General features: G+C 71.6%; 51 protein-coding genes (2 of these 51 only partly in view). 26 read left to right on the top strand and 25 right to left on the bottom strand.

Features of this window, described 5'->3' with window-relative positions; genetic code table 11:
* A protein-coding gene (locus tag AACH10_RS14595) for a YdcF family protein (protein WP_341411160.1) crosses the window boundary here: on the top strand, window positions 1–257 show its 3' portion. The gene continues 556 nt to the left of window position 1, outside the view; 257 of the gene's 813 nt are visible here — the last part of the coding sequence; the start codon falls outside the window, past its left edge; it ends in the stop codon at window positions 255–257.
* Window positions 258–272: 15 nt separating this feature from the next.
* On the opposite strand, the gene AACH10_RS14590 is transcribed toward AACH10_RS14595, so the two are convergent.
* The 3 genes from AACH10_RS14590 to AACH10_RS14580 all read right to left on the bottom strand — a co-directional run bounded on the left by AACH10_RS14590 (window position 273) and on the right by AACH10_RS14580 (window position 3,822).
* Window positions 273–1,451 carry an ABC transporter substrate-binding protein gene (locus tag AACH10_RS14590; RefSeq protein ID WP_341411159.1) on the bottom strand — a complete coding sequence of 393 codons (1,179 nt, stop codon included), beginning with the start codon at window positions 1,449–1,451 and terminating at the stop codon, window positions 273–275.
* Window positions 1,452–1,549: 98 nt separating this feature from the next.
* The gene (locus tag AACH10_RS14585) at window positions 1,550–2,713 is read right to left on the bottom strand and encodes an ATP-binding protein (protein WP_341411158.1); all 1,164 of its coding nucleotides are present in this window, start codon (window positions 2,711–2,713) and stop codon (window positions 1,550–1,552) included.
* A gap of 59 nt (window positions 2,714–2,772) precedes the next feature.
* Window positions 2,773–3,822 (bottom strand): asparaginase, encoded by a 1,050-nt coding sequence (locus AACH10_RS14580; protein ID WP_341411157.1) that lies wholly within the window; start codon window positions 3,820–3,822, stop codon window positions 2,773–2,775.
* An 18-nt stretch (window positions 3,823–3,840) separates the two neighbouring features.
* On the opposite strand from AACH10_RS14580, the gene AACH10_RS14575 reads away from it, so the two are divergent.
* From AACH10_RS14575 to AACH10_RS14565, 3 genes are all read left to right on the top strand, one after another.
* A complete protein-coding gene (locus AACH10_RS14575; RefSeq protein WP_341411156.1) occupies window positions 3,841–4,089 on the top strand; it encodes a hypothetical protein in 249 nt (82 codons plus the stop codon).
* A 29-nt stretch (window positions 4,090–4,118) separates the two neighbouring features.
* Complete coding sequence (locus tag AACH10_RS14570) at window positions 4,119–4,949, top strand: DUF429 domain-containing protein (protein WP_341411155.1); 831 nt, start codon at window positions 4,119–4,121, stop codon at window positions 4,947–4,949.
* A gap of 102 nt (window positions 4,950–5,051) precedes the next feature.
* Window positions 5,052–7,220: a putative bifunctional diguanylate cyclase/phosphodiesterase gene (locus AACH10_RS14565; RefSeq protein ID WP_341411154.1), complete on the top strand. Its 2,169-nt coding sequence runs from the start codon at window positions 5,052–5,054 to the stop codon at window positions 7,218–7,220.
* Between the two features lie 48 nt (window positions 7,221–7,268).
* Here AACH10_RS14565 and AACH10_RS14560 read toward each other — a convergent pair whose 3' ends face one another.
* On the bottom strand, window positions 7,269–9,065 hold the full coding sequence (locus AACH10_RS14560; protein WP_341411153.1) for an acyclic terpene utilization AtuA family protein: 1,797 nt from the start codon (window positions 9,063–9,065) through the stop codon (window positions 7,269–7,271).
* Between the two features lie 249 nt (window positions 9,066–9,314).
* Here AACH10_RS14560 and AACH10_RS14555 point away from each other — a divergent pair, with 249 nt between their 5' ends.
* From AACH10_RS14555 to AACH10_RS14520, 8 genes are all read left to right on the top strand, one after another.
* Window positions 9,315–10,154 carry a hypothetical protein gene (locus AACH10_RS14555; RefSeq protein ID WP_341411152.1) on the top strand — a complete coding sequence of 280 codons (840 nt, stop codon included), beginning with the start codon at window positions 9,315–9,317 and terminating at the stop codon, window positions 10,152–10,154.
* Between the two features lie 39 nt (window positions 10,155–10,193).
* Window positions 10,194–11,363 (top strand): acyl-CoA dehydrogenase family protein, encoded by a 1,170-nt coding sequence (locus AACH10_RS14550; protein WP_341411151.1) that lies wholly within the window; start codon window positions 10,194–10,196, stop codon window positions 11,361–11,363.
* Window positions 11,364–11,379: 16 nt separating this feature from the next.
* Window positions 11,380–12,195, top strand: a complete 816-nt coding sequence (locus tag AACH10_RS14545) for a TIGR03084 family metal-binding protein (RefSeq protein ID WP_341411150.1) — start codon at window positions 11,380–11,382, stop codon at window positions 12,193–12,195.
* A gap of 18 nt (window positions 12,196–12,213) precedes the next feature.
* Window positions 12,214–13,119: a phosphatidylglycerol lysyltransferase domain-containing protein gene (locus AACH10_RS14540; RefSeq protein WP_341411149.1), complete on the top strand. Its 906-nt coding sequence runs from the start codon at window positions 12,214–12,216 to the stop codon at window positions 13,117–13,119.
* 622 nt (window positions 13,120–13,741) lie between these two features.
* Window positions 13,742–15,370: an acyl-CoA carboxylase subunit beta gene (locus AACH10_RS14535; RefSeq protein ID WP_341411148.1), complete on the top strand. Its 1,629-nt coding sequence runs from the start codon at window positions 13,742–13,744 to the stop codon at window positions 15,368–15,370.
* Window positions 15,371–15,389: 19 nt separating this feature from the next.
* On the top strand, window positions 15,390–16,538 hold the full coding sequence (locus AACH10_RS14530) for an acyl-CoA dehydrogenase family protein (RefSeq protein WP_341411147.1): 1,149 nt from the start codon (window positions 15,390–15,392) through the stop codon (window positions 16,536–16,538).
* A gap of 30 nt (window positions 16,539–16,568) precedes the next feature.
* Window positions 16,569–18,560, top strand: a complete 1,992-nt coding sequence (locus tag AACH10_RS14525; RefSeq protein WP_341411146.1) for an acetyl-CoA carboxylase biotin carboxylase subunit — start codon at window positions 16,569–16,571, stop codon at window positions 18,558–18,560.
* A 19-nt stretch (window positions 18,561–18,579) separates the two neighbouring features.
* The gene (locus tag AACH10_RS14520) at window positions 18,580–19,371 is read left to right on the top strand and encodes an enoyl-CoA hydratase/isomerase family protein (protein WP_341411145.1); all 792 of its coding nucleotides are present in this window, start codon (window positions 18,580–18,582) and stop codon (window positions 19,369–19,371) included.
* A 7-nt stretch (window positions 19,372–19,378) separates the two neighbouring features.
* Here AACH10_RS14520 and AACH10_RS14515 read toward each other — a convergent pair whose 3' ends face one another.
* From AACH10_RS14515 to AACH10_RS14485, 7 genes are all read right to left on the bottom strand, one after another.
* Window positions 19,379–19,819, bottom strand: coding sequence for a hypothetical protein (locus AACH10_RS14515; protein WP_341411144.1), 441 nt, complete (start codon window positions 19,817–19,819; stop codon window positions 19,379–19,381).
* A 71-nt stretch (window positions 19,820–19,890) separates the two neighbouring features.
* The gene (vapC, locus tag AACH10_RS14510; protein WP_341411143.1) at window positions 19,891–20,295 is read right to left on the bottom strand and encodes a type II toxin-antitoxin system VapC family toxin; all 405 of its coding nucleotides are present in this window, start codon (window positions 20,293–20,295) and stop codon (window positions 19,891–19,893) included.
* Complete coding sequence (locus AACH10_RS14505) at window positions 20,292–20,492, bottom strand: type II toxin-antitoxin system VapB family antitoxin (protein WP_341411142.1); 201 nt, start codon at window positions 20,490–20,492, stop codon at window positions 20,292–20,294. The genes vapC and AACH10_RS14505 overlap by 4 nt, the downstream gene beginning before the upstream one ends.
* 68 nt (window positions 20,493–20,560) lie before the next feature.
* Window positions 20,561–21,442: a tryptophan 2,3-dioxygenase gene (kynA, locus tag AACH10_RS14500; RefSeq protein WP_341411141.1), complete on the bottom strand. Its 882-nt coding sequence runs from the start codon at window positions 21,440–21,442 to the stop codon at window positions 20,561–20,563.
* 17 nt (window positions 21,443–21,459) lie between these two features.
* Window positions 21,460–22,785, bottom strand: coding sequence for a kynureninase (gene kynU / locus AACH10_RS14495; RefSeq protein ID WP_341411140.1), 1,326 nt, complete (start codon window positions 22,783–22,785; stop codon window positions 21,460–21,462).
* Between the two features lie 10 nt (window positions 22,786–22,795).
* Window positions 22,796–23,458, bottom strand: a complete 663-nt coding sequence (kynB, locus tag AACH10_RS14490; protein WP_341411139.1) for an arylformamidase — start codon at window positions 23,456–23,458, stop codon at window positions 22,796–22,798.
* A gap of 91 nt (window positions 23,459–23,549) precedes the next feature.
* Window positions 23,550–24,455 carry a LysR family transcriptional regulator gene (locus AACH10_RS14485; RefSeq protein WP_341411138.1) on the bottom strand — a complete coding sequence of 302 codons (906 nt, stop codon included), beginning with the start codon at window positions 24,453–24,455 and terminating at the stop codon, window positions 23,550–23,552.
* 163 nt (window positions 24,456–24,618) lie between these two features.
* On the opposite strand from AACH10_RS14485, the gene AACH10_RS14480 reads away from it, so the two are divergent.
* The 7 genes from AACH10_RS14480 (at window position 24,619) to garD (ending at window position 33,915) form a co-directional block, all read left to right on the top strand.
* Entirely contained in the window at window positions 24,619–27,924 is a 3,306-nt protein-coding gene (locus tag AACH10_RS14480) for a bifunctional cytochrome P450/NADPH--P450 reductase (RefSeq protein ID WP_341411137.1), read from the top strand.
* Window positions 27,925–27,971: 47 nt separating this feature from the next.
* On the top strand, window positions 27,972–28,385 hold the full coding sequence (locus tag AACH10_RS14475) for a HEAT repeat domain-containing protein (protein ID WP_341411179.1): 414 nt from the start codon (window positions 27,972–27,974) through the stop codon (window positions 28,383–28,385).
* The gene (locus AACH10_RS14470) at window positions 28,295–28,870 is read left to right on the top strand and encodes a serine hydrolase domain-containing protein (RefSeq protein ID WP_341411178.1); all 576 of its coding nucleotides are present in this window, start codon (window positions 28,295–28,297) and stop codon (window positions 28,868–28,870) included. Before AACH10_RS14475 ends, AACH10_RS14470 begins: the two co-directional genes overlap by 91 nt.
* Before the next feature lie 46 nt (window positions 28,871–28,916).
* Complete coding sequence (locus AACH10_RS14465; protein ID WP_341411136.1) at window positions 28,917–29,975, top strand: LacI family DNA-binding transcriptional regulator; 1,059 nt, start codon at window positions 28,917–28,919, stop codon at window positions 29,973–29,975.
* 146 nt (window positions 29,976–30,121) lie between these two features.
* Window positions 30,122–31,255: an L-talarate/galactarate dehydratase gene (locus AACH10_RS14460; RefSeq protein WP_341411135.1), complete on the top strand. Its 1,134-nt coding sequence runs from the start codon at window positions 30,122–30,124 to the stop codon at window positions 31,253–31,255.
* A 96-nt stretch (window positions 31,256–31,351) separates the two neighbouring features.
* Window positions 31,352–32,332, top strand: coding sequence for a Bug family tripartite tricarboxylate transporter substrate binding protein (locus AACH10_RS14455; RefSeq protein WP_341411134.1), 981 nt, complete (start codon window positions 31,352–31,354; stop codon window positions 32,330–32,332).
* Window positions 32,333–32,343: 11 nt separating this feature from the next.
* On the top strand, window positions 32,344–33,915 hold the full coding sequence (garD, locus tag AACH10_RS14450) for a galactarate dehydratase (RefSeq protein ID WP_341411133.1): 1,572 nt from the start codon (window positions 32,344–32,346) through the stop codon (window positions 33,913–33,915).
* Here the strand turns inward: garD and AACH10_RS14445 are convergent.
* The 5 genes from AACH10_RS14445 to AACH10_RS14425 all read right to left on the bottom strand — a co-directional run bounded on the left by AACH10_RS14445 (window position 33,893) and on the right by AACH10_RS14425 (window position 39,222).
* Window positions 33,893–34,846, bottom strand: coding sequence for a LysR family transcriptional regulator (locus AACH10_RS14445; protein WP_341411132.1), 954 nt, complete (start codon window positions 34,844–34,846; stop codon window positions 33,893–33,895). The genes garD and AACH10_RS14445 overlap by 23 nt on opposite strands.
* Window positions 34,847–34,880: 34 nt before the next feature.
* Window positions 34,881–36,056, bottom strand: coding sequence for an Acg family FMN-binding oxidoreductase (locus tag AACH10_RS14440; RefSeq protein ID WP_341411131.1), 1,176 nt, complete (start codon window positions 36,054–36,056; stop codon window positions 34,881–34,883).
* A gap of 108 nt (window positions 36,057–36,164) precedes the next feature.
* Window positions 36,165–37,565 (bottom strand): RNA polymerase sigma factor, encoded by a 1,401-nt coding sequence (locus AACH10_RS14435; RefSeq protein WP_341411130.1) that lies wholly within the window; start codon window positions 37,563–37,565, stop codon window positions 36,165–36,167.
* Between the two features lie 3 nt (window positions 37,566–37,568).
* Window positions 37,569–37,928: a YciI family protein gene (locus AACH10_RS14430; protein ID WP_341411129.1), complete on the bottom strand. Its 360-nt coding sequence runs from the start codon at window positions 37,926–37,928 to the stop codon at window positions 37,569–37,571.
* 148 nt (window positions 37,929–38,076) lie between these two features.
* Complete coding sequence (locus AACH10_RS14425) at window positions 38,077–39,222, bottom strand: DUF2855 family protein (RefSeq protein WP_341411128.1); 1,146 nt, start codon at window positions 39,220–39,222, stop codon at window positions 38,077–38,079.
* Window positions 39,223–39,434: 212 nt separating this feature from the next.
* On the opposite strand from AACH10_RS14425, the gene AACH10_RS14420 reads away from it, so the two are divergent.
* Window positions 39,435–40,892, top strand: coding sequence for an NAD(P)-binding protein (locus AACH10_RS14420; protein ID WP_341411127.1), 1,458 nt, complete (start codon window positions 39,435–39,437; stop codon window positions 40,890–40,892).
* Between the two features lie 25 nt (window positions 40,893–40,917).
* Here AACH10_RS14420 and AACH10_RS14415 read toward each other — a convergent pair whose 3' ends face one another.
* Window positions 40,918–42,354: an amidohydrolase family protein gene (locus AACH10_RS14415; protein WP_341411125.1), complete on the bottom strand. Its 1,437-nt coding sequence runs from the start codon at window positions 42,352–42,354 to the stop codon at window positions 40,918–40,920.
* 323 nt (window positions 42,355–42,677) lie between these two features.
* Between AACH10_RS14415 and AACH10_RS14410 the strand changes: the two genes are divergently transcribed.
* The 5 genes from AACH10_RS14410 to AACH10_RS14390 all read left to right on the top strand — a co-directional run bounded on the left by AACH10_RS14410 (window position 42,678) and on the right by AACH10_RS14390 (window position 47,005).
* Window positions 42,678–43,460, top strand: a complete 783-nt coding sequence (locus tag AACH10_RS14410) for an SDR family oxidoreductase (protein WP_341411124.1) — start codon at window positions 42,678–42,680, stop codon at window positions 43,458–43,460.
* A 281-nt stretch (window positions 43,461–43,741) separates the two neighbouring features.
* Window positions 43,742–44,716, top strand: coding sequence for a tripartite tricarboxylate transporter substrate binding protein (locus AACH10_RS14405; protein WP_341411123.1), 975 nt, complete (start codon window positions 43,742–43,744; stop codon window positions 44,714–44,716).
* On the top strand, window positions 44,713–45,423 hold the full coding sequence (locus tag AACH10_RS14400) for an SDR family NAD(P)-dependent oxidoreductase (protein WP_341411122.1): 711 nt from the start codon (window positions 44,713–44,715) through the stop codon (window positions 45,421–45,423). The genes AACH10_RS14405 and AACH10_RS14400 overlap by 4 nt, the downstream gene beginning before the upstream one ends.
* A gap of 28 nt (window positions 45,424–45,451) precedes the next feature.
* Window positions 45,452–45,982 (top strand): 2,4'-dihydroxyacetophenone dioxygenase family protein, encoded by a 531-nt coding sequence (locus AACH10_RS14395; RefSeq protein WP_341411121.1) that lies wholly within the window; start codon window positions 45,452–45,454, stop codon window positions 45,980–45,982.
* Window positions 45,983–46,003: 21 nt separating this feature from the next.
* The gene (locus AACH10_RS14390) at window positions 46,004–47,005 is read left to right on the top strand and encodes a cyanophycinase (RefSeq protein WP_341411120.1); all 1,002 of its coding nucleotides are present in this window, start codon (window positions 46,004–46,006) and stop codon (window positions 47,003–47,005) included.
* A 2-nt stretch (window positions 47,006–47,007) separates the two neighbouring features.
* Here the strand turns inward: AACH10_RS14390 and AACH10_RS14385 are convergent, their stop codons facing one another.
* From AACH10_RS14385 to AACH10_RS14350, 8 genes are all read right to left on the bottom strand, one after another.
* Window positions 47,008–48,369 (bottom strand): sigma-54-dependent transcriptional regulator, encoded by a 1,362-nt coding sequence (locus AACH10_RS14385; protein WP_341411119.1) that lies wholly within the window; start codon window positions 48,367–48,369, stop codon window positions 47,008–47,010.
* Complete coding sequence (locus AACH10_RS14380) at window positions 48,366–50,348, bottom strand: ATP-binding protein (RefSeq protein ID WP_341411118.1); 1,983 nt, start codon at window positions 50,346–50,348, stop codon at window positions 48,366–48,368. Before AACH10_RS14380 ends, AACH10_RS14385 begins: the two co-directional genes overlap by 4 nt.
* A gap of 4 nt (window positions 50,349–50,352) precedes the next feature.
* A complete protein-coding gene (locus AACH10_RS14375) occupies window positions 50,353–51,087 on the bottom strand; it encodes an amino acid ABC transporter ATP-binding protein (protein WP_341411117.1) in 735 nt (244 codons plus the stop codon).
* A gap of 9 nt (window positions 51,088–51,096) precedes the next feature.
* A complete protein-coding gene (locus tag AACH10_RS14370; protein ID WP_341411116.1) occupies window positions 51,097–51,762 on the bottom strand; it encodes an amino acid ABC transporter permease in 666 nt (221 codons plus the stop codon).
* Entirely contained in the window at window positions 51,762–52,505 is a 744-nt protein-coding gene (locus AACH10_RS14365) for an amino acid ABC transporter permease (RefSeq protein ID WP_341411115.1), read from the bottom strand. Before AACH10_RS14365 ends, AACH10_RS14370 begins: the two co-directional genes overlap by 1 nt.
* 68 nt (window positions 52,506–52,573) lie before the next feature.
* Window positions 52,574–53,482 (bottom strand): amino acid ABC transporter substrate-binding protein, encoded by a 909-nt coding sequence (locus tag AACH10_RS14360; protein ID WP_341411114.1) that lies wholly within the window; start codon window positions 53,480–53,482, stop codon window positions 52,574–52,576.
* A 59-nt stretch (window positions 53,483–53,541) separates the two neighbouring features.
* On the bottom strand, window positions 53,542–54,636 hold the full coding sequence (locus AACH10_RS14355) for a type II asparaginase (protein WP_423228606.1): 1,095 nt from the start codon (window positions 54,634–54,636) through the stop codon (window positions 53,542–53,544).
* 61 nt (window positions 54,637–54,697) lie between these two features.
* On the bottom strand, window positions 54,698–55,708 hold the full coding sequence (locus AACH10_RS14350; RefSeq protein ID WP_341411113.1) for a glutamate/aspartate ABC transporter substrate-binding protein: 1,011 nt from the start codon (window positions 55,706–55,708) through the stop codon (window positions 54,698–54,700).
* A gap of 273 nt (window positions 55,709–55,981) precedes the next feature.
* Between AACH10_RS14350 and AACH10_RS14345 the strand changes: the two genes are divergently transcribed.
* Window positions 55,982–56,427, top strand: partial view of a class II aldolase/adducin family protein gene (locus AACH10_RS14345; RefSeq protein WP_341411112.1) — the 5' portion only. The gene runs 427 nt beyond the window's last position; the window shows 446 of its 873 coding nt (coding positions 1–446); its start codon is at window positions 55,982–55,984; the stop codon falls past the right edge of the window.

Below are 56,427 nucleotides of genomic sequence, written 5' to 3'. Positions count from 1 at the left end.
ACAGCGTGGCCATGCTGGCGGCCGATGGCATCACGCAGATCGTGCTGGTCACGCATGACATGCACCAGCGCCGCGCGCTGGCGGCCTTTGCGCGCGCCATGCAGCGCCAGGGCGTGCAGATGCGCCTGGTGCCCGCGCCCATGGCGGTGCCGCCGGGCGGGCCGCTGGCGGCGGGTGATTTCTGGCCTTCGGTGGCGGGCCTGCAGCGCAGCCTGTTTGCGCTGCATGAATGGCTGGGGCGGCTGGCCGGCGCCTGAGCGCCGCGCGCCTGATCAGTAGGTGATCGGCGGCGTGATGGCCACGAACTTGCCGCCCTTGACCTGCAGCATGTAGGCCGAGCGCGAGGCCAGCCGGTCGTTGGCGCCGTAGGTCACCGGCACCATCGGCAGCGTGGTGGTCCAGTCCTTCACCTTCTCCAGGCCGGCCACCATGCTGTCCACGGTGAGGGCCTTGCCGGCCAGGCGTGCGCCCTCGGCGAACAGCATCATCGACACGTAGCCGAAGATCATGCCGTCCTCGGGCTCCTTGGCGTACTTCTTCCGGAAGCGCTCGAGCAGCGCCGTGATGGCCGGCGTGGGCTCCATCGCGCTGAGCAGCAGCGCCGGGCTGGTGGCGTAGAAGCCCTCCATGGCGTCGCCGCCCAGCTTCACCACCGACGAGTTGGCCGAGGCCTGGTTGCCCAGCATGTCCACGTTCCAGCCCTGGCGGCGGGCCTCCTGCATGGCGCCCGCGGTCTCGCGGATCACCGTGCCCAGCACCACGATGTCGCAGCCGGCGGCCTTGAGCTTGCCGATCTGGCTGGCGAAGTTGATGTCGCCGCGCTTGTAGCTGGTGCGCTCCACCAGCGCCAGGTTGTGCACCTTCAGCTGCTCTTCGGTGGCGCGCAGCACCTGCAGGCCGGTTTCGTCGTCCTGGTACAGGATGCCGAACTTGCGCTTGCCCAGCTTGTCGAAGGCGTACTTCACGCCGGCGCGCACCTGCTCGCCATAGGGCACGGCCAGGCCGAACTTGATGCGGTGGTAGGGCGTGTAGGTGAAGTCGGCCGGCGTGCCGGCGAACAGCAGCGGCACGTTGGCATCGAGCGCGATGTTCATCGAGGCCATGGTGGTGGCCGAGCCCAGCGTGGCCACCAGTGCGAACACCTTGTCGCGCTGCACCAGCTTCTGCGTGGCCAGCACGGCCTTCTTGGGGTCGAAGCCGTTGTCCTCCACCTGCAGCCGGATCTTGCGGCCATGCACGCCGCCGGCGGCGTTGATGTCGTCCACCGCCAGCTGCATGCCGTCGCGCAGGTGCGAGCCCAGGGCCTGGATCGGCCCGGTCAGGTCCTGGTGCGTGCCCAGCAGGATCTCGCTGTCGGTGACGCCCTGCGTGGGGCCACCCTGGGCCAGCGCCAGCGGGCTCACGCCCAGGGCCGCGGCGGCGGCCAGCCATTCACGTCGTTGCATCGCCATCGTCTGTCTCCACGTGCCTCGCTGCGGGCATCGATGGCGGCAAGTAGACGATTGGCAGGCGGCGGGCGTCTTGTGTGCAGTGGCTGATGGTGGCGCACTCAGGGGCCGATGCCGGGCAGTCCGACCACCTCCACGCCTTCACGCGTGAAGTGATCGGCGCCGCCGTAGACCACCATGCGGCGGGCCACCTGAGCACCCAGCAAGGCCGACAGCTTGTGCATGGGCTGCGCAAGGCCGCCGTGGTAGGTCTGACCCGACTTGATCTCCACCAGGCCGATCTCGCCAGGTGCCAGGCCGTCCTCCACCAGCAGGTCGACCTCCAGGCCCTGGCTGTCGCGGTAGAAGTGCAAGCGCGGCGTGCGTCCCTGGTTCAGCGCATGCTTGATGAACTCCATCACCACCAGGTTCTCGAACAGCGCACCGCGCAGCGGGTGGGTGGCCAGCTGTGCAGCATCGGTGAGGCCGATCAGCCAGGCGGCCAGGCCCCCATCGCAGAAGTAAAGTTTGGGCGCCTTGATCAGCCGCTTGCCCAGGTTGGCATGCCAGGGTGGCAGCAGCCGCACGATGTAGCTGGCCTCCAGCAGGCTCATCCAGGCCTTGGCCGTGGGTGCCGACACACCCACATCGGCAGCGAGGCTGTGCAGGTTGAGCAGTTGGCCCACGCGCCCTGCGGCCAGGCGCACGAAGCGGCGGAATACATCCAGGTTGCGCAGCTCGGCCAGTTGGCGCAGGTCGCGCTCGACATAGGTGGCGAAGTAGTCGGCCAGCGCCACCGTGGGATCCAGCCCTTGCGCATGGATGCGCGGGTAGCCGCCTCGCAGCATCAGTTCGGCGCTGCCCAGGCACAGACCGGCGGCTTGCAGTTCATTCACCGACATCGGCAGCAGGTGCAGCAGCGCGGTGCGGCCGGCCAGGGACTGGGTGATGGCCTGCATCAGCTCGAAGTTGTGGCAGCCGGTCAGCACGAACTGACCAGCGCGGGCGTGCTCGTCCACCCTCACCTGCAGCCATGACAGCAGGGCCGGCACGCGCTGCACCTCGTCGATGATGGCGCCGTCGGGGTATTGCGCCAGGAAACCCTGCGGATCAGCCTGGGCGAACTCGCGCGTGTCGGGGCGCTCGAGGTTGGCGTAGGGCTTGTGCGCGAAGGCCGCGCGGCACACCGTGGTCTTGCCGGCCTGGCGTGGGCCGGTGACCGTGACCACCGGGTACTGTGCCGCCCGTTCCTGCAGCACCGGTTTGATGGCGCGCGGATAGGACATTGGTTTGTGCAAATCGAAAGTTGAACTTTATTTTTGCACAGGGCAGGCTGACCGGTCGATCAGGCCAGCAGGGATCGCAGCGTGTCCGATGCGCGTAGCCGGCCCACCTCGGTGCCGGCCCAGTTGCGCTGCGGTGCATCGGCCAGTGCGGCGATGAAGGCGCGTTCGTCGTCGTCCAGTTGCACCAGGCGCTCGATCACGGCGGCCATCACCACCTCGGCGGCGCGGGCGGTGTTGCCGTCGTCGAGCTTGATGGCCACGCCCAGGCCCTGCCCGGGCAGGGCCGCGCAGTACACGCCCTCGGCGCCCACCTTGCAGAACACGCGCTCGCCCAGGCGCTGCATCACGCGGGTGTCGAAGCGGCCCGTGCCGGCCACGTGGAAGGGCGAGGCAGCCACCGCCTGGCGCAGGCGCTGCGCCGCACGCGCATGCTCGGCCGAGAGGCCCTGGCCGCTGGCCACGCGGGCGAAGGCCAGCGCCAGCGCGCGCAGCGGCACGCCGAAGGTGGGGATGCCGCAGCCGTCGGTGCCCATCGGGGCCTGGCCCAGGTCCACCCCGGTGGTGGCGGCCAGCGCGGCCGTCACCTCGCGCATCACCGGGTGGTCGGGGCGCAGGTAGCCGCGGGTGAACTCGGCGGGCTCGCGGCCGGCGGCCCGCGCCATCAGGCAGCCCACGCACACAAAGCCGGCATGCTTGCCCGAGCAGTTGTTGTGCAGCGCGCTGGCGGCGTTGCCGCTGCGCGCCAGAGCCCTCAGCACGGCCTCGTCGCGCGGCCAGTGGGTGCCGCATTCCAGTGCCTGCATGTCCACGCCGGCCTTGGCCAGCACGCCGGCGGCGGTGGCCACATGGGCCGGCTCGCCGCTGTGCGAGGCGCAGGCCAGCGCCAGCTCGGCGTCGGTGAGGCCGAAGGCCTCGGCCGCGCCGCTGGCCACCAGCGGCAGCGCCTGCAGCACCTTGCAGGCCGAGCGCGGAAACACCGGGCGGTCGATGTCGCCGGCGCTGCGCCACACCGCGCCGCCAGCATCGACGATGGCCAGCGCACCGCGGTGGAAGGATTCGAGCGCAGGGCCGCGCAGCAGGTGCACGAGGTCGGGGTGGGTGGTCGTCACGGCGGGTAGGGGAGGGCGGTGGAGGGCCACTGTAGCGCCAGCGTGGTGGATTACCTGGGCAACCTGCTGCGCCCGCCGGTGCTGGGGCTGCGCGCGTTGGTCGATCGGGCCAGCTTCGTCGCCGAGGGCCGGCGCAACTGCCGCGCGGTGCTGCTGATGGGCGCGGTGACGCCGCTGGCTGATGTGCCGGTGCTGCACGCCGCCCAACTGGCGCCGCTGTCGCATGTGGCGCCGGCGCGCGAGGTGTCGATGCTGCTGTTGCTGTGAGGCAGTCAGCCGCCGGGGACAATCGGTCGATGACGACCGCCCCCGCGACGCTGATCGGCGTCGACTTCTCCAGCGCACCCAGCCGCGCCAAGCCCATCGTGCTGGCCAGCGGCAGCCTGCATGGGCGCGTGCTGCGGCTCGACGGCGTGCAGCGCTTTGCCACGCTGGCGGCCTTTGCCGACTGGCTGCGCCAGCCCGGCCCCTGGTTGGGCGGCTTCGACCTGCCCTTCGGCCTGCCGCGCGAGCTGGTGCAGCACCTGGGCTGGCCCACCGACTGGGCGGCGTGCATGGACCACTACGCCGCCCAGCCCCGGCCGGCGCTGCGCGACACCTTCGCCGCCTTCTGCGATGCACGCCCGGCGGGCCAGAAGTTCGCCCACCGCGCCTGCGACGGCCCGGCCGGCAGCAGCCCCAGCATGAAGTGGGTGAACCCGCCGGTGGCCTGGATGCTGCACGCCGGCCTGCCGCTGCTGCGCGCGGCGGGCGTGGGCCTGCCGGCGCACCAGCCGCCGGCCGAGCTGCAGGGCACGGACCGCCTGGCGCTGGAGGCCTACCCCGGCCTGCTGGCGCGCGAGCTGATCGGTGCGCGCAGCTACAAGAGCGACACCGCCGCCAAGCAGACGCCCGATCGCCTGATCGCCCGCAAGGACCTGCTGGAGGCGCTGGAGCAGGGCCGCAGCCGCCTGGGCCTGCGCCTGAAGCTCAGCGCCGCGCAGCGCGACGCGCTGGCCGACGACGCCCGCGGCGACACGCTGGACGCCGCGCTGTGCCTGGTGCAGGCGGCCTGGGCCGCCACCCGGCCCGGCTGGGGCCTGCCGCCCGGCATCGACCCGCTGGAAGGCTGGATCGTCAGCGCCTGAACCGGGCTGTCCTCCGCACAAACCCGCACCGGGCCTCAAGTGCCCACGTGAAGCGGCCGACATACGACGGATGCACCGGAATCCCCGGCGTCTGCCGTCGAGATGAGCCTTCCAGAAGTCAACGCCACCGCCGACCCCGTTCCCACGGCCACGGCCACGGCCGCTGCCGTCGTTCACCGCCTGCTGCTGGTGGACGATGACCGCCTGCTGCGCGGCATGGCCTCGCGCACGCTGCGCCATGCCGGCTTCGAGGTGTGCGAGGTGGATTCGGGCGAGCAGGCGCTGGCCCTGGTGTGCGGCACCGATGCCGAGCCGGTGGACCTGGTGCTGCTGGACGTGATGATGGACGGCATCGACGGCTTCGAGACCTGCCGCCGGCTGCGCGCCCAGGCCGCCACGGCCGCCGTGCCGGTGCTGATGCTCACCGGGCTGAACGACACCGAGTCGATCGAGCAGTCGTACCAGGCCGGCGCCACCGACTTCATCACCAAGCCCATCCACTGGGGCCTGCTGGCCCACCGCGTGCGCTACGCGCTGCGCGCCAGCGCCGCCCGCGCCGCGCTGGAGCACAGCCGCGAGAGCCTGGTGCGCGCGCAGCGCCTGGCCCACATGGGCAGCTGGCAGCTCAATGCCCAGGGCCAGCTGGCCTGCACGCCGGAGCTGGGCCTGCTGTATGCCGCACCGGCCGATGCCGCCCACTGCGCCACCGCCGAGGCCATGCTGGCGCGCGTGCTGGAGGCCGACCGCGAGCGCGTGGCCGGCGCCCGCGCCGCCGCGCTGGACGACGGCACGCCCTACCACCTGAGCTTCATGATCGAGCGCTTCGACGGCCAGCGCCGCACGGTGGTGGAGCACGCCGCGCCGCTGCTGGATGCGCATGGCCGCATCCACGGCGTCGAGGGCATCACGCAGGACATCACCGAGCGCGCCGAGGCCGAGCGCGAGGTGCGCCGCCTGGCGCTGTACGACCCGCTCACCGGCCTGCCCAACCGGCAGTTCTTCCTGGAACTGGCCGGCTCGGCGCTGGAGCGAGCGCGGCGCGCTGGCGCAGTGTGCGCCGTGCTGCACCTGGACATCGACCAGTTCAAGACCGTCAACGACGCGCTGGGCCGCGCCGGCGGCGACCGCGTGCTGCGCACCGTGGCCGAGCGCCTGCAGACCCGCACCCGCGCCGGCGACCTCACCTCGGTGGGGGCCCAGGCCAGCGAGATGGTGGCGCGCATCGGGCCCAACGGCTTCACGCTGATGCTGGTGGACATCGGCCACGACGGCAACGCCGGCAGCGCCGCCGAGCGCTTGATTCACGAGGTGGAGCGCCCCATCCTGCTGGGCGAGCGCGACGTGGTGCTGACCACCGGCGTGGGCATCGCGGTGTTCCCGCGCGACGGCACCACCGCGTCCGAACTGGCCGCCCATGCCGAGCAGGCCCTGTATGCCGCCAAGCGCGCCGGCCGCTCGCAGCACCGTTTCTTCGACGAGGGACTGAACGCGGTGGCGCGCGAGCGCCTGGCCCGCGAGACGGCGCTGCGCCACGCCATCGAGGGCGGCCAGCTGTGCCTGCACTTCCAGCCCAAGGTGGATGCGCGCGACGGCCGCATCGTGGGCGCCGAGGCGCTGGTGCGCTGGCAGCACCCCGAGCGCGGGCTGGTGATGCCCGGCGAGTTCATCCCGCTGGCCGAGGAAACCGGCCTGATCGCGCCGCTGACCGACTGGGTGCTGGACGCCGCCTGCCGCGCCGTGGCCAGCTGGCCGGTCGCCGTGCCGGTGAGCGTGAACGTGGCCAGCACCGCCTTCATGGCCGACGGCCTGCTGGAGAAGCTGGATGCGGTGGTGCAGCGCCACGGCATCGCGCCGCAGCGCCTGATGGTGGAGGTGACCGAGTCGATGCTGATGGCCGGCGCCGATGCCGCCATCGCGCGGCTGGAGGCGCTGCGCGCGGCCGGCTTCAAGCTCTCGCTCGACGACTTCGGCACCGGCTTCTCGTCGCTCAGCTACGTCAAGCGTTTCCCGATCGACGAGCTGAAGATCGACCGCGCCTTCGTGCAGGACGTCGACCGCGGCGGCAAGGACATGGCGCTGGTGGCCTCGATCATCACGCTGGCCCGCCTGCTGGACCTGCAGGTGGTGGCCGAGGGCGTGGAGACCGCCGCGCAGGCCGAGCACCTGGGTCGCCTGGGCTGCCACATCCACCAGGGCTGGCGCTATGCGCGGCCGCTGCCGCGCGACCGCGTGCTGCCGCTGCTGCAGGCCGGGGTCATCCAGCCGGGCTGACCGCATGCAGGCGGGCCGGGGCGCCGCGCTGGCTGGCCGTGCGGGAACTTACAGCGTGGCCACCAGCGACTGCGGCACCGCCACCGGCAGGTCCAGCAGCATCTGGCCCATGCCCTTGCCCAGCGGGTCCATGCGCGTGCTGGCCGGGCCGCCGCCATCCAGCGCCTCGTGCATCAGGATGTTCATCGCGTGCAGGCCCGGCAGGTGGAAGCGTTCCACCGGCCCCCGCACCAGGTGCGCGAAGTAGCGGGCCACCACCTCGGGCGTGACACGCGCCCACAGCAGCGGCAGCCACTCGGGCCGGCGCGCGATCAGGCCGATGTTGGCGATGTTGCCCTTGTCGCCGCTGCGCGCCCAGGCCAGCTTCACCAGCGGCACCAGCACCTGCGGCTCGTCGGGCTCGGCCCAGGCCGCGGGGTCGGGCAGGGCCGGGGCCGGGCTGGCCTGGCCGCCGGCCGGGATCTCGACCGCCAGCACCTGATCGCCGATGCGCACCTGCACCGGCACGCGGGCCTTGTCGAGCAGGAAGGCAAAGGGCTTGATGTGCGGCGACGGCGAGGGCCGGCCGGCGCCTGGCCCGGTGGTGCCGGGCGACCAGCTGGTGCCCGAGGGCGCGATCTCGCGCGCGAAGATCTCCAGCGCCGCCTTCATCGGGTGGTCGGCCACCACGCGCATCCAGGCCTCGCGCACGCCCTGGGTGCGGGCGTGCGGGCCGTACAGGGTTTCGTCGCCCAGCACGGTGACGGCGGTGCGGGTGTAGTCGGGCAGGCCCAGGCCCTTCAGGATGCCGCGCGTGCGCTCGAGGATGGCCTCGCCGGTGCGCCGCGCCTTGGCCGCGGCGTCGATGCCCACGATCACCATCGTGCCGGCGCAGCGCCAGCCGGTCATCTGCGTGGCCGACACCTTGTACTGCCCGCCCGGCGCGCGGCCGCGGGCGCCGCTGACGCGCACATGCTCGGCATCCAGCTGCTCGATCCTCACCTCGCGGAAGTCGCAGCACACGTCGGGCAGGCGGTAGGCGCCGGGGTCGCCGATCTCGTAGAGCAGCTGTTCGGCGATGGCCGCGCGCAGGATGGCGCCGCCGGTGCCGGCCGGCTTGGTGACGTCGAAGCTGCCGTCGGCGCGGCAGTGGATGATGGGGTAGCCGATGTGGGCCCAGTCGGGCACGGCCTGCCAGTCGGTGTGCAGGCCGCCGGTGGCCTGGCAGCCGCACTCGATGATGTGGCCGGCCAGGCTGCCGCCGGCCAGCGCGTCGTAGTCCTCGGCAGACCAGCCGAACTCATGGATCAGCGGGCCCAGTGTGACGGCACTGTCCACGCCCCGGCCGGTGATCACGATGTCGGCGCCGGCGGCCAGCGCGCGGGCCACCGGCAGTGCGCCCAGGTAGGCGTTGGCCGACAGCACCTTCTCGGGCAGCGGCTCGGCGCTGAACATGTCGGTGGTGCCGGCCTCGCGCAGTGCGGGCATCTGGGCCGACACGTCGTCGCCTTCCACCACCGCGATTTTCGGCGCCAGGCCCAGGCTGTCGGCCAGGGCCTGCAGCGCCGCGGCGCAGCCCTGCGGGTGGATGCCACCGGCATTGGCCACCACCTTGATGCCGCGCTTCATCACCTCGGGCAGCACGGCCTTCATCGCGATGTCGACGAAGTCGGTGGCGTAGCCCATCTCGGGCTTGCGTGCGCGCACCGCGGCCAGGATGGCCATGGTGGTCTCGGCCAGGTAGTCGAACACCAGGTAATCGATGCCGCCGCTGTTCACCAGCTGCGGCGCGCCCACCATGCTGTCGCCCCAGAAGCCCGAGGCACCGCCGATGCGGACGATCTTGGTGTCGGACGGGGAGGGCATGGCGTGGGGCTCCTGCGGTGAATGCTCGAGCTGCGAAAGGTAGCCGTTGCCTTTCTGCATGGCTTGCGCCGAGTGGCTGATGGGGCGCCCCTGCTGGGTTCTGGTTGGTATTTGCGCGGGGTGCGCTCAGCCACTGGCCGCAAGACGGCGCACCGGCCCGGTCGCGACCATGGGCTCACCATGGTGGCCCGTGCATCCTCCGGCATCCCCAGCGGCCCCGGACGGCGGGCGGCTGCGGCGCACCGTGGCATGGCCTCGGCACCGCTGGCCTGCCTGGTGAGCGGCCTGACGGCCGACGACGACGAGGACGCCGCCGCGCTGGCCGTGCTGGCGGCGCTGCGCGCCCACCTGGCGCCGCTGGGCGGCACGGTGGCGGCCATGACCCCACTGACCCGCGACGGCCAGCCCCGCCCCGGCGGCGGCTGGCACAGCCCGCGCGTGGCGCGGCTCACGGCGGCGGCCTCGTTCGCGGTGCCGCAGCATGCGGCCTGCCCCTTCGTGCTGCCGGCCGGCGCACCGCGCGAGGGCCTGGGCGCGGCCGCGGTGGCGGCCACGGCCGACGGCCCCGGCCTGCGCGCCCAGCCGGTGCGCGAGGCCTTCCAGGTGCTGGCCACCTGGGCCGATGCGGTGGTGATGGCGGGCATCGGCGGCTGGCTGACACCGCCGGTGGCACCGGGAGCGCCGGCCACCGGCCCGCTGCTGGCCAGCATGTGCCAGCGCCTGCACCTGCCGCTGCTGCTGTGCTCGCGCCTGGACGCCGAGGCCCCCGAGCGCGCCCGCCGCGCGATGAAGCTGGCCGGCCTGCGCCCGGTGGCCTGGCTGGCCATGCGCAGCGCCCAGCAGACCGTGGCGGACGACGATGCCCGCGTGGCGCAGCTGCAGGCGGCCTTTCACGCCCCGTGCGTCGGGCGCCTGGGCCCGCGCGATCCGGCCGCCGCCCTGCCGCTGGCCGACGGCGCACCGCAGCAGGCCATCGACATCCCCGCGCTGCTGGCCTGCCTGCCGGGCCGCACGGTGGCGGCGCCGGCCGCGGCCACTGCAGGGCCCAGCCAGATCACGCAAGACGGTCCGCCGCGCGCCGGCCGATGATGAGCCGACCCCGCACCCGCGCCCTGCGCGCCCAGCCCCATGCTTGACTTCACCCCGCTGCCGCACTGCTTCACCCCCGAGCACGAGAGCTTCCGCGCCGCGCTGCGCGACTTCGTGGCGCGCGAGATCACGCCCTACTGCAACGACTGGGACGAGGCCGAGACCTTCCCGCGCGCGCTGTACAAGAAGGCCTCGGCGCTGGGCCTGCTGGGCATGGGCTACCCCGAGCAGTACGGCGGCACGCCCACCGACATCTTCTACCACCTGGTAGCCAGCGAGGAGCTGGCGCGCTCGGGCTGCGGCGGCGTGAGTGCCTCGCTGATGTCGCACAGCATCGGCCTGCCGCCGGTGGCCGCCTGGGGATCCGACGAGGTCAAGGCCCGCGTGATCCCGCCAGTGCTGGCGGGTGATGAGATCGCCGCACTGGCCGTCACCGAGCCCGGTGGCGGCTCGGATGTGGCGGCGCTCAAGACCACGGCCATCCGCGATGGCGACCATTACGTCGTCAACGGCGAGAAGGTGTTCATCACCTCGGGCATGCGCGCCGACTGGTTCACCGTGGCCGTGCGCACCGATCCGTCCAACCCCGGCGCGGGGGGTGTCTCGGCACTGCTGATCAAGGGCGACACGCCGGGCCTGACCCGCACCGCGCTGAAGAAGATGGGCTGGTGGGCGTCGGACACCGCGCACCTGCGCTTCGACAACGTGCGCGTGCCGGTGGGCCATCTGCTGGGGCGCGAGAACAAGGGCTTCATGGTCTTCATGAACAACTTCAACAGCGAGCGCCTGGGCATGGCCGCGCAGGCCTGCGCCTATGCCCAGGTGTGCCTGGAGGAAGCCGTGGCCTGGGCGCGCGAGCGCCACACCTTCGGCCAGCCGCTGGTGCAGCGCCAGGTCATCCGCCACAAGCTGGTGGACATGGCGATGAAGATCGACGCCGCGCGCAGCCAGATCTACGAGCTGAGCTGGCGGCTGGAGCACAAGGTGGGCGACCCCGCGCAGATGGTGGCGCGCATCTGCATGGCCAAGATCCTGTCGACCCAGGCCATGCAGTTCTGCGCCGACCAGGCCGTGCAGATCCTGGGCGGCATGGGCTTCATGCGCGGCACCAAGAGCGAGCGCATCTACCGCGAGGTGAAGGTGATGATGATCGGCGGCGGCAGCGAGGAGATCATGAAGGATCTGGCCGCCAAGCAGCTTGGGTTCTGACGAGGGCATTTTGACCATGCAGCAAACCTGCGACGACCTGATCGGCGAATACCGCGCACTGGCCGACTTCTGCGCCACGCTGAGCCCCGCGCAATGGCGCGTGGTGACCGATTTCTACGGCTGGACGCCGTGGGACGAGATCGCCCACCTGGCCTACTTCGACGACACCGCGCTGCAGAGCTGCACCGATGCCGAAGCCTTCATGGCCGGCGTGAAGGCGCTGATGGCCGAGCAGGGCCAGGGCAAGGAAATCAGCGCCATTGCCCGCGAGACCTTCGGCCACCTGGACGGTGCGGCGTTGCTGGCCCAGTGGCGCCAGCGCTTCGAGACCCTGGTGGCCCAGTTGCGCCCGCTGGACCCCAAGGCCCGCCTGCCCTGGTACGGCCCGCCGATGAGCGCGCGCAGTTTTGCCACCGCGCGGCTGATGGAGACCTGGGCGCATGGACAGGACATCTGGGACGCACTGGGCCAGACCCGGGGCGCCAGCCCTGGGCTCAGGCACATCTGCCACCTGGGCGTCACCACCTACGGCTGGACCTTCGTGAACCGCAAGCTGGATGTGCCGCAGCCAGCGCCGTATGTGGAACTCACCGCGCCCGACGGCAGCCTGTGGACCTGGGGCGAGCCGTCGGCCACCGATTTCGTCAAAGGCCCGGCGATGGACTTCGCGCTGCTGGTCACGCAGCGCCGCCACCGCGACGACACGGCGCTGCAGTTCGCCGGTGCCGGCGCCGAGGCCTGGAGCCGCATCGCCCAGTGCTTTGCCGGCCCGCCGGCCGATGGCCCGGCCGCCGGCGTGCGCACGCGGGCCCGCCCCCAGCCTGCGGCCTGAGCCTTTGCCGGGCTGGGTGTGAGCGAAGGGGAGCAGGGCGCCGCCATCGGCCAGCCGCTCACGCTGGACCTGGCGCCACGCCTGGGACCACGGCTGGCCGCGCGGCTGCAGGGCCTGGGCGAGCAGGCCATTGCCGACCTGTCGTATGCCAACCTGTGGCTGTTCCGGCGGGTGCACGACTACCGCTTCATCGACGGCGGCTGGCCGGCGATCAGCGGCCTCACCTACGACGGCCAGCGGCACTTGTTGCCGCTGTTTGCACCCCACACGGCGCCCACCGGCGTGTTGCAAACGCTGATGGCCGACCATGCAGCGATGTTTCCGCTGACCGAGGTGGAGGCCCGCGCGCTCGACCCCGCGCATTGGGCCATCGAAGCCCACCGTGACGACGCCGACTACCTCTACCCGGCCGACCACTTCCGCCACTACCGCGGCACGGCGCTGCAGAAGAAGCGCAACCTGATGAAGCAGTGCCGCGCTGCGCATGTGCTGGAGGTGGTGCCGTATGACTCGGCCGATGCCCGCCATCAGCAGGCAGCGCTGGCTGTGCTGGAGGGCTGGTCGGCCGACAAGGGCAAGGCGCCTGGCGATGCGGACGATCTGCCGTGCCGGGAGGCCTTGTCGCTCGCGCCCTTTTTGGGGCTGGCCGGCCACATCGCCTGGGCCGACGGCGAGCCGGCGGGCTTTGTGCTGGGTGAGTTGTTGCAGCCGGGCGTGGCGGTGATCCGCTTTGCCAAGGGGCTGACGCGCTTCAAGGGCATCTCGCAACTGCTGTTCCACCACTTTGCTTCTGATCCACCGTTTCCGGTGCACTGGATGAACTTCGAGCAGGACCTGGGTCTGGAGAACTTCCGGCGGACGAAGCAGAGCTATCAGCCTTCTGCGCTGTTGCCGAAGTTTCGGGCTTCGCTTCGGTCCTCTTGACTTGCTGGGTTTGACTTGCTGGATTTGGCTTGCTGGGTTGGGTGCAAGCCAGGCCGTGCGCGGGCATCCGGTGGCGTTCAACTGCTTGGCCCGGCGCCCAGGCGCCGGGCTGCCCTGCGGTGCTCGCGTGGCTGGCGCGTGGCGCAACTCGCTTCGTTCGCTCACGCTCTCTGCGCTCAAACAAGCGCCACGAGTTTGATGGGAATGCGCGCTGCGCGCGCCGCCAGCCGCGCTGCGCTCCTCGGCTGCGCAGATTCACGCCACCGGATGCCCACGCACGGCCTGGCCGAACCACCGAGCACGTTCTCGGTCCCAAATCCCCCGCAGGCGGCGATGCCGATAGCTGCCAACACCTTGGCATGCCATCGGCATGCGGAAACGGTGGAGTAGGCCGAGGACGTCGGGTACCGGGCTGACGTAAGTAAAGGAGGAGCCGTTGGCCGGGAGGCCGACGGCGGGGGACATGGAGTCAGCCCGGTACCCGGCGGCATCGGCCGTTCGCGCAAGTCAAAGCAGGGACAGCGACACAAGCAAACGCACAACCCATCAGCCACTCTCCGCAAGACGCCCCAAGCGCAGAGAAATAACCTGCCACCGGCAATTCACACCGGCATCGGCACCCATGGCCCACATCGAGTCCACCCTGTCCACCACCAGCGAGAGCTTCCAGTCCAATCGCGAATCCATGCTGGCCTTGCTGGGCCGCGTGAGGGCGGCAGAACACCGCACCCGCGCCAAGTCAGCCGCCTCGCGTGAGCGCTTCGAAAAGCGGGGCCAGCTGCTGCCGCGTGAGCGCGTCTCGCTGCTGCTCGATCCTGGCACCCCGTTCCTGGAACTGGCCACGCTGGCCGGCTACGGCATGGACCATCCCGATCCCGAGAAGACCGCGCCCGGTGGCGGCATGATCGCCGGCATCGGCTTCGTCAGCGGCATCCGCTGCATGGTGGTGGCGTCTGACTCTGGCATCGATGCCGGCGCATTGCAGCCCATGGGCCTGGACAAGACCCTGCGTGTGCAGGAACTGGCACTCGAGAACAAGCTGCCCCTGGTGCAACTGGTGGAGAGTGCCGGCGCCAACCTGCTGGCCTACCGCGTGGAGGATTTCATCCGCGGTGGCGCCAGCTTCCGCAACCTGGCGCGCCTGTCGGCCGCCGGCCTGCCGGTGGTGACGGTGACGCATGGCTCGTCCACCGCCGGTGGTGCCTACCAGACGGGCCTGTCGGACTACATCATCCTGATCCGCGGCCGCTCGCGCGCGTTCCTGGCCGGCCCGCCGCTGCTGAAGGCCGCCACCGGCGAGATCGCCACCGAAGAGGAACTGGGCGGTGCCGAGATGCACACCCACATCTCGGGCCTGGGCGACTACCTGGCCGAGGACGACCGCGACGGCATCCGCATCGCCCGCGAGATCCTGGCGCAGATCGACTGGAACCGCGACATGCCGGCCGAGATCGTCTCGCCCAGCCGACGCTACAAGCCGCCGCGCTACGACGCTGAAGAACTGCTCGGCATCATGCCCGCCGACCACAAGCGCCCGGTGGACATGAAGCAGGTGATCGCCCGCATCGCCGATGACTCCGACTTCCTGGAGTTCGGCGAGAACTACGGCGGCGCCACGGTGTGTGGCCACATCAAGATCGAAGGCTGGCCGGTGGGCATCATCACCAACAACGGCCCCATCGACCCCGCCGGCGCCACCAAGGCCACGCACTTCATCCAGGCCTGCTGCCAGAGCAAGACGCCCATCCTGTATCTCAACAACACCACCGGCTTCATGGTGGGCAAGAGCTACGAGGAGAACGGCATCATCAAGCATGGCAGCAAGATGATCCAGGCCGTCACCAATGCCACGGTGCCGCAGATCACCATCTACTGCGGCGCCTCCTTCGGCGCCGGCAACTACGGCATGTGCGGCCGCGGCTTCGCCCCGCGCTTCTGCTTCAGCTGGCCCAATGCCAAGACGGCCGTGATGGGCGGCGAGCAGGCCGCCGGCACCATGGTGATGGTGACCGAGGCCGCCATGCGCCGCAAGGGCGAGGTCGACACCGCCAAGCTCGAAGCCTTGAGCAAGCAGATCATCGACCGCTTCGACAGCCAGATGAGCGTGTTCACCACCAGCGCGCGCCTGCTGGACGACGGCGTGATCGACCCGCGCGACACCCGCGCGGTGCTGAGCAAGGTGCTGGCCACCTGCCGCGAGGCCGAGGCCCGCCAGCCGCAAGCCATGCAGTTTGCTGTTGCCCGCCCCTGACGAAGCCCCTGGAACCACCATGCAACTCACGCACGAACACGAACAGCTGCGCGCCACCATCAAGCGCTTCATCGCCGAGCAGGTGAACCCCCATGTGGACGAATGGGAGGCGGCCGAGATCTTCCCGGCCCACCAGGTGTTCAAGCAGATGGGCGACCTGGGCCTGCTGGGCCTGGACAAGCCGGTGGAGTTTGGCGGAGCGGGGCTGGACTACAGCTATGCGGCCGTGTTTGCCGAGACGCTGGCCGACATCAACTGCGGCGGCATCCCGATGGCCATCGGCGTGCAGACCGACATGTGCACGCCGGCGCTGGCGCGCCGCGGCAGCGACGAACTGCGCCGCGAGTTCCTGGCCCCGGCGATCGCCGGTGACATGGTGGGCTGCCTGGGGGTCTCCGAGGTGGGCAGCGGCTCGGACGTGGCCTCGATCAAGACCACCGCGCGCAAGGACGGTGACGACTACATCATCAACGGCGGCAAGATGTGGACCACCAACGGCACGCAGGCCGACTGGTGCTGCGTGCTGGCCAACACGGGCGATGGCGCACCGCACCGCAACAAGAGCCTGATCATGGTGCCGATGAAGACGAAGGGCGTCTCCATCGCGCGCAAGCTGCAGAAGATCGGCATGGATTCGTCCGACACCGCGCAGCTGTTCTTCGACGATGTGCGCGTGCCGCAACGCTACCGCATCGGCGAGGAAGGCCTGGGCTTCACCTACCAGATGGAGCAATTCCAGATCGAGCGGCTGTGGGGTGCGCTGAACAGCATGGGCGGCGCCCAGCGCTGCATCGACATGACCATCGAGTACACCCGCGAACGCAAGGCCTTCGGTCGCGCGCTGCTGGACAACCAGTGGATCCACTACAAGCTGGCCGAGATGCAGGCCGATGTGGACTGCGTGCGCGCGCTGGCCTGGAACTGCGTGGAAGACGTGGTGGCCGGCCGCGATGCCACGCGCCTGGCCACCGTGGCCAAGCTCAAGGCCGGCCGCGTGGTGCGCGACGTGGCCTCGGGCTGTCTGCAGTTCTGGGGCGGCATGGGCTACATGAACGACAGCCTGATCTCGCGCTTCTACCGCGACACGCGCCTGACGTCGATTGGCGGCGGCGCGGACGAAGTCATGCTGCAAATTCTCTGCAAATACATGGGCACCTTCCCCAAGTAAACCGCCCGCGCCAAGACGACGAGACCGCCCATGACCACCCCGACGCCCTTCCACAAGATCCTGATCGCCAACCGCGGCGAGATCGCGCTGCGCGTGATCCGCAGCGCGCGGGCGCTGGGCTACCGCACGGTGGCGGTGTACTCCACCGCCGACGCCCACAGCCGCCATGTGCGCGAGGCCGACCAGGCCGTGTGCATCGGCGAGCCGCTGCCGAGCCAGAGCTACCTGCGCATCGACGCGATCATCGACGCGGCGAAGCGCACCGGCGCCGATGCCGTGCACCCCGGCTACGGCTTTCTGGCCGAGAACGAAGACTTCGCCCAGGCCTGCCGCGATGCCGGCCTGGTGTTCATCGGCCCCTCGCCCGAGGCCATCCGCGCCATGGGCCACAAGGCCGGCGCCAAGCAGCTGATGATGGACGCCGGCGTGCCCTGCATCCCCGGCTACCAGCGCGACGGCACCGAGGGCGACCAGAGCCCCGAACGCCTGGCCGCCGAGGCCGCGCGCATCGGCTACCCGGTGATGATCAAGGCCACGGCCGGCGGCGGTGGCCGCGGCATGCGCCTGGTGAGCAGCGCGGCCGACTTTGCCGCCGCGCTGGCCAGCGCACAAAGCGAGGCGCAGAACGCCTTCGGCGACCCCGAGGTGATCCTGGAGCGCGCCATCCTCGAGCCGCGCCACATCGAGATCCAGATCTTTGCCGACCGCCACGGCCACGCCATCCACCTGGGCGAGCGCGACTGCTCGGTGCAGCGCCGCCACCAGAAGGTGGTGGAGGAGGCGCCCAGCCCGGCCGTCAACGCCGAGCTGCGCGCGCGCATGGGCGAGGTGGCGGTGAAGGCCGTGAAGGCCATCGCCTACGAAGGCGCGGGCACGCTGGAGTTCCTGCTCGACCGCGACGGCAACTTCTTCTTCATGGAGATGAACACCCGGCTGCAGGTGGAGCACCCGGTCACCGAGGCCATCACCGGGCTGGACCTGGTGGAACTGCAGCTGCGCGTGGCGGCCGGCGAGCCGCTGCCGATCACACAGGACGACGTGCGCTTCAGCGGCCATGCCATCGAGGTGCGCCTGTGTGCCGAGGATGCCGACGGCGGCTTCATGCCGCAAAGCGGCCGCATGGCGCTGTGGCATGCGCCCGAAGCGCTGCGCGTGGAGCATGGCCTGGTGTCGGGCGTGGAGGTGCCGCCTTACTACGACTCGATGATCGCCAAGCTGGTGGCCCATGGCCGCACGCGCGATGAAGCGCGGCGCCGCCTGATCAGCGGCCTGCAGGACCTGGTGGCGCTGGGCGTCACCACCAACCAGGTGTTCCTGGCGCGCTGCCTGGCGCACCCGGTGTTTGCCGCCGGCGGCGCCACCACGGCCTTCATCGGCACTCACCAGGCCGAACTGCTGGGCACCGACGCCGCCACGCTGCGCGACGCCGCCGCGGTGGCTGCCCTGGTGCTGGCCGAGACGGCGCACGACGGCACGCGCCGCCACAGCGAGCGCCGCCTCACGCACACGCTGCCGCTGGGCCTGCGCTACGGCCTGGGCGGCGCCACCCACGCGGCCGCACTCACCCAGCTGGGCCCCAACGAGTTCACCGCCCAGATCGACGGTGCCGAACGCGCGCTGCAGCTGGTGGAAAGCGCGCCGCACCGGCTGCGCGTGTCGCTCGACGGCGTGGTGGAGGCGGTGGCCTTCCACCGCGATGGTGCGCGGCTGCTGATGCACTTCCGCGGCCGGCCCTACGACGTGGCCGACCACACCCGCGCCGTGGCCCAGCGCCAGGGCGGGGCGGGCGGCGACGGCAAGGTGCGCGCATCCATGAACGGCCGCGTGGTGGCCGTGCTGGTGGCCGAGGGCGACACGGTGCAGGCCGGCCAGCCGCTGCTGACGCTGGAGGCCATGAAGATGGAGCATGTGCACGTGGCCCCGGTGGCGGGCCGCATCACGCTGCTGGCCGTGGGCGTGGGCGAGCAGGTGGCCGCGCACCGCGTGGTGATCGAGGTGACGGCCGAAGCCGTGGCCGCCTGAACCAGGAGAAGCACGCAAAATGAGCGACACCCAGGATGTGCTGATCGAGCTGCGCGGCCAGGCGCTGTGGCTCACCATCAACCGGCCCGACAAGCGCAACGCGCTGCGCGCCAGCGTCATCGAGGGCCTGCGCACCGGCATCCGCCAGGCGCATGCTCAGGCTGCCCAGGACGGCGCCGTGCGCGCCATTGTCATCACCGGCGCGGGCGACAAGGCCTTCTGCGCCGGTGGCGACCTGCAGCCCGGCCAGGGCTTCGTCTTCGACTTCGCCCGCCCCGACAGCGACTACGCCAACCTGCTGCGCGAGGCCCACGCCGCCACGCTGCCCATCGTGGCGCGCATCAACGGCACCTGCATGGCTGGCGGCATGGGCCTGCTGTGCATGGCCGACATGGCCATCGCCGCCGACCACGCGCTGTTCGGCCTGCCCGAGGTGAAGGTGGGCCTGTACCCGATGCAGGTGCTGGCACTGATGAAGCGCCTGGTGGCTCCGCGGATCCTTCGCGAGTGGTGCCTGACCGGCGAGCCCTTCAGCGCCGCCGAGGCGCGTGCCAACGGCCTGCTGAACCATGTGGTGCCTGCGGCCGAACTGGATGCCAAGGTGGATTGGCTGCTGGACCGCCTGGTCGACAAGAGCCCCACCGCCATCCGCCGCGGCAAGTACGCCGAAGCCGCCATCGAAGCCATGGGCTTCGAGCAGGCCATCGCCTACATGGAAAGCCAGATCACGCTGGTGGCGCAGACCGAGGACGCGAAGGAGGGGCTGGCGTCGTTCAACGAGAAGCGTCGGGCGGTGTGGACGGGGCGGTGAGCGGGACCTAAAGACCGACGCCTTCGTTCCGGCAGGTGATGGCCTGGGTGGGCGTTGGCGAAAACGCTCTGGCCTTCGGATCGGCGATCCAGGCTTTGGCGACTGACCGGGACCACTCAACGCCCTTGCGGTGTTGGACGATCGCGATCACGTCGTCCCGTAGTTGGCCGTTGATCTTGCACTGACCAAGGTTCAGGTCATGGCCCTTTGGCAGGGGCGGCGCCGCGAGTCGGGCCACCTCTGTGGAAGCGGCATCGAGCAGACGCCAGTGGCCGGAGCCTGTCCTGGAGTCGTTGGTGATTTCGACGGACCAGCCGTCACCGGCTTCACGGCGGATGAGCCAGTTCGCCCAGGGCTTGGTTTCGGCGATCGAGGCGGCGCTCATCAAGCACATGGCGAGCAGAACGCCATGGCTGGCAGGCCCTTTGCGCGCAAAGGAATTCATCATGCGAAAGAACGCTGGACGTTGATCGGTGCGGTAACTCTGCGTGACATGTGCGGCGCCCCCCAAGCGCCCCCTCAAGGCCGCCACAGCCTGAACGGCACATGCCTGGCCGCATGAACAAAGTCCTGGTCGGTCGACAGCAGGGTCAGATCGTGCCGGCCGCACAACTGGATCAGCAGCGCGTCGATGGTGCCGATCTGCACGCCGGCCCGGCGGCAGACGTTGTGCACCTCGGCCGCCGCGATGTGGTCTTGCCGGTCGGGCGCGATGATGGGCAGGGCGGCAAAGGTCTCGATGATGGCCGCCGCTGCGCGCGGCCCATTGAAGCCTTGCAGCAGTTCCTGCAGCACCAGACCCGTGGTGACGAGGGTGTCGGCTCCTGCGATGGCATCTTGCAGCTGGCGCACCTCAGGTGCCGCCGTCGATCCGTCACGGCGCAGCGCCAGCGACCACACGCTGGTGTCGACCAGCAAGGTCATGATCGGCTTCGTTCCTGCTTGTGGTCGTAGCTGGGGTCCCAGTCGAGCTTGCCGAACAGGTCCGCCAGCTTCTTCTGCTCGCGCCGGGCGATGAACTCTTTCAGCGCCAGCGTCACCGCGGCCTTCTTGGTCGCTTCGCCGCTGAGTTCCAGCACCTGGTCGAGCAGTTGGGGGTCGAGTGCCAGATTGGTTGCCATGTGCGCCTCCGTGTGTGGAAGTCTACACACTGGCGCGCCGCACTGCCAACGTCCGCCCGTCCACGCGCTTACAAGTCAGTGCGCAAGCGCCAGATCTCCGGAAACAGCACCACATCCAGCATCTTGCGCAGGTAGCTCACGCCGCCAGTGCCGCCGGTGCCGCGCTTGAAGCCGATCACGCGTTCCACGGTGGTCAGGTGGCGGAAGCGCCAGAGGCGGAAGGCGTCTTCCAGGTCGGTGAGTTCCTCGCCCAGCTGGTACAGGTCCCAGTGCGCCTCGGGCTGGCGGTACACCTGCAGCCAGGCCTGCTCCACCTCGGGGCTCTCGGTGTAGGGCTGGGTCCAGTCGCGCTGGGTGTGGCTGGCGGCCAGGGCCAAGCCGCGGCGGGCCAGCAGGCGCAGGGCTTCGTCGTACAGGCTGGGTGCCTCGTAGGCGGCCTGCACCGGGGCCAGCAGGTCGGCGCGGTGGGCGTGCGGGGCCAGCATGGCGCGGTTCTTGTTGCCCATCGCAAACTCGATGCAGCGGTACTGGTAGCTCTGGAAGCCGCTGCTCGGGCCCAGGTAGGGGCGGATGGCGCTGTACTCGGGCGGCGTCATCGTGGCCAGCACGTCCCAGGCGTGCACCAGCTGCTCCATGATCTTGCTCACCCGCGCCAGCATCTTGAAGGCCGGCGGCAGCCGGTCTTGCGCGATGTGGCCGATGGCGGCCTGCAGCTCATGCAGCATCAGCTTCATCCACAGCTCGCTGGTCTGGTGCTGCACGATGAACAGCATCTCGTCGTGCGCGGGCGACAGCGGCTTTTGCGCACTGAGGATGGCGTCGAGCTGCAGGTAGTCGCCATAGCTCATGGACTGGCTGAAGTCGAGCTGGGCGCGCTCGTCGTGGACGATGGCTTCGGGCAGTGCGGCGGGTGTGGCGGCCGCGGCCGAGGGGGTGGCGTGGGGGCACATGGCGGTCTCCTCGCGGCTCAGGTCACGGCATGGCTGCGGTTGAACTCGGGGCGCTGCCATTCGCCGCTGGCCAGCACCTGGCGCAGGTGCTCCACCGCGTGCCACACGTCCTCGAAGCCTACATACAGCGGCGTGAAGCCGAAGCGCAGGATGTCGGGCATCGGGGCCGCGCTCGCGCTGTCTGGCGCATCGCCCTTGCGGAAGTCACCGATCACGCCGCGGGCGATCAGCGCCTGCACGATGGCGTAGGCACCTGTTCCGAGTTCGCGAGGATCACCCGCCTGGGCTTCGCGCATCAGGCACACCTGCGAGCCGCGCTGTGCATGTGCGCGCGGCGTCACCAGGCCCAGGCCATGGCCGGCGCAGCGCTGCTCCACCAGGGCGATGAACAGGTCGGTCAGCGCGAGTGACTTGGTGCGCAGCGCGGCCATGCCGCCCAGGGCCTCGGCGGCACTGAACACGTCCAGCCCGCACTGCAGGGCCGACAGGCTGATGATGGGCTGCGTGCCGCAGAGGTAGCGGGTGATGCCCGGCGCCGGCTGGTAGTCGGGCGTGAACGCGAAGGGCGCGGCATGGCCCCACCAGCCCGACAACGGCTGCCAGCCTGCGCTGGCATGGCGCGGGTGCGCCCACACGAAGGCCGGCGCGCCGGGGCCGCCGTTCAGGTACTTGTAGCCGCAGCCGATGGCGAAATCGGCATCCGCGCCACGCAGGTCCACCGGCACGGCGCCGGCGCTGTGCGCCAGGTCCCACACGCACAGCACGCCATGGGCATGGGCGGCGGCGGTCAGCGCCGCCATGTCGTGCATGGCGCCGGTGCGGTAGTTCACATGGGTGAGCATCAGCACGGCCACATCGGGGCCCAGCGCGGCGGTGATGCCTTCGGGCTCAACCAGGTCCAGCGTCAGGCCGCGCTCCCTGGCCAGGCCTTCGGCGATGTACAGGTCGGTGGGGAAGTTGCTGCGCTCGCTGACGATGCGGCGTCGCGCCGGGCCCTGGCTGCGCGCGATGTTCAGCGCCGCGCTCAGCACCTTGAACAGGTTGATCGAGGTGCTGTCGGTGCACACCAGCTCGCCGGGGCCGGCGCCCACCAGCGGCGCCAGCTGGTCGCCCAGGCGCTGCGGCAGGTCGAACCAGCCGGCGCTGTTCCAGCTCTTGATCAGGTCGGTGCCCCATTCGCGCGTCACCACATCGGCCACGCGGGCGGCGGTGGCCTTGGGAAGCACGCCCAGCGAGTTGCCGTCGAGGTAGATCACGCCGGGCGGCAGCTGGAAATGGCCGCGCAGCGGCGCCAGCGGGTCTTGCGCGTCGAGGGCGCGGCAGTGGTCAAGGGTCAGGGTCATGTCGTTCGCTTCAGAGGGCGCGAAGCACCGCCCGCACGGGCGAGGCGTCGGCGGTGGTCAGCTTCAAGGGCAGGGCGATCAGTTCGTAGTCGCCCTCGGGCACGTCGTCCAGCACCAGGTTCTCCAGCACGCGCAGGCCGCGCTGGCGGATCACCTGGTGGCTGGGCAGGGGCTTGCTGTCGGCGGGGTCGATGCTGGCGGTGTCGATGCCCACCAGCAGCACGCCCCGGTCGGCCAGGCGGGCGATGGTGTCGGGCGCGTAGGCGGCCAGGTCGCCGTCCCAGCGGTCTTGCGGCATGCGCGCATAGGTGCGCACCAGCACGCGCGGCGGCAGCGTGGCGTCCACCGCGTGGGCGATGTGGTCCCAGGTGATCAGCGGGCCGCAGCCGATGGCGTGGATGACGCGGCAGAGGCCGAGAAAGGGCTCCAGCGCCAGCGCGCCGATGGCCGCGCCATCGGGCGCGTAGTGCAGCGGCGCGTCGGCATGCGCGCCCACATGGGGCGAGAGCGTGATGGCGCTGACATTCACCGGGCAGCCAGGGCCGAGGGTGGCGCACCACTGCTGGCTGTAGGCGGTGTCACCCGGAAACACCGGGCTGCCGGCATGCACCGGCGGCGAAATGTCCCACAGCCGGTGGCTGGATGGGGACGGGGGAAGGGGCGTGGCAGACATGGGCGAAAAGTCTGCAGCGCCGCCGCGGGGCGTGGTGTCGGTTATTTCCAACAGGCAGGGCATTTGCCCGGCCCCGCGGCGCGACGGGGCCTCAGCGCGCCGCCGCCACGATGCATTCGCGCAGCCAGGCGTTCAGCGGGTCGGCGTCGCGCTGCTGGTGCCAGTACAGGTGCATCTCCACCTCGGGCAGCGCGATGGGCAGCGGGTGCAGGTGCGCGCCCAGTTCGGCCGCCAGCGGCACGGCCAGGCGGTGCGGCAGCGTCAGCATCAGGCCGGCCTGCACCGCCAGGCGGGCGGCGCTGTCGTAGCGCTGGCAGCGCGCGCCCACCTGACGCTGCACGCCGGCCTGGGCCAGGGCCAGGTCTTCCACCGCGCGGCCGGTGCGCAGCGTGCTCACCAGCACATGGCGTGCGGCGCGGTACTGGGCCTCGCTGGGCGGCTGCGGCAGGTGGCTCAGCAGCACATAGGCCTCGCGCGTCAGCGGGCGGTGCAGCACGTCGTGCGCGGTGGCCTGGGCGATGTCGATCGCGCAGTCGATGCGGCCGGTGGCCAGGTCGCTGCGCAGGGTCTTGCGGCCCAGGCGCACGCTGTGCACCACGGCCTGCGGCGCGCTGCGTGCCACCTGGGCCAGCAGTTGCGGCAGCACCAGCGGCTCGCCCTCGTCGTTCAGTGCCAGGGTCAGCCGGGTCACGTCGCGTGCCGGCTCGAAGTGCTGCGAGCGCCGCAGCGCCTGGCGCAGCAGCTGCAGCGCCTGCTGCACCTCGGGCCACAGCTGCGTGGCCAGCGCGGTGGGGCGCACGCCGTTGCCGTCGCGCACGAACAGCGGGTCGTCCAGCTGGCGGCGCAGGCGGGTCAGCGCATGGCTCACCGCCGGCTGGCTGACGCACAGCAACTCGGCGGCGCGGGTGAGGTTGCGCTCGGTCCACACCGCCTCGAAGACGCGGAACAGGTTCAGGTCCAGCCGTTGCAATGCGCCGGGTTCATGAGCAGTGTTCATGGGGTGGGGCAGGGGGTTCACGGCCTGCAGCGTAACCCGGCGCTGAGGGATTGCCCTGATGTCATGCGCATTGTTCATGTCTGGGCATGACCAAGCATCAGTGGGCAGCCGGGCGGTGTCGGCCCACAATCGCGCGTCGCCCGCTGGGCAGTCCTGGCCTGTCATGCCGTCTCGCAACCCGCTGCACCCCATCCCGCATCCGCCCCAGCTGCCGCTGCTGGGCAACCTGCTGTCGCTGGACGCGAGCCGGCCGATGCAGAGCATGCAGGCGCTGGCGCAGCAGCTGGGGCCGGTGTACTGGTTGAAGATGCCCGGCACCAAGCTGGTGGTGGTGACCAGCGCCGCGCTGGCCGAGGAGGTGTGCGACACCACGCGCTTCGACAAAAGCACCATCGGCACGCTGCGCCGGTTGCGGCCGCTGTCGCACGGGCTGTTCACGTCGGACACCAAGGAGCGCACCTGGTCCAAGCCGCACGGCATCCTGATGCCCAACTTCACGCAGAAGGCGATGCGCGGCTACCACCCGATGATGCTGGACATCGCCCAGCAGCTGGTGGCCAAGTGGGCGCGGCTGAACGCCGACGACACCGTGGACGTGGTGCGCGACATGACCGCGCTGACGCTGGACACCATCGGCCTGTGCGGCTTCGGCTACCGCTTCAACAGCTTCTACCGCGAGGGCTTCCACCCCTTCGTCGATGCGCTGACCCGCTCGCTCGAGACCGTGCAGCGCCGCCGCGGCATCCCGCTGGAGCATTGGCGGCTGCGCCGCGAGATGGCGCAGATGGAACGCGATGTGGCCTACATGCACGGCATGGTGGAGGCCATCGTGCGCGAGCGCCGCGCCAGCGGCTTGGGGCTGGCCGAGATGCCCGACCTGCTGAGCTACATGCTGGCCGGCGAGGACAAGGCCAGCGGCGAGCGCCTGGACGACCGCGAGATCCGCGACGAGTGCATCGAGTTCCTGATCGCCGGCCACGAGACCACCAGCAACCTGCTGAGCTTTGCGCTGGTGGAGCTGATGCGCCACCCCGAGGTGCTGGCCCGCGCCCGCGCCGAGGTGGACGCGGTGTTCGGCACCGACACCGCCGTGTGGCCCGACCATGCCCAGGTCAACCAGCTGCCCTATGTGCAGCAGGTGCTGAAGGAGACGCTGCGCCTGTACCCGCCGGCGCCGGGCATCGGCCTGCAGGCGCGGGCCGACACCACCATCGGCGGCGCCATGGCCTACCCGGTGCCGCGGCGCAGCCTGGTGATCCTGAACACGCTGGCGCTGCACCGCGACCCGGCCGTGTGGGGCCCCGACCCCGAGGCCTTCGACCCCGACCGCTTCACCCGCGCGGCCGAGGCGGCACGCCCGGCCCATGCCTGGAAGCCCTTCGGCAACGGCCAGCGCGCCTGCATCGGCCGGCAGTTCGCGATGCAGGAGGCCACGCTGGTGCTGGGCCTGATCCTGCAGCGCTTCGAGCTGGTGGACCCCAGCGGCTACCAGCTGCGCATCCGCGAGGCGCTGACCATCAAGCCCGAGGGCCTGCACATCCACGTGCGGGCGCGGCGCCTGGCGCAGCCTGTGACAGTGCCGGCATCTGCCGGCTCGGCCGCCCGTGGCCCCGCGCCGGCGGCCGCGGCCCCTGCGGCAGCGGCGCCAGCGATCCCCCTGCTGCCAGTGGCCGCGGCCGGCACGCCGCTGCTGGTGCTGCACGGCTCCAACGGCGGCACGGCCGAAGACATCGCGCAGCAGCTGGCCGAGGCCGGCCGCGCCCGCGGCCTGGCGGTGACGGTGGCGCCGCTGGACGCCCACGCCGACACGCTGCCCGAGGCCCTGCCCGAGGTGTTGCGCGGCGGCGGCCTGCTGCTGCTGGTGAGCGCCTCGTACAACGGCACGCCGCCCGACAACGCGCGCGCTTTCTGCGCTGGTCTGGCCCGGCCGGCCGCGGCCGATGCGCTGGCCGGCCTGCGCTATGCCGTGTTCGGCTGCGGCCACCGCGACTGGTCCAGCACCTACCAGGCGGTGCCACGCCAGATCGACGCGGCGCTGGCCGCGCGCGGCGCGCAGCGCCTGCTGCCGCGCGGCGAGGGCGATGCGCGCGAGGATCTGGACGCCGACTTCCAGGCCTGGGCCGCCACGCTGTGGCCGGCCGTGGCGGCGGCGCTGGGCGGCGCGCCGGCCGGGCTGGCGGCGCCCACCCAGGTCGACAGCGCGGCCGCGCTGCCCGAGCCGCTGGCCCTGCACTGGCTGCCGGCGGCCACGGTGCCGGCGGCCAGCCGCCTGCCCGGTGCGCTGCCGCTCACCGTGCGCGTCAACCGCGAGCTGCAATGTGGGGCCAACGGCCAGCCGCCCGAACGCAGCACCCGCCACATCGAGTTCTCGCTGCCGCCGGGCGCCGAGGCGACCTGGCAGGTGGGTGATCACCTGGCGCTGCTGCCGCGCAACCCCGACGCGCTGGTGCAGCGCGCGCTGCGGCGCCTGGGCCTGGACGGTGAGGCCCGGCTGCAGCTGGCGCCGCCGGCCCCCGGCGCGCGGCGCTGGCTGCACCTGCCCTATGCCGACGAGGGCGCCGCCCAGCCGCTGCACCAGCTGTTCGCCGAGGCGCTGGAGCTGCAGGCCCCGGCCACGCGCCGCCAGCTGCAGCTGCTGGCCGCCCACACCCGCTGTCCGCACACCGGCGGCCAGATGGCTGCACTGGCCGCCGAATGGGATGCCGCGCCCGATGCGCCGCGGCCCAGCCTGCTGCAGCTGCTGGAACGCTGGCCCGCGTGTGAGGCACCGCTGGCCGCGCTGCTGCCGCTGTGGCCGGCGCTGGCGCCGCGGCACTACTCGGTGGCCTCGTCGCCGGTGGTGGATGCGCAGCGCGTGGCGCTCACCGTCTCGGTGGTGGACGCACCGTCGCGCCTCGATCCGGCCCAGCGCCACCGCGGTGTGTGCTCGGGCCAGCTGCAGCAGGCGCAGCCGGGTGATGTGTGGTGGGGCCGGCTGCAGCGCGGCGCGCCGGGCTTCACGCTGCCGGATGACCCCACGGTGCCCCTGCTGATGGTGGCCGCCGGCAGCGGCATCGCACCGTTCCGCGGCTTTGCGCAGCAGCGTGCCGCGCTGCAGGCCGCGGGCGCGCGGCTGGGGCCGGCGCTGCTGGTCTTCGGTTGCCGCCACCCGCAGCTGGATGCGCTATATGCCGACGAACTGCAGGCCTGGGCCAAAGCGGGCGTGCTGCAGCTGCTGTACGCCCACTCGCGCCAGGGCGCCGAGCCGGTCTATGTGCAGCACCGCCTGGCCCAGCAGGCCGATGCCGTGTGGGCGCTGATCGGCCAGCCGCAGGCACGCATCCATGTGTGCGGCGACGGCGCGCGCATGGAGCCGGCGGTGCGCGCCGCGCTGCAGGCCATTGCCCGCGACCACGGCGCCGGCGACGACTGGCTGGCCACGTTGCAGCGCGAACAGCGCTACCTGCTGGACGTGTGGGCGGGCGGCTGAGCGGCCACCGCGCGGGGCCAGAATGCGCGGGCCCTGCCGGAGTACCGATGCGCCGCCCCAGGCCCCCGCTGTCCCTGCTGCCGCCCCTGCTGCTGTGCCTGGCCTACGGCCTGCCGTTCAGCACGGCGGCCGCCGATGTGGCGCCGTGGGTGGCCCGGCTGGGCGACGACGACTCCTATCGCCGTGGCGACGCGGCCGTGGCACTCGGCCAGGTGGGCGAGGCGGCCGTGCCGGCGCTGGTCCAGGCCCTGCGCAGCGCCGACGCGCGTGTGCGCACCTCGGTCGCCATCGCCCCGGCGGCGAGGAGGTCGAAGGCCCGCTGCCACTGCTGTTTCGCCCCGGTGCGCGCTTCGGTTACTCGGGCGAGGGCATCTTCCACCTGCAACGGCGCGTGGAATGGCTCACCGGCCAGCCGCTACAGGCCCTGGCCCAGGCCCGGCTGTTCGGCCCGCTGGGCCTGAGCGGCACCGACTTCGGCTGGACGCCGCCGATCGGCGCCCGGCAGGCCACCGGGCATGACCGCGACGGCATGCCACGCCCGCGCTCGCGCTATGCGCACCCGAACGCGGCCTACTCGCTCTACACCACGGCCCATGACTACGCGCGCCTGCTGCTGGAGATGCTGAAAGCCGGGCGCGGCGAGTCGACGCTGCTGTCGCGCGCCGCGGCGCAGGAGATGCTGCGCCCGCAGGTGGCGGTGGATGCGCGCGAGCCGATCGAGCGCCCCGGCGCGGCCCAGGGCCAGGCGGTGTTCTGGGGCCTGGGCTGGTCGATCAACCGCACGGCGCAGGGCGACATCGCCCACCACAGCGGTGCCAACAGCACCGGCTTTCGCAGCTTCGCGCAGTTCTCGCCCACACGGGGCAGCGGCCTGGTGATCCTGACCAACGGCCTGCAGGGCGACGAGTTGTGGCAGCGCCTGGTGGCGGCCGTGGGCGATTGGTGAGGCGAGCCACCGTATGGTAGCGCTGCCAAACCTAGAATGCGGCGCGATGACCTCCGAGCCGCCCGTTCCCGCCAAGCGCTCGCGCCGCAGCAGTGGCGCGGTGACGCTGCACGACGTGGCGCGCCTGGCCGGCGTGGCGCCGATCACCGCCTCGCGCGCGCTGAACACGCCCGCCCAGGTATCGCCCGAGGTGCTGAAGAAGGTGCAGGAGGCCGTGGCCCGCACCGGCTATGTGCCCAACCGGCTGGCCGGCGGCCTGGCGTCCACGCGCAGCCGGCTGGTGGCCCTGGTGGTGCCCACGGTGTCGGGGCCGGTGTTCCTGGACACCATCCAGGCGCTGACCGAGACGCTGGACGCCGCCGGCTACCAGCTGATGGTGGGCCAGGCCGGCTACGAGGGCCGGCGCGAGGACGCGCTGCTGGAAGCCATCATCGGCCGGCGGCCCGACGGCATCGTGCTCACCGGCATCCTGCACTCGGATGCCAGCCGCCGCCGGCTGCTGGCCTCGGGCATTCCGGTGGTGGAAACCTGGGACCTGACGCCCACGCCGCTGGACATGCTGGTGGGCTTCTCGCACCAGGCCGTGGGCGAGGCCGTGGCGCGCTACCTGCACGGCCGCGGCCGGCGCCGGCTGGCCACGCTGTCGGGCGACGATCCGCGGGCGCAGCAGCGCGCCGCCGCCTTTGCCCGCGCGGCGCAGGCGCTGGGCCTGCCGCCGGTGCGTGCGCATGTGGTGCCGGCCCCCACCACGCTGCAGGCCGGGCGTGGCGCGCTGGCGGCGCTGATGCCCGGCCTGGCAGGCCAGGGTGCAGGCGCCGCCGATGCCGTGGACGCGGTGTTCTGCAGCTCGGACCTGCTGGCCCTGGGCCTGCTGACCGAGGCCCGCGTGCAGGGCCTGGACGTGCCCGCCGACCTGGCCGTGGTGGGCTTCGGCAACCTGGAGATGGCGGCCCAGGCGGCGCCGGCCATCAGCTCGGTGAACATCAACGGCGCCGGCATCGGCGAGCAGGCGGCGCGCTTTCTGATCGCGCGGGCCGAAGGGCAGGCGGTGGCCGAGCGCGTGGTGGACATCGGCTTCGAGCTGATCGAGCGGCAAAGCAGCTGAGGCGCCGAAGCGGCGCCTGCTGAACTCGGGTAATCCCGAGGTTGTCTGACCTTCTCAAGTGAATTCGGTAGCGCTACCATCCGTGTCAATTTGGTAGCGCTACCGTTTGCTGCCGTCATCCGTTTCCGACCTCTCCAGGATTGCCCATGAGTTCCGCCGACCGCATTGCGCACATCGCGCTGTCGTCCTGCTACCTGCCGCTGGCCAACCCGATCAGCGATGCCAAGGTGCTCACCGGCCGCCAGAAGCCGATGACCGAGATCGCGATGCTGTTTGCCGAGATCGAGACCGAGGGCGGCCACCAGGGCCTGGGCTTCACCTACAGCAAGCGCGCGGGCGGGCCGGGGCAGTTCGCCCATGCCAAGGAGGTGGCGCCGGCACTGATCGGTGAAGACGCCAACGACATCGCCCGGCTGTGGACCAAGCTGTGCTGGGCCGGTGCCTCGGTGGGCCGCAGCGGCCTGTCGGCGCAGGCCATCGGCGCCTTCGACGTGGCGCTGTACGACCTGAAGGCCAAGCGCGCCGGCCTGTCGCTGGCCAAGCTGCTGGGCGCGCACCGCGACTCGGTGGCCTGCTACAACACCTCGGGTGGCTTCCTGCACACGCCGCTCGATCAGCTGCTGGTGAATGCCGAGAAGTCGGTTGCGCGCGGCATCGGCGGCATCAAGCTCAAGGTGGGCCAGCCCGACCGGGCCAAGGACATCGAGCGCGTCTCGGCCGTGCGCAAGCACCTGGGCGAGGGCGTGGCGCTGATGGTGGATGCCAACCAGCAGTGGGACCGGCCCACGGCGCAGCGCATGTGCCGCCGCTTCGAAGACTTCAACCTGGTGTGGATCGAGGAGCCGCTGGACGCGTATGACCACGAGGGGCACGCCGCGCTGGCCCAGGCCTTCGACACGCCGATCGCCACTGGCGAAATGCTGACCAGCGCGATGGAGCATGGCGACCTGATCCGCCACCGCGCGGCCGACTACCTGATGCCCGACGCGCCGCGCGTGGGCGGCATCACCCCGTTCCTGAAGATCGCCGCGCAGGCCGAGGCCGCGGGCCTGATGCTGGCGCCGCACTTCGCGATGGAACTGCATGTGCACCTGGGCGCCGCCTATCCCACCGAGACCTGGGTGGAGCACTTCGACTGGCTGGAGCCACTGTTCAACGAGCGGTTGGAAATCCAGAACGGCCGCATGCTGGTGCCGCAGCGGCCGGGCCTGGGCGTGAGCTTGAGCGAACAGGCCCGTGCCTGGACGCGTGAGCGCGCCGAGGTGGGCCAGCGCGCCTGATCCGGCACCCAACCCCATCCGCGTTCTCTCGCTCTATTTCTCTTCTCCGTACACACCAGAGTCGCCACCGACCGCCCCACCTCAGGAGACTGACCCATGACCGTTCTGACCCGCCTGCCCCGCTTCGTGGCCGTTGCCGCCCTGGCCCTGGCGGCCCATCTGCCGGCCCAGGCCGACACCTGGCCGCCCAAGACCGTGACGCTGCTGGTGCCGTTTCCGCCCGGCGGCTCCACCGACCTGATCGCGCGCACCGTGGGCGCCAAGCTGCAGGAGAAGTTCGGCGCCAGCTTCGTCGTCGACAACAAGGCGGGTGCCGGTGGCACGCTGGGTGCGGCCCAGGCCAAGCGCGCCGCGCCCGATGGCGCCACGATCTTCGTGTCGTCGCTGGGCCCGTTCGTGATCGGCCCGCACCTGATCAAGAACACGGGCTACGACGCGTTGAAGGACTTCGACTACATCACCGTGGCCGTGCAGGCGCCCAATGTGCTGGCCGTGCCGGCCGCGTCGCCACACAAGAGCTTTGCCGACCTGCTGAAGTTCATCAAGGCCAACCCCGACAAGATGAGCTTCGCCTCGGCCGGCAATGGCACGTCGGACCACCTGACGGCCGAGCTGTTCTGGCAGGAAACGGCCACCAAGGCCACGCACGTGCCCTACAAGGGCGGTGCCCCGGCCATGAGCGACCTGATCGGCGGCGTGGTGGATGCGTCGTTCATGAACATCAACACCGGCCTGGCCAACATCAAGGCCGGCAAGCTGCGCGCGCTGGCCGTCACCAGCGCCAAGCGCTCGCCGCTGCTGCCCGATGTGCCCACGATGGAAGAGCTGGGCTTCAAGGGCGTCACCGTCACCTCGTGGCAGGCTTTTGCCGCGCCCAAGGGCCTGCCCAATGACATCAAGACCAAGCTGCGCGACGGCATCGTGGCGGCGCTGAACGATGCCACGGTCAAACCCAAGCTGCTGGAGCTGGGCTTCGAGATCGTGGGCAACACGCCCGAGCAGTTCACCGCCTTCCAGGCCGCCGAGTTTGCGCGCTGGAAGAAGGTGATCGAAACCGGCAAGATCACCGCAGATTGATTCCCCGCACCATGACCGACGCACCCCAAAAGGCCCCGCTGCGCATCGTGATGGATGCGCGCGACAACGTGGCCATCGTCGCCAATGACGGCGGCCTGCCGGCCGGCACCGTGTTCGACGACGGCCTGGTGCTGCGCGAGCATGTGCCGCAGGGCCACAAGCTGGCGCTGGTGGACCTGAAGGCGGGTGATGCCGTGCTGCGCTACGGCGTGGCCATCGGCTATGCGCTGCAAGACATTGCGCAGGGCAGCTGGGTGCACGAGAAGCGCCTGCAGATGCCCGGCGCCCGCGCACTGGAAGGTCTGCCGATGGCCACCGTGAAGCCGGCCCCGGCCGAAGCGCTCACCGGCCACAGCTTCCAGGGCTACCGCAACGCCGATGGCTCGGTGGGCACGCGCAACCTGCTGGCCATCACCACCACGGTGCAGTGCGTGGCCGGCGTGGTGGAGCAGGCCGCGCGCCGCATCCGCGCCGAGCTGCTGCCGCGCTACCCCAACGTGGATGGGGTGGTGGCGCTGGAGCATGCCTACGGCTGCGGCGTGGCCATCGACGCGCCCGATGCGGCGATCCCCATCCGCACGCTGCGCCACATCAGCCTGAACCCGAACTTCGGCGGCGAGGTGCTGGTGGTGAGCCTGGGCTGCGAGAAGCTGCCGCCCACGCGCCTGCTGCCGCCCGGCAGCTTCCCGATCAGCGATGGCCGCAGCGCGGACGACGGCCCCGACACCGTGTGCCTGCAGGATGGCGCGCATGTGGGCTACCAGTCCATGCTCGACCACATCCTGGAACGCGCCACGGTGCACCTGGAGCGCTTGAACCGGCGCCGGCGCGAGACCATCCCGGCCAGCGAGCTGGTGGTGGGTGTGCAGTGCGGCGGCTCGGATGCGTTCTCGGGCGTCACCGCCAACCCGGCCGTGGGCTGCTGCGCCGACCTGCTGGTGCGCGCCGGCGCCACCGTGATGTTCAGTGAGAACACCGAGGTGCGCGACGCGGTGGAGCAACTCACCGCCCGCGCCGCCACGCCGGAAGTGGCGGAAGCCATCGTGCGTGAGCTGGGCTGGTACGACCGCTATCTCGACCGCGGCCGCGTCGACCGCAGTGCCAACACCACGCCGGGCAACAAGGCGGGCGGCCTGTCCAACATCGTCGAGAAGGCGATGGGCTCGATCATCAAGAGCGGCTCGCAGCCGATCTCGCATGTGCTGGCGCCGGGCGAGAAGCTCAAGCCCGGGCAGCGCGGCCTGGTCTACGCCGCCACGCCGGCCAGTGACTTCATCTGCGGCACGCTGCAGCTGGCTGCGGGCATGAACCTGCACATCTTCACCACCGGCCGCGGCACGCCCTACGGCCTGGCCGAATGCCCGGTGGTGAAGGTGGCCACGCGCAGCGATCTGGCGCGCCGCTGGCACGACCTGATGGACGTGAACGCCGGCGCCATCGCCGATGGCGAGTGCACGGTGGAAGAACTCGGCTGGCAGATGTTCCACACGCTGCTGGACGTGGCCAGCGGCAAGAAGACCTGGGCAGAGCAGCACCAACTGCACAACGCGCTGGTGCTGTTCAACCCGGCGCCGGTGACCTGAGCAGCCGGGCGCGCAGCCGACTTTCCAGCCGCGCCCACACCACGCGCATCGAGGCGGAGCGCCGCAGTTCGGCATGGGCGCACAGCCACACCTGCTGCGGCAGGCCGAAGCGGTCGGCCAGCACGCGGCGCAGGCCCGGCCGCTCGGCCGCCACATCGGCGAGGAACACGCCAATGCCGCCACCGGTCTCGACCGCCGCCTGGCGCGGCAGCATCGCGTCGGTGCGCAGGCGAAAGCGCACCGACAAGGCCGGCGCTGGCTGCTTCAGGAAGGGGCCGATCGGCGCAGCCTCGCGGTCGAAGCCGGCCACGAAGGCCTCGTCGGGCAGGCTGAAGTCGGTCGGCTCGCCGAAGCGCTGCAGGTAGGACTCGTGGGCGTACAGGCCGAGTTCGGTGTCGCCCAGGTGCACGGCGATCAGGTCGTCCTGCTCGGGCCGGAAGAAGCGCACCGCGATGTCGGCGTCGCGGCGCAGCAGGTTGTCGGCGCTGTTGGACACCGACAGCGCGATCTCCAGCCCCGGATGCTCGCCGAGCAGCGCGGCCAGGATCGGCGTCACCACATGGTAGGCATAGACCTCGGAGGCGGCCACGCGCACCGTGCCCACCACGCGCTCCTGTGCGTCGGCGAAGAGGCCTTGCGCGCTGGCCACGGCCTGCTTCATGCCGGCCACGGCGGCGTACAGCGCGCGTGCCCGCTGCGTCGGCTCCAGCCGGCCCGGCCGGCGCACGAACAGCGCCTCGCCGAGGGTGCTTTCCAACTCGCGCACATGGCGGCCCACGCTGGGTTGGGTGCTGCCCAGGCGGCGTGCGGCCTCGGTCAGCGTGCCGGTCTCGTGCACCGCGATGAACGAGCGCAGCAGGTTCCAGTCGGTCAGCGCCGGTCCGGGGGGCGGCGCCACGGCGGCGGTGTCGGCGGCGGGCTTGCGGGGCATCGGTGCGCAGTGTGACACGCAGGCGCGGCGGGCTTCAGGCCTGCAGCAGCGCCTGCAGTCCGCGGCGCGGGCTGGGCTGCGTGGCCTGCAGCGCAAAGCCGGTGCGCGCCAGCATCTGCACCGTGTTGCGCTGCGGGTCCAGGCCCAGCGCCTGGTGCACCGCGAGGTAGGGGCGACGCACTTCGGCAAACTCCTGCAGCGCCTGCGACAGCGGGTGCATCTGCACGCCGGCCGCGGTGGCCTGCAGGTGCTGGCGCACATAGGCCCGGCCGGCATCCACCTGCTGCGGGCGGGTGTTGCCGCTGCTGGCCAGCCACAGGTAGCCGCTGCCGGTCTCGAAGGGGGCCCAGCGCGCCATCACGCGCTCCAGGTTCGCGCTGCCCGGCTGCGGCACCTGCAGCGGATCGAACAGGCCCAGCGCGTGCAGCAGGCGCGGCATGCGCTCGTTCAGGCTGATGCCATCGCGGTGGCGGGCAATGGCATCCGGGCCGATGCGCATCAGCTGCGCCGATTCAAGCCAGGTGCGCGGGGTCAGGCATTCGATCTCGTAGGCCTCGCGCGTGATGGCGCGCAGGCGCTCGAGGCCCGCCGCATCGCTGACCACACCGCCGGCCAGGCCGAAGCGCTGGGCGGTCTGCGCCCATTGCGCGGTCAGCGCCACGGGCAGCGCACGGTCGTTCGCATAGGCTGCCTTGTTGGTGTGGCGCTGCGCGATCTGCGCGAACAGCGGGTCGGGCGGCGCGCTGCCCGCATCGCGCAGGTGCAGCACCGCCACACGGTGGCCGCGCGGCAGCGCGTCCGCCGCGGGCGCGCCGTCGGGAAAGAGCTGCACCTCCACCGCGACGCCCCGCGCCGCCGCGGCGATGACCGCCAGTTCGATGAAGGCGCCGCAGCCGATCAGGATCTGGCGGCCGAAGGGATCGGTCTCGGGCAGCAGGCGCTGGCCGTCGCACAGCAGGCCGATGCGGCCGGGCTGCGACAGGTCGGCGATCCAGGGCTGGCGGTTGTGCGGGTTCGGGGCCAGCAGCGCATGCGCCAGCATGTGGCGGCGCAGGTCGGTCTCGGGCCCGGTGGCGCGCCAGGCCTGCGTGGCCTCATCGGGGTAGGTCGAGGCGCAGCCGCCCAGCGGCAGCGTGGCAAAGACGGCACCGCCGCCGGTCAGGGCGATGAAGCGGCGGCGGGAGGGGAGCAGGTCACTCAGGGGCGGCATGGGGCACTCCGGTGCGGGTGGCGATGTGCCCATCGTCTGCGCCCGCCCGTCGCGCGGCCAGCGCCGCCGGTGCACGCCAGGCATGCATTCCTGTTTGGCGCCGGCGTTTCACTGCGGCGGCGCCGCGCCCGTCAGGCCCGTCACGCCCGCCGTGCAGGCCGCCAGCCGCTGCCGCAGCAGGTCCTGCTCGGCCGCATGCGGGGCCGCGTCCAGCGCGCGCTGCAGGTGCGCCCGCGCCGCGCCGAACTGCCCGGCGCGCCGTTCCAGCTCGCCCAGCGTCGCGTCCCACAGGTAGTAGCGGGTCAGCCAGCCGGGCGGGGCCAGCGTGCGCAGCAGGGCCAGGCCGGCCTCGGGGCCCTGCCACTGTGCCAGCGCGATGGCGCGGTTGAGGGTGTAGAGCGGCGAGGGCTCGTGGCGCTCCAGCGTCTGGTACAGGTCGACGATCTGCGCCCAGTCGGTCTGCGCGTAGCTCGGGGCCGAGCAGTGCAGCGCGGCCACGGCGGCCTCGGCGTGGTAGCGCGAGAAGCTCGGGCCGCGCGCGGCGCGCTGCAGCCAGCGCAGGCCGGTGGCGATGGCGCGGCGGTCCCAGAGCGAGCGGTCCTGGGCCTCCAGCAGCAGCAGGCCGCCGTCGCCGGCCTCTCGCGCGTCGAAGCGCGCGGCGTGCAGGTGCATCAGGGCCAGCAGGGCGTCCACCTCGGGCGCGCCGCACACCGGGTGCGCCGCCATCTGGTGCGCCAGGCGCAGGGCCTCGTCCACCAGCTCACGGCGGATCAGCGATTCGGCCTGCATCGCGTGGTAGCCCTCGTTGAACAGCAGGTAGATGATGCGCAGCACCGTGCCGCGCCGGCCTTGCAATGCGGCCAGCGTGGGCGGCTCCAGCTCCGGCCCGGTCTGGCGCAGCCGCTCGCGGGCACGCGCCAGGCGCTTGTGCACGTTGTCCTCGCTGGTCAGCAGGCGCAGCGCGATCTCGCGGGTGGAAAAGCCGCCCAGCACCTTGAGCGCCAGCACCAGCTGGCTGGGCGGCGCGATGGCCTCGTCGGCGCAGACGAACAGCATGCGCAGCTCGTCGTCGGCCACCTCGGCGGCCATGCGGGGCGACTGGGGCGGCGTGGCCAGGGCCAGCGCCTGGGCCTGGAGGGCGCGCGCGGCCACGGGATCCGGCGCAGGGCCAAGTGCGGCCGTGCCGCCGGGGGCGCCGTCGAATGCGCCGTCACCCGCGTCCAGCGGCAGGTTGCGGTGCTCGCTGCGCCGCAGCTCGTCCACCAGCTTGTTGTGGGCCACACGGTACAGCCAGGCCCCCGGCTGGGCCGGCGTGCCGTCACGCGGCCAGCGCCGCAGCGCCGACAGCATGGCGGCCTGCACCGCGTCCTCGGCCAGCGCGACGAGGTGGTAGCCGAAGTCGCGCGCCAGCCGCGCCACCAGGCGCCGGTACTCGCTGCGGAAGGTCTGCGCCAGCGGCGTGTCGGCCGGTGCCGCCGCGGCCGCGCCGGGCGGGTCGCTGCCGGGCACGGCTCAGAAACCCGCCAGCTCGCGCACCTCGATCCAGCTGCCGGGAAAGCGCAGCACCGGGCAGCCGCGCGAGATCTCCACCGCCCGCTCCAGGCTGGCGGCCTGCACGATGCTGTAGCCGCCCAGCACCTCCTTGGCCTCGACGAAGGCGCCGTCGGTGACGACGATCTCGCCACCCGCACCGGCGCGCACCTGCCGGCCCTGCGGCTTCAGGCCATCGCCCAGGTCGACGATCTCCTCGTCGAAGCGGGCCTTCCAGGCGCTCCACTGGGCCAGCATCTCGGCCATCTCGGCGGGCGAGAGCTCGTCGTCGCGGGCATCGGCGGGCTGGCGGTAGATGAACAGGTACTTGGCATCGGACATGGCAACGCTCCAGAAGTTGGGAGGGGATGGGACGCACCGCAGCCGCAGCAGGGGCCCTGGCGCGGGCGTCACCCCCCATGGACGGCCGACCGGCCCCGATCCGGACACCCCGGCCGAGAAATATTTTCAACGGGGTGTCCGGCCGAGCTCAGGCCAGGGCCACCACCACGCCCTGCCGGGCGTCCACCTGCCCGCCCAGCACCTGCCCGTAGGCCTGCAGCGCCGCCGGGGCGCCCAGGCGCGCGTCGATCTGCACCCAGTCGCCTGCGGCCACCTGCGCGAGAAAGCCCACCCAGGCCTCGCCCATGCGGCGCTGCAGTTCGGCCGGGCCCCAGCCCTCGGGCGGCGGCCCGCTGCGCAGCTTGACCTGGGCCGGGGCGAAGAACAGCACCGGCTTGGGGCCCGGCAGATCACGGGCGGCGCCCAGGGCCTGCCAGTGCGTGCCGCCCACCGAGCAGCTGTGGCGCAGCGCGTCGGCCGCGGCAAAGTGGCCGTGGATGGCGCGGCGCAGCGGCGCGTCGCCGGAGAAGTCCACGTAGACGGTGGGCGTGGCCGCGTCGAGCGACGGCAGCGCGTCGTAGGTCAGCACGGCGTCGTAGCAGCCGAGCGAGCGGCAGTAGGCCACGTTGCCCGGCGAGGTGAGGCCCACGATGCGCGGCGCGCCGGGCCGGCCGCGGCGCAGCGCCAGGCAGTGCGCGGTGCCCACCGCGGTCTTGCTGGAGGCGCTGGACAGCAGCACCTGCGTGGCGCCGAAGAAGCCGTTCACGTCGAGGAAGTCGTCGATCAGGAACGAGGTCATGAACAGCGGGCGCAGCACGGCCTGCAGGTCTTCCAGATCGGCGCGGTAGCCGGGGTCGGCGTCGCAGAACTGGTACTGGTTGTACACCAGGGCCAGCTCGCGGCGGTGCGCCGCGCCGTCGGTGAAGCCGTGGGCCGACACCTTGGACGGCGCCACCACCAGGTGGGTGCCGGCCGGGTAGTAGCCCCACACGCGCCGGCCCACGGCCAGGCCGTCCACCTGGCTCTCGGCCACCGTGGCGAAGCCCCACACCGGCAGGCAGCCCAGCGCCGCGTCACCCGACGGGAAGAAGTCCCAGTAGCGCATGGCCTCGCCGAAGGCGGCATAGGTGATGTTGTTGGCGGTGAGCGAGAAACGCTGCACCGCCAGCCGGGCCTCGCCGGCCTGCAGCGGGCGCTGGGCCGGCGCGTCGGGGTCCGGGCCCAGCTGGGCCTGGGCCAGCTGGGTGCGCTGGATGAACAGGCGCTGGCCGGTGGCGGGGTTGAGGTCGGACATGCCGGGGCTCCTGGGTGGGTTGGCGTTCGCGGGATGCGGCCCATGTTCGCACCGGTGCGGGCCGCCACCGGCCGGGGCGAGGGTATGTCCCAGGCGGATGCCGGGCCGGGGCCGCCGCAGGCGGCCGGCCGGCGGGCATACGATGGCGCGCGCCATGCCGGGCGGCCGGGCGCCATGCGCCAGCCGCCGGTCCACCATCGCTGAGGCCCCCCATGTCCAGCACCGCCGTTGCCCACGAGATCACCACCGACTACCTCGTCATCGGCGCGGGCACCGTCGGCATGGCCTTTGCCGACACGCTGCTGGCCGAACGCCCCGACGCGCACATCACGATCGTCGACCGCCATGGCCAGCCGGGCGGGCACTGGAACGATGCCTACCCCTTCGTCACGCTGCACCAGCCGTCCAGCTTCTATGGCGTGAACTCGCTGCCGCTGGGCAGCGGCCAGGTGGATGCGGTGGGCCTGAACCAGGGCCTGCTGGAGCTGGCCTCGGGCGCCGAGATCAATGCCTACTTCGATCGCGTGATGCACCAGCGCCTGCTGCCCAGCGGCCGTGTGCGCTACCTGCCATTGAGCGAGGTGGGGGCCGACGGTGTGGTGCAGTCGCTGCTGTCGGGCGAGCGCACGCGCGTGCAGGTGCAGCGCAAGACGGTGGATGCCACGGCCATGAGCCCCGAGGTGCCGGCCACGCACACGCCACGCTTTGCCGTGGCGCCTGGAGTGCGCCTGGTGCCGCCCAATGCGCTGCCGGGCCTGTGGCAGGCCCCGCCGGCCGGCCAGGCGCGGCCGCGGCAGTTCGTGGTGCTGGGCGCCGGCAAGACCGCGATGGACGCCTGCATCTGGCTGCTGCAGTCGGGCGCCTCGCCCGAGCAGATCCAGTGGGTGGTGCCGCGCGACTCGTGGCTGATCAACCGCCTGCACACGCAGAACACGCCGGCCTTCTTCCACCAGGCCATCGGCGGCCAGGCCGACCAGCTGGCGGCGCAGGCCGCCGCCACCTCGCTGGACGACCTGTACCTGCGGCTGGAGGCCTGCGGCGCCCTGCTGCGCATCGACCCCACGCGCATGCCGCAGATGTTCCATCTGGCCACCGTGTCGCTGGCCGAGCTGGCCGAGCTGCGCCGCATCCACCAGGTCATCCGCCTGGGCCATGTGCAGGCGCTGGACGCCGAGGCCATGGTGCTCGACCAGGGCCGCGTGCCGGTGGCGCCCGGCACGCTGTTCATCGACTGCACGGCCTCGGCCGTGCGCGTGAAGCCGCTGCAGCCGGTGTTCCAGCCCGGGCGCATCGTGCCGCAGCTGGTGCGCGTGCCCTTCGTGGCCTTCAGCGCGGCGCTGATCGCCTGGGTGGAGGCGCACCTGGGCGACGACGACACGGCCTGCAACCGCCTGTGCACGCCGGTGCCCTTCACGCACACGCCCGCGGCCTACCCGCGCATGCTGCTGATGAACCTGATGAACCAGGGCCTGTGGGCGCAGGACAAGGCGCTGCGCGAGTGGGCGCGCCGCAGCCGGCTGGACGGCTTCGGCCACCTCACGGTGGGCATCGATCCGCAGGACGGCGAGAAGCTGGCCCAGCTGGCCCGCCTGCGCGACACCACGCCGCTGGCCGTGGCCAACCTGAAGAAGCTGGTGGCGCTGGCCGAGGGCGCGCCGGCGCGCGGCTGAATCGCCTGAAGCGCCTGAAGCGGGATCAGCGCGCCACGCAGTCGTCGGTGGCCTGGGGCCGGCAAAGGCGCGCGTCGTCCAGCGTGTAGCTGGCCTGCTGCAGCAGGCGCGCCAGCGGGTATTGCGGATCGCCGCCGCACACCAGGCGCGGCTGGCCGCACAGCTGGCGCGGGTCGGGCTCGCAGCCGGCCAGCGGGGGCAGGCGATCGGCCCAGGCCGGCGGTGCGCTGGCGATGCGCCCGCCCACCCACACGCCCAGGGTCTGCGGCAGGGCGGTGCGCTGCAGCACCTCGGCCAGGCTGGTGCGGCCCTCGGTGTCCCACAGCACCAGGTCGGCCCATTCGCCGGCGGCCAGCGCACCCACCTGGCCTTGCAGGCCCACGGCGCGGGCGGGGCCCTGGGTCATCATGCGGTGCAGGTCGGCGGCCGACAGCTGGCCGCCCTGCGCATCGCGGTCGTGGCGGGCCAGGCAGCGCGCCTCGTCCAGCAGCGCCAGCGAGCCCGAGGGCGACCAGTCGGTGCCCAGCGCCAGCGTCACGCCGGCCTGGCGTAGCGCCGGTACCGGCGCCATGCGGCCGTAGAGCTGGAAGTTCGAGCGTGGCGACAGCACCACCGCCACCTGCTGCTCGGCCAGGCGCCGGGCCTGCTTTTCGCTGATCGCCGTGCCGTGGATGAAGGCGCTGGGCGTGGGCTTGGCGCGCACGGCATCCAGCACGCAGTCCACCTCCCAGCGCGCGCCGTCGCCAGTGCCTTCGCCCACATGCGGCACGAAGGCCTGCTCGGGCGTGAACTTCACCGCCGCCACCTGCGCGGCGGTGCACGGGGCGGCCAGGATCGCGCGGGTGGCCGCGTCACCGAGCGGGAAGGTGCTGTCGAGCACCGGCGCGCCCCAGGGCGTGGCCAGCGGCGGCTCGGGCAGCTTCAGGTTGCGCAGGTAGGCACGGTAGTCCTTGGCGCCCGACACGGCGGTCTCGCCGCTGAGGGCGTGGCGCAGCATCGCGCGCAGGCTCACCTCGGTGCGCACCGTGGGGTCCTTGGGCGCGTCGCCCTCGAAGCCGCGCTGCTCGGCCGTCAGGCCGCGCCACTCGTTGCGGTGCGTCCAGGTCAGCGTGGGCGGCTGGGCTGGCTGCTGGTAGCTGTAGTCGATGTGCTCGTGCAGGTTGATCAGCCCGGCCGAGGCCAGCGCGCCGGGGCAGTCCAGCAGCGGCGTGCCACCCGAACTGCCGCCGGTGACGGGGCAGCCGGCATGGCTGATGCGGCCCTCACCATCGACGATCAACAGGCCACCGACATAGAGCCGGTCGCCGCTGATCAGGTTGGCGCGCAGCCGCCAGCCGGGCATGTTGCCGCCGGAGAGCGTGCACTGCGCGGCCTGGCCGGCATAGCGGGCGTCGCACACGGTCACCGCGTAGCCGCCGCCGTCCAGCGGCGCACCGGCGCCGGCATCGGCGGGCGGGCGCACGCCCAGCGGCGCACAGGCTGACAGCAGTGCGGCCAGGCCCAGCAGCAGCGGCAGGGCGCCGCGCGCGGCGGCGGGCCTGTGAGCTGGCCTGTGAGCTGGCCTGCGAACGGGCCTGCGAGTGCGCCGGGCGGGCCGGGCGGTGATCGGGGTGGCGGTCAGGGGCAGGGTGGACGGCATGGCGGGTGGGGCAGCAGGGCAGGGGCGGGTCGGGCCTGGGGCGCGCTGCGGTGTCGCCTGGGCGATGGCCGCGCGCGCTGGGCTTGCCATGATGCCCCGGCATGCCGCCATCCGCCGCGGCACATCCCCCGAGGAGACCGACTTTCATGCGCATCGACAACAGCATTGCCGCCGTGGTGACCGGCGGCGCGTCCGGCCTGGGCCGCGCCACCGCCCAGGCCCTGGCCGCCGCCGGCGCCCGCGTGGCCATCTTCGACGTCAACGAGGCCCAGGGCCGCGAAGTGGGGCAGGCCATCGGCGGCCTGTACTGCCAGGTCGACATCACGCGCGAGGACAGCGTGCTGGCCGGCTTTGCCCAGGCCCGCGCGGCGCACGGCCAGGAGCGCGTGCTGGTGCACTGCGCGATGACGTCGCGCCGCGGCAAGACCCTGGCCTTCGACAAGGAGGCCGGCCGCCTGAAGCGCCTGCCCACCAGCGATTTCGAGTATGGCGTGCAGGGCATCCTGGTGGCCAGCTACCGCCTGGCCTCGCTGGCCGCCGAGGGCATGGCCGAGCTGCCGGCGCTGGACGACGGCGAGCGCGGCAGCATCATCCTGACCGCCTCGGTGGCCGCGCAGGACGGCCAGATCGGGCAGGTGATCTACGCGTCGGCCAAGGCCGGCGTCAATGGCATGGTGCTGCCGCTGGCACGCGACCTGAGCGACCTGGGCATCCGCGTCAACGCCATCATGCCGGGTATCTTCGCCACGCCGCTGATGCTGGGCGCCAAGCCGGCGGTGCTGGACAGCCTGGCGGCGTCGGTGCCGTTCCCCAAGCGCCTGGGCAAGCCGGAAGAGTTCGCCAGCCTGGCGCTGGAGATGGCCCGCAACAGCTACTTCAACGGCCAGTGCGTGCGCCTGGATGGCGCGATCCGCATGGCGCCGCGTTGAGCCTGCGCCCGCCGATCCGTCAATTGACATAACGAGGATCGGCGCGGTTTTAGGTGGGCGAGTTGATTCGGGCGGACTGATGCAGGCCAACTGAGCCTCACCGCGCCCAGCCGCCGGCCGCCGGCTGCCGGCTGCCGGCTGCAGCCGCGCAAGCCGGCGCGGCGCAAAAGCCGGGCGCCAAGGGGCAAGCCCCGATGGGAGCGGCCTGGGCCTGGCTTCAACAATGGGTCACGGCCAGCGCAACTGACTGGCCGGCAGAACCCATCCGCGAGGAGCTCCCCATGAAGCGCAGAACCCTGCTCGGCGGCGGCCTGGCCGTGCCGTTGGCACCGCTCGCCCTGACCGCGGCACCGCCCGCTGCGGCCCAGGCCGCGTACCCCAGCCGGCCCGTCGAGTTGCTGGTGGCCTTCGGGGCCGGGGGCGGCACCGATGTGCTGGCCCGCGCGCTGGCCGAAGGCCTGCGCAAGCCCCTGGGCCAGACCGTCACGGTGGTCAACAAGCCCGGCGCCAGCGGCTCGATCGGCATGGCCGAGGTGGCCAACGCGCCGGCCGACGGCCACAAGCTGATCATGCTGACCGTGGAGGCCACGATCCTGCCGCACATCGGCATCGGCAAGGTCTCGCACGAGGACTTCGCGCCCGTCGCCCGGCTGAACTTCGACCCGTCGGCGATCACCGTGCGTGCCGATGCGCCGTGGAACACGGTGGAGGAGTTTCTGGACGCCGCGCGCAAGCGCCCGGGCGAACTGAAGGTGGGCAACTCGGGGCCGGGCTCGATCTGGCATGTGGCCGCGGTGGCGCTGGAGGCGCGCACCGGGGTGCACTTCAACCACATCCCGTTCCAGGGTGCGGGGCCCGGCGTGCTGGCGCTGGCCGGTGGCCATGTGGACGCCGTGGCCGTGAGCCCGGCCGAGGTGACGGCCCAGGTGCAGGCCGGGCGTCTGAAGGTGCTGGCCGTGGCCGCCGAGCAGCGCGCCAAGGGCTATGACAAGGTGCCCACCTTCCGGGAGCGCGGCATCGATCTGAGCCTGGGCGCCTGGCGCGGCCTGTGCGCGCCCAAGGCCACGCCGCCGGCGGTGCTGGCCGTGCTGACGGCCGCGGTGGCCAAGGTGGTGCAGGAGCCCGCCTACCGCGACACGCTGGCCAAGCTGAACCTCGGCGAGGCCTGTGCCGATGCGGCCGCCTTCCGCGCGGCGATGGACCGCGACAGCCTGGCCTTCAAGGCCCTGGCCGCCAAGCTGGAGCTCAAGGGATGAGGCAGGTGCTGGTCACCGGTGCCAGCAGCGGCATCGGCGCGGCCATCGCCCGCGCCTTCGCGGCCGAGGGGGCCCGGGTCACGGCCACCGGCGCCACCGCCGCCGAGGTGGCGGCCGCGCAGGCCGACCCCGCCCTGCAGGGTCTGCAGCTGGCGGTGCTGGACGTGCGCGACGAGGCCGGCGTGAACGCGCTGGTGCAGTCGCTGGGCGAGTTGGACGTCGTGGTCAACTGCGCCGGCGTCATCCGCCGCGGCGACGAGCACCGGCCCGAGGTCTTCGCCCAGGTGCTCGAGATCAACCTCACCGGCACGATGCGCGTGTGTGCCGCCGCCCGCGCCGGGCTGGCCGCACGGCGTGGCTGCATCGTCAACACCGCGTCGATGCTCAGCTTTTTCGGCGGCGGCCTGGTGCCCGGCTACAGCGCCAGCAAGGGCGGCGTGGCCCAGCTCACCAAGAGCCTGGCCATCGCCTATGCGGCCGAGGGCATCCGCGTCAACGCCGTGGCGCCCGGCTGGATCGCCACGCCGCTCACCCAGGCGCTGCAGGACGATCCCGCCCGCGCCGCACCCATCCTGGCGCGCACGCCGATGGGCCGCTGGGGCACGCCCGACGACGTGGCCGGGCCGGTGCTGTTCCTGGCCAGCCCGGCCGCGCGCTTCGTCACCGGCGTGGTGCTGCCGGTCGATGGCGGCTACCTGATCGCCTGACCCCTCCCCTGTCCCGCCGGAGACCCGCATGACCCAGCCCGTGCCGCCTGATTCGCAGAAGTGGCAGCCCTACAAACACCCGATGCCCAAGGAGTCGCCACCCGAGCTGGTGGTGCCCGACGCCGTGCCGCAGGACGAGCGCATCTGGGTGCCGGTGGACGACAACGTGTGGTTCCGCCCGCTGTGCCTGAGCGCCAGCCGCGGCTACTGGATGAACCTGCTGCGCGTGCGCCGCGCCGGCGTGCTGAGCCGCCACCGCCACCCGCAGCCGGTGCACGGCTACGTCATCAAGGGCCAGTGGCGCTACCTCGAGCACGACTGGGTGGCCACCGAGGGTGCCTATGTCTACGAGGCCCCGGGCGAGACGCACACGCTGGTGGTCGACCCGCACGTGGACGAGATGATCACGATGTTCCAGGTCAACGGCGCGATGATCTACTGCGATCCGGACGGCCACTGCACCGGCTACGATGACGTGTTCACGCGCATCGCCAAGTGCCGCGCGCACTACAGCGCCGTGGGGCTGGGCGAGGGCTATGTGGACACCTTCATCCGCTGACCTGACCGGACGCCGACCACCATGAAGTACACCGCCTGGGCCGTGGCCCTCACCCTCGCCGGCCTGGCCGGCAGCATGACGGCGGCCAAGCTGCCCTACACCTACGTGCGCCTGGGCCAGGCCGCCGACGCGGCCGCCACGCTGCAGGGCGGCACGGTGCTGATGGGCGGTGGCACCGATGTGGACGCGGCCTTCGCGTGGATGTGCCAGCGCAGCCGCGGGGGCGATTTCCTGGTGCTGCGCGCCAGCGGCACCGAGGCCTACAACCCCTATGTGCGCGACCTGTGCACGGCCGCGGGCGCGGCGCCCAACTCGGTGGCCACGTTGATCGTGCCCACCGCCGCCGCGGCGCAGGACAGCCGCGTGGCCGCGCTGGTGCGCCAGGCCGAGGCGGTGTGGATCGCCGGTGGCGACCAGTCGGTGTACGTGCAGGCCTGGAAGGGCACGGCGCTGCAGCAGGCCCTCAACGAGCGCATCGCGGCCGGCGCGCCGGTGGGCGGCACCAGCGCCGGCCTGAACGTGCTGACCCCCTTCGTCTACAGCGCGGCCGCCAGCAAGGGCGCCACCTCCAGCCAGGCGCTGGCCGACCCGTTCCACCGCACGATGACCTTCGACCGCGATCTGACGGCCGTGCCGCAGCTGGCCGGTGTGATCGGCGATCCGCACTTCGCCGCGCGCGACCGCATGGGCCGCGACCTGGCCTTTCTGTGCCGCGTGTGGGCGGCCGGCTGGAGCGCGGCCCCGCGTGGCATCGCGGTCGACGAGCAGACCGCGCTGCTGATCGACCCGGCCGGCCGCGGCACGGCGGTGGGCAGCGGCTCGGTGTACTTCCTGCAGGCACCGGGGGCGCCCGAGGTGTGCGCGCCGCTGCAGCCCCTCACCTACCGCCAGGTGGGTGTCTACCGCATCGAGGCCGGCGCGGCCAGCTTCACGCTGCCCAGCTGGGCCGGCAGCGGCGGCACGGCCTACAGCGTCAGCGCGGTGCAGGGCGCGCTCAGCGCCTCGGGCGGCTCGATCTACTGACGCTACTGGGGGCCGGCGCCCAGGCCGTGCTTGCGGATCTTGTCCGCCAGCGTGGTCTTGGGGCAGCCGAGCGCGGCCGCGCTGCGGGCGATGTTGCCGCCCTGGCGCTGCAGTTCCTCGCGGATCAGGTTGCGCTCGAACTCGTCCACCCGCTCGGCCAGCGGCAGCGCGCCGCGGTCGGGCGCATCGGCCGCGTCGCCCGGCCCGGGCAGCGCGCCCAGCACGTCGCTGCGCACGCCCAGCACCAGGCAGTCGGCCACGTTGCGCAGCTCGCGCACGTTGCCGGGCCAGGCATGGGCCATCAGCGTATGCAGCTGGGCAGTGCTGACCGTGGGCACGGCCAGGCCGTAGCGGCTGGCGGCCAGCAGCATGAAGTGCTCCAGCAACATCGGGATGTCCTCGCGCCGCTCGCGCAGCGGCGGCAGGTCGATGGTCACCACGTTGAGCCGGTAGTACAGGTCGGCGCGGAAGGTGCCGGCCTGGGCGCGCGCCAGCAGGTCGTCCTTGCTGGCAGCCACCACGCGGCAATCGACCGGGATGCGCTGGTTGGAGCCCAGGCGCTCGATCACGCGGTCCTGCAGCACGCGCAGCAGCTTGATCTGCACGCCCATGGGCATGCTCTCCACCTCATCGAGGAACAGCGTGCCGCCGTTGGCATGCTCGATGCGACCGATGCGGCGCTTGGCCGCGCCGGTGAAGGCGCCGGCCTCGTGGCCGAACAGTTCGCTGTCGAGCAGGTTGTCGGGCAGGCCGCCGCAGTTCAGCGCCACCAGCGGCGCGCTGCGGCGCGGCGAGTTCTCGTGCAGGGCCTGGGCCACCAGCTCCTTGCCGGTGCCTGTTTCGCCGCGGATCAGCACGTCCACCGCCGAGCCGGCCACGCGGCCCACCAGCTGGCGCACCGCCTCCATCTGCGGCGACTTGCCCACCAGCTTGCCGGCCACGCCCTCGCGTGCGGCCAGGGCCTGGCGCAGGCTGGCCACTTCCAGCGTCAGGTGGCGCTTGTCGAGTGCGCGCCGGGCCACCTCCACCAGGGCCTCGGGCGAGAAGGGCTTGGGCACGAAGTCGTACGCGCCGCTGCGCATGGCCTCCACCGCCAGGCTCACATCGCCATGGCCGGTGATCATGATCACCGGCAGCTCGGCCTCCAGCGTCTGGCAGTGGCGCACCAGCGAGAGGCCGTCGGCGCCGGGCAGGCGCATGTCGGTGATGACGATGCCGGCAAAGCCCGGCGCCAGCTGGGCGCGCGCGGCCTCGGCGGATTCCACCGCCACCACGCGCAGGCCGGCCAGCTGCAGCGCCTGGGCGCAGCCCAGCTGCATGGGCAGGTCGTCTTCGACCAGCAGGACGGACAGCTCGAGGCTCATGGCACGGCGTGGGGGTTGGGCGGGATGGCGGGGTGCCCATTGTCGACGTTGGCGGCGGTGGCGGCGCCCTCGCCGGCCGGCCGCGCGCCGCTGCCGTCGGCATGGGGCAGCGGCAGCCGCAGCCGGAAGCAGGCGCCGCCCTCGGGGTGGTTGTGCGCGTCCAGCTCGCCACCGGCCTCGCGCGCGATGTCGCGCGAGATGGCCAGGCCCAGGCCCAGGCCCACGCCGGCATCCTTGGTGGTGAAGAAGGGCTCGAACAGCCGCGCCAGCGCCTCGTCGCCAAGGCCGGTGCCGTTGTCGCGCACCTCGATCACCGCCTGGCCCTCGGCCACGCCGGCGTGCAGCCACAGCTGGCGGCGCGCGGGCTCCAGGCCGCCCATGGCGTCGAGCGCATTGCCGATCAGGTTCACCAGCACCTGCTCCAGCCGGTTGGGGTCGCACCAGGCGCTGATGCCGCCGGGCGGCAGCTGGCGGTGCACGGTGATGGCCTCGCGGCGCAGGCGCTGGTCATGCAGGAACAGCGCATTGCCCAGGGCCTGGCCCACGTCGCAGGCGCTGGGCTGGGCCGCGCTCTTGCGGGCATAGCCCTTGAGCGGATGGATGATGGCGCCCATCTGGTCGGCCAGGCGGGTCATGATCTGCAGGTTGCCCTGGGCCACGTCCAGGTCGCCGCGCTGCATGAACTGCAGCGCATTGCCGGCCAGCGTGCGGATGGCGCCCAGCGGCTGCGCCAGCTCGTGCGTGATGCCGGTGGCCAGCTGGCCCAGCGCGGCCATCTTGCCGGCGTGCACCAGCTCATCCTGCGCGCGGCGCAGCGTGGTCTCGGCCTGCTGGCGCTCGGCCACCTCGCGCAGCAGGCGGTCATTGGTTTCCGACAGCGCGCGGGTGCGGGCGCGCACCTTGTCTTCCAGCTCGGTGTTGGCGGCGCGCAGCCATTCCTGGGCCTGCAGCTTCTGCTTCAGGATGCGGCGGCGCTGCAGCACGATCAGCGCCAGCAGCATCAGCATGCCCATCGCCAGGCCGGCCAGCAGCCCGTGCAGCCAGGCCTGCTGGCGCACTGGCTGCAGGTCGGCGAACATCAGCAGCCGCCAGTCCATGCCGTCGAGCGTGCGGCCCAGCACCAGCATGCCGCGGCTGGCCGCGCCGCCGCCGGCAATGCGCGGGCCGGCCGCGCGTCCGGGCCCCAGGCCGTTGGGCAGCACGCCCTCGATGACCTGGCTGTCCTCGTCCACGCGCAGGTCCACCTGCAGTGGCAGGCGCGGCAGCAGCTGGTCGGCATAGGAGCGCGAGATCTGCATCACCACGCGGCGCTCGAGCGGCAGCTCGCCCAGCGTGGTGTAGCGCCAGCTGGGCTCGGACGACAGCACCACCACCTGGTTCGAATCGGCCAGCAGCGCCGGCGTGCCCAGCGTGGGCCAGGCGGCGTTGATGGCCTCCAGGCTGATCTTCACGGCGGCCACGCCCAGCACCCGCGGGCCGTCGTGGATGGGGTGCGACACGTAGTAGCCGGCCGACCCGTCGCGCGCGTCGATGGCGAAGTGCTGGCCGACGCGGCCCGACAGTGCCTCGAGGAAGTAGGGGCGGAAGGACTGGTCCTCGCCGATCAGCGCGTCGTCGCTGGCGGCCAGGACGTTGCCGCGCTCGCTGAGCACCAGCATGGCCATGCTGCCCAGGTGCGCGTTGAGGCGGCGCAGGTAGGTGCTGGCGGCCTGCACGCGCGCCGGCTGGCCGGGCTCGTGCAGCAGGGCCAGCACGTCCTGGTTCAGCTGAACGGTGGCGGGCACCGATTCCAGCCGCCGGATGACGCCTTCGGCCGCGGTGGCGAACAGGTCGAGCTGGTGCGCCGATTCGCGCCGCAGCTCGGCGATGCCCTGGCGCTCGCTGGCCTGGAAGCTGGCCGTGGCCACGGCCAGCACCGCCGCCAGCGCGGCCACGCCCAGCAGCAGCGTGCGCAGCGCGAGGCGGGCGGGGGTGTTCACCGGCTCAGTGTTGCAGGATCTTCGCGAGGAAGTCCTTGGCGCGCGGCGAGCGGGCCTCGGCGTTGCCGAAGAACTCTTCCTTCTTGCAGTCCTCGACGATCTTGCCGGCGTCCATGAAGATCACGCGGTGGCTCACGCGCTTGGCAAAGCCCATCTCGTGCGTCACGCACATCATGGTCATGCCCTCGTTGGCCAGCTGCACCATCACGTCCAGCACCTCGCCCACCATCTCGGGGTCGAGCGCGCTGGTCGGTTCGTCGAACAGCATCACGATCGGGTCCATGCTCAGCGCGCGGGCGATGGCCACGCGCTGCTGCTGGCCGCCCGACAGCCGGCCGGGGAACTTGTCCTTGTGCGCGCTCAGGCCCACGCGGTCCAGCATCTTCAGGCCGCGGGTCTTGGCGTCGTCGGGGCTGCGGCCCAGCACCTTGATCTGCGCGATCGTCAGGTTGTCGGTCACCGACAGGTGCGGGAACAGCTCGAAGTGCTGGAACACCATGCCCACGCGGCTGCGCAGCTTGGGCAGGTTGGTGCCGGGCGCGGTGAGGCTGGTGCCGTCGACGACGATGTCGCCCTTCTGGAACGGCTCCAGCGCGTTCACGGTCTTGATCAGCGTGCTCTTGCCGCTGCCCGACGGGCCGCAGACCACGACGACCTCGCCCTTGTTGATCGTGGTGCTGCAGTCGGTCAGGACCTGGAAGGCGCCGTACCACTTGCTGACGTTCTTGATTTCAATCACGGCGCTTCCTTATCGGATGATGGCGATCTTGGCTTGCAGACGCTTGACCAGCATCGACAGCGAGAAGCAGATCGCGAAGTACACGACGGCGGCGACCAGGTAGGTCTCGACCGGGCGGTTGAAGTTCTTGCCGGCCACCTCGAAGCCCTTGAGCAGGTCATAGGCGCCCACGGCATAGACCAGCGAGGTGTCCTGGAACAGCACGATGGTCTGCGTCAGCAGCACCGGCAGCATGTTGCGGAAGGCCTGCGGCAGCACCACCAGCTTCATGCTCTGGCTGTAGGTCATGCCCAGCGCGTAGCCGGCATTCACCTGGCCCTTGGACACCGACTGGATGCCCGCGCGCATGATCTCGGAGTAATAGGTGGCCTCGAACAGTGTGAAGGTGATCAGCGCCGAGGTCTCGCCGCCCAGCGGCCCCAGCAGCTTGGGGATCAGCAGGAAGAACCACAGGATCACCATCACCAGCGGGATGGAGCGCAGCGTGTCCACATAGAACGCCGCCGGCGCGGCCAGCCAGCGCTTGCCTGACAGCCGCATCATCGCCAGCAGCGTGCCCAGGATGATGCCGCCGACCATGGCCACCAGCGTGAGCTGGAACGAGAAGATCAGTCCCTTGAGGACGAAGCTCTGCAGCACGTCCCAGGTGAGGAAGGAATAGTCGAGGTTGAGCATCACTTGGCTCCTGCCGTGCCGGGGATGCGCACCTGCGCCTCGATGAACTTGGCCACCCGGTTGACCAGGAAGGCCGAGACGAAATACAGCGCCGTGACCGGGATGAAGATCTCCTCGAAGTGCGAGGTTTCTTCAGAGGCCTGCTGCGCGAACTGCGCCAGCTCGGGGATGCTGACCGCGAAGGCCACGGCCGAGTTCTTGACGATGTTCATGCTCTCGCTGGTGATCGGCGGGATCACGATGCGGAAGGCCATCGGCAGCAGCACGTAGCGGTAGGTCTGCGGCAGCGTCATGCCCAGCGCCTGGCCGGCATAGCGCTGGCCGCGCGGCAGCGTGTTGATGCCGGCCTTGACCTGCTCGCCGATGCGCGCGCTGGTGAAGAAGCCGATGGCGCAGATCACCAGCAGCGAGGGCGGCACCGAGCGCAGCGCCGGGATCAGCGCCGGCAGCACGTGGTACCAGAGGAACACCTGCACCAGCAGCGGGATGTTGCGGAACAGCTCGGTCCAGGCCTCGCCGAAGCGCGCCAGCGCCTTGTTGGGCGTGGTGCGGGCGATGCCGATCAGCGAGCCCACCACCAGTGCCAGCAGCAGACCCAGCACCGAGACGGTGATCGTCCAGCCCCAGGCGTTGAGCATCCACTGCAGATAGGTCTGCTCCTTGCCACCCGGGCCGAAGCAACCGGCCACCGCTTCACCGGTGGCCGTGTCGTTGCAGAAGAACTGCCAATCCCAACTACTCATGTGTCCCCCTCGTCCGGCTTGGTCGCGGGTCAGTGCCCTGCCCGCGACCCCTACATCAGACTGCGCGATCACTTCTTCGCGTAGTCTTCCATCGGCTTGTCGTTGGGGTTGGCCCAGGCCGCCTTGGTGGCTTCGGACAGCGGCAGACCGACCTTGGTGTTGGTCGGCGGGATCGGCTGCATGAACCACTTGTCGTACAGCTTGGCCAGGTCGCCGCTCTTGATCATGCCCTTGATGCTGTCGTCCACGGCCTTCTTGAAGGCGGGATCGTCCTTGCGCATCATGCAGGCGATGGGCTCCACCGACAGCACCTCGCCGACGATCTTGAAGTCGGCCGGGGCCTTGGACTTGCTGATGTTGCCGGCCAGGATCTGGCCGTCCATCACGAAGGCATCGGCGCGGCCCGATTCCAGCAGCAGGAAGCTGTCGGCGTGGTCCTTGCCGAAGACTTCCTTGAAGTCGACGCCGGTGGCGCGCTCGTGCTTGCGCAGGGTCTGCACGCTGGTGGTGCCGGTGGTGGTGGCCACCGTCTTGCCGTTGAGCTGGTTGATCGCCGTGATGCCCGAGTTGGCCTTGGTGGCGATGCGCACTTCCTCGACGTAGGTGGTCACGGCGAAGGCCACGTCCTTCTGGCGCGTGGCGTTGTTGGTGGTGGAGCCGCACTCCAGGTCCACCGTGCCGTTGGTCACCAGCGGGATGCGGTTCTGCGACGTGACGACCTGGAACTTCACGTCCAGCTTGGCCATGCCCAGCTGCTTCTGCAGGTCGGCCGCGATGCGCTGCGCCATCTCGGTGTGGAAGCCGACGTACTTGCCGTCACCCAGGGTGTAGGCCAGCGCGCCCGAGGATTCACGCGCGCCCAGCGTGATGCTGCCGCTGTCCTTGATCTTCTTCAGCGTGTCGGCCTGGGCCGCACCGGCCACGGCCAGCAGCGCCGACAGCGCCAGGGTGGTCAGCAGAGGGGTCTTGGTGTTCATGGGACTCTCCAACGAGGAAGCGCGGGGTTCGTGGCCCCGCAGGGTGGAAGGGTGAAAGATCAGTATTCCAGGAACTGCCGCTGCAGCGTCTTGCTGTCGGCGCCCTGGGCCAGGGACAACATCGTCAGGATACGGGCCTTCTGCGGGTTCAGGTCATGGGCAACCACCCAGTCGTACTGGTCGTCGGGTTGCTCGGCATTGCGGATCACGAAGCCGCCGCCGACCACGCGGGCCGAGCGCACGATCTGCACGCCCTGCGCACGCAGCTCGCGCAGCGCGGGCACCACGGCGTTGGCCACCGAGCCGTTGCCGGTGCCGGCGTGCACGATGGCCTTGGCGCCTGCGGCGGCAAAGGCCTTGTAGGCGGTGTCGGTGGCATTGCCGCTGCCGTAGGCGATGTCCACGCGGGGCAGTGCGCCGAGCTTGGTGATGTCGAACTCCGAGTTCAGCGTGTGGCGCTTGACCGGCGCGCGGAACCAGTAGGCCTTGCCCTCCACCACCATGCCCAGCGGGCCCCAGGGGCTCTTGAAGGCCTCGGTGCGGATGTTGATCGACTTGGTGACATCGCGGCCGGTGTGGATCTCGTCGTTCATCACCACCAGCACGCCCTTGCCACGCGACGAGGCCTCGCCGGCCACGGTGACGGCGTTCAGCAGGTTCAGCGCGCCGTCGGCGGACAGGGCCGTGCCGGGGCGCATCGAGCCCACCACCACCACCGGCTTGTCGGTGCGCACGGTCAGGTGCAGGAAGTAGGCGGTCTCTTCCAGCGTGTCGGTGCCGTGGGTGACGACGATGCCGTTCACGTCGGCCTGGGCGGCCAGCGCGGCCACGCGCTTGCCCAGCGTCAGCAGGTGCTCGTTGGTGAAGCTCTCGCTGGCGATCTGGAACACCTGCTCGCCGCGCACGCTGGCTACGTTGGCCAGCTCGGGCAGGCCCGAGATCAGCTTGTCCACCGGCACCTTGGCGGCCTGGTACGAGGCGCTGTTGGCGGCCGTGGCGCCGGCTCCGGCGATGGTGCCACCGGTGGCCAGCACCACCACTTGCGGCTTGGCGGCCGGGGCCGATTGCGCGGCGGCGAAGGTGGCGGCGCACAGCAGCGCGGCGCCGGCCAGAACACGGCCGAGCTGGGTCAGGAGCAGACGGGAAGCGATCAAGACAGGACTCTCAGGGTTGCAGGTCAGGAAAACACGGTGAGCGCGCGGTGGGGGCTGGGCGCTAGTCCAGCGCGCGGTCGCTGGGCTGGCGGTACAGCTCCAGCAGCGCCTTCGACGGCGGCCAGTTCAGGTTCACGTTCTTGGGCGGGATGGGCTTCTGGAACCAGCGGGCGTGGATGCGCAGGGCCTCGCCCGAGGTGAGCAGCTGCGTCAGCGTGCGGTCGACCAGGGCCTTGAACACCGGGTCGTCGCGGCGCAGCATGCAGCCGTAGGTCTCGCTGGACATCGGCGTGCCGGTGATCACCCAGTCGTCGGGGCGGGCGGCCTTGGCGCGCTCGCCGTACAGCAGCGCATCGTCGAGCATGAAGGCATCGACCTGGCCGGCCTCCAGCGCCTTGAAGGCATCGTTGTGGTCGCGGGCGCTGACCAGCTGCACACGCTGGCCGCGGCCCTCCACCCAGGTGCGCAGCAGGCGCTCCGAGGTGGTGCCGGCGGTCACCACCACGCGCTTGCCGGACAGGTCGGCGAAATCCTTGATCGGCGAGTCGCGGTGCACCAGCAGCCGCGTGCTGACCACGAAGATCGAGGTGGAGAAGGCCACCTGCTTCTGGCGCGCGCTGGTGTTGGAGGTGGAGCCGCACTCGATGTCCACGGTGCCGTTCTGCACCAGCGGGATGCGGTTCTGCGAGGTGACGGGCACCAGCTTGTGCGTCAGCGCCGGCAGCTTCAGCTCCTGGCGGATGGCCTCCACCACCTTGAGCATCAGGTCGTGCGAGTAGCCCACCACCTGGCGGCGCTGGTCGTAGTACGAGAACGGCACCGAGGATTCGCGGTGGCCCAGGTGGATGGTGCCGGTCTCGGCGATGCGGCGCAGCGTCTCGCTGGCCTCGGTGGGCTTCACCGGGGTGGGCGTGCCGGCGGCCAGCGCCCCGGCGCCAATCGCGCCCCACAGCACCAGGCCGGTCGCCAACCGCAGCCCCAGGGCCAGCCCGAGGCGGCGCGCGGCGGCGCGCGCACCGGCCGGCCGGCGCGGCGGGCGATGCGGGTGCTGCGGGAACTTCGGGCAGGACATCGCCCAGAGCTACGCAGGCAGCGTGCCAAGCCGGGTAATCCCCAGGGCCAGGCCGCCCGTCGCGGCCAAGTGCTTGATTCGTCGCGGTTTGTGCCGCGCCGCGCCGGGACGGGGCTGACGGAAATCCGTCCACCCTGTCCCATCGGCGACGGAAAGCCGTGCGCCGCTGGGCTGGAATGCGTTTCGGCCGCGGCGCCGGGCGCTGCCGCCCTGCCCTGCCATGGCCGCGTGCACCCGCCGCGCCATGGCGTCCACCTGCCCAGGAAGGCCCCCATGAGCACCGCCACCGCCGACGCCCCCACCCCGGCCGCCCAAGCCGCCACCGGATCTGACGCCGCCCCCGTGAAGATGATCGACGGCGTGCCGCTGACGCCCAAGCCGGTGACGGTGTTCGGCACCGAGTGGCTGGCCCCGGCCGCCAGCGTGGCCGAGGAGCGCCTGCGCCGCAAGCAGAAGCTGGCCGGTGCGCTGCGCATCTTCGGCCGCTTCGGTTTCGGCGAGGGCGTGGCCGGCCACATCACGGTGCGCGACCCGGAGTTTCCCGACCACTTCTGGGTCAACCCGCTGGGCGTGTCGTTCCGCCACATGAAGGTGTCGGACCTGATCCTGGTGAACCACCAGGGTGACGTGGTCTACGGCAAGCATGCGGTGAACCGCGCGGCCTATGTGCTGCACGCGGCGGTGCACGCGGCGCGGCCCGACGTGGTGTCGGCCGCCCA

The sequence above is a fragment of the Pseudaquabacterium inlustre genome, from assembly GCF_038066595.1.
Lineage (GTDB): Bacteria > Pseudomonadota > Gammaproteobacteria > Burkholderiales > Burkholderiaceae_C > Pseudaquabacterium > Pseudaquabacterium inlustre.
Note: the sequence above shows the minus strand (reverse complement) of the source record. Positions and strands in the feature narration are given on the sequence as shown.

Bases quoted from the DNA above. Each gene is read 5' to 3' on its own strand.
- AACH10_RS14590 (WP_341411159.1), bottom strand. From the start codon at position 1,451: ATGGCGATGCAACGACGTGAATGGCTGGCCGCCGCCGCGGCCCTGGGC.
- AACH10_RS14465 (WP_341411136.1), top strand. From the start codon at position 28,917: ATGACCTCCGAGCCGCCCGTTCCCGCCAAGCGCTCGCGCCGCAGCAGT.
- AACH10_RS14360 (WP_341411114.1), bottom strand. From the start codon at position 53,482: ATGAACACCAAGACCCCTCTGCTGACCACCCTGGCGCTGTCGGCGCTG.
- AACH10_RS14515 (WP_341411144.1), bottom strand. From the start codon at position 19,819: ATGATGAATTCCTTTGCGCGCAAAGGGCCTGCCAGCCATGGCGTTCTG.
- AACH10_RS14385 (WP_341411119.1), bottom strand. From the start codon at position 48,369: ATGAGCCTCGAGCTGTCCGTCCTGCTGGTCGAAGACGACCTGCCCATG.
- AACH10_RS14570 (WP_341411155.1), top strand. From the start codon at position 4,119: ATGACGACCGCCCCCGCGACGCTGATCGGCGTCGACTTCTCCAGCGCA.
- AACH10_RS14440 (WP_341411131.1), bottom strand. From the start codon at position 36,056: ATGCCGCCCCTGAGTGACCTGCTCCCCTCCCGCCGCCGCTTCATCGCC.
- AACH10_RS14560 (WP_341411153.1), bottom strand. From the start codon at position 9,065: ATGCCCTCCCCGTCCGACACCAAGATCGTCCGCATCGGCGGTGCCTCG.
- AACH10_RS14395 (WP_341411121.1), top strand. From the start codon at position 45,452: ATGACCCAGCCCGTGCCGCCTGATTCGCAGAAGTGGCAGCCCTACAAA.
- kynU (WP_341411140.1), bottom strand. From the start codon at position 22,785: ATGACCCTGACCCTTGACCACTGCCGCGCCCTCGACGCGCAAGACCCG.
- AACH10_RS14480 (WP_341411137.1), top strand. From the start codon at position 24,619: ATGCCGTCTCGCAACCCGCTGCACCCCATCCCGCATCCGCCCCAGCTG.
- AACH10_RS14370 (WP_341411116.1), bottom strand. From the start codon at position 51,762: ATGCTCAACCTCGACTATTCCTTCCTCACCTGGGACGTGCTGCAGAGC.
- AACH10_RS14545 (WP_341411150.1), top strand. From the start codon at position 11,380: ATGCAGCAAACCTGCGACGACCTGATCGGCGAATACCGCGCACTGGCC.
- AACH10_RS14405 (WP_341411123.1), top strand. From the start codon at position 43,742: ATGAAGCGCAGAACCCTGCTCGGCGGCGGCCTGGCCGTGCCGTTGGCA.
- AACH10_RS14390 (WP_341411120.1), top strand. From the start codon at position 46,004: ATGAAGTACACCGCCTGGGCCGTGGCCCTCACCCTCGCCGGCCTGGCC.
- AACH10_RS14400 (WP_341411122.1), top strand. From the start codon at position 44,713: ATGAGGCAGGTGCTGGTCACCGGTGCCAGCAGCGGCATCGGCGCGGCC.
- AACH10_RS14445 (WP_341411132.1), bottom strand. From the start codon at position 34,846: ATGCCCCGCAAGCCCGCCGCCGACACCGCCGCCGTGGCGCCGCCCCCC.
- AACH10_RS14520 (WP_341411145.1), top strand. From the start codon at position 18,580: ATGAGCGACACCCAGGATGTGCTGATCGAGCTGCGCGGCCAGGCGCTG.
- kynA (WP_341411141.1), bottom strand. From the start codon at position 21,442: ATGTGCCCCCACGCCACCCCCTCGGCCGCGGCCGCCACACCCGCCGCA.
- AACH10_RS14535 (WP_341411148.1), top strand. From the start codon at position 13,742: ATGGCCCACATCGAGTCCACCCTGTCCACCACCAGCGAGAGCTTCCAG.
- AACH10_RS14455 (WP_341411134.1), top strand. From the start codon at position 31,352: ATGACCGTTCTGACCCGCCTGCCCCGCTTCGTGGCCGTTGCCGCCCTG.
- AACH10_RS14475 (WP_341411179.1), top strand. From the start codon at position 27,972: ATGCGCCGCCCCAGGCCCCCGCTGTCCCTGCTGCCGCCCCTGCTGCTG.
- AACH10_RS14565 (WP_341411154.1), top strand. From the start codon at position 5,052: ATGAGCCTTCCAGAAGTCAACGCCACCGCCGACCCCGTTCCCACGGCC.
- AACH10_RS14505 (WP_341411142.1), bottom strand. From the start codon at position 20,492: ATGGCAACCAATCTGGCACTCGACCCCCAACTGCTCGACCAGGTGCTG.
- vapC (WP_341411143.1), bottom strand. From the start codon at position 20,295: ATGACCTTGCTGGTCGACACCAGCGTGTGGTCGCTGGCGCTGCGCCGT.
- AACH10_RS14350 (WP_341411113.1), bottom strand. From the start codon at position 55,708: ATGTCCTGCCCGAAGTTCCCGCAGCACCCGCATCGCCCGCCGCGCCGG.
- kynB (WP_341411139.1), bottom strand. From the start codon at position 23,458: ATGTCTGCCACGCCCCTTCCCCCGTCCCCATCCAGCCACCGGCTGTGG.
- AACH10_RS14585 (WP_341411158.1), bottom strand. From the start codon at position 2,713: ATGTCCTATCCGCGCGCCATCAAACCGGTGCTGCAGGAACGGGCGGCA.
- garD (WP_341411133.1), top strand. From the start codon at position 32,344: ATGACCGACGCACCCCAAAAGGCCCCGCTGCGCATCGTGATGGATGCG.
- AACH10_RS14460 (WP_341411135.1), top strand. From the start codon at position 30,122: ATGAGTTCCGCCGACCGCATTGCGCACATCGCGCTGTCGTCCTGCTAC.
- AACH10_RS14410 (WP_341411124.1), top strand. From the start codon at position 42,678: ATGCGCATCGACAACAGCATTGCCGCCGTGGTGACCGGCGGCGCGTCC.
- AACH10_RS14555 (WP_341411152.1), top strand. From the start codon at position 9,315: ATGGCCTCGGCACCGCTGGCCTGCCTGGTGAGCGGCCTGACGGCCGAC.
- AACH10_RS14420 (WP_341411127.1), top strand. From the start codon at position 39,435: ATGTCCAGCACCGCCGTTGCCCACGAGATCACCACCGACTACCTCGTC.
- AACH10_RS14550 (WP_341411151.1), top strand. From the start codon at position 10,194: ATGCTTGACTTCACCCCGCTGCCGCACTGCTTCACCCCCGAGCACGAG.
- AACH10_RS14525 (WP_341411146.1), top strand. From the start codon at position 16,569: ATGACCACCCCGACGCCCTTCCACAAGATCCTGATCGCCAACCGCGGC.
- AACH10_RS14430 (WP_341411129.1), bottom strand. From the start codon at position 37,928: ATGTCCGATGCCAAGTACCTGTTCATCTACCGCCAGCCCGCCGATGCC.
- AACH10_RS14530 (WP_341411147.1), top strand. From the start codon at position 15,390: ATGCAACTCACGCACGAACACGAACAGCTGCGCGCCACCATCAAGCGC.
- AACH10_RS14485 (WP_341411138.1), bottom strand. From the start codon at position 24,455: ATGAACACTGCTCATGAACCCGGCGCATTGCAACGGCTGGACCTGAAC.
- AACH10_RS14365 (WP_341411115.1), bottom strand. From the start codon at position 52,505: ATGAGTAGTTGGGATTGGCAGTTCTTCTGCAACGACACGGCCACCGGT.
- AACH10_RS14425 (WP_341411128.1), bottom strand. From the start codon at position 39,222: ATGTCCGACCTCAACCCCGCCACCGGCCAGCGCCTGTTCATCCAGCGC.